56 protein-coding genes (1 of these 56 running past the window's edge) are annotated in these 55,331 nt (G+C 71.0%); 29 read left to right on the forward strand and 27 right to left on the reverse strand.

What is annotated here, in order from left to right:
• Nucleotides 1-59: 59 nt before the first annotated feature.
• Genes AC4IJH_RS15295 through lanM form a run of 5 tightly spaced genes read right to left on the reverse strand, consistent with a single transcriptional unit; the run spans nt 60 to nt 6,905 of the window.
• Nucleotides 60-326: a hypothetical protein gene (locus tag AC4IJH_RS15295; protein WP_490852228.1), complete on the reverse strand. Its 267-nt coding sequence runs from the start codon at nt 324-326 to the stop codon at nt 60-62.
• Nucleotides 313-1,098, reverse strand: a complete 786-nt coding sequence (locus AC4IJH_RS15300) for an ABC transporter permease (protein WP_490852229.1) — start codon at nt 1,096-1,098, stop codon at nt 313-315. Before AC4IJH_RS15300 ends, AC4IJH_RS15295 begins: the two co-directional genes overlap by 14 nt.
• The gene (locus AC4IJH_RS15305; protein WP_490852230.1) at nt 1,095-2,006 is read right to left on the reverse strand and encodes an ABC transporter ATP-binding protein; all 912 of its coding nucleotides are present in this window, start codon (nt 2,004-2,006) and stop codon (nt 1,095-1,097) included. Before AC4IJH_RS15305 ends, AC4IJH_RS15300 begins: the two co-directional genes overlap by 4 nt.
• A gap of 52 nt (nt 2,007-2,058) precedes the next feature.
• Entirely contained in the window at nt 2,059-4,224 is a 2,166-nt protein-coding gene (locus AC4IJH_RS15310) for a peptidase domain-containing ABC transporter (RefSeq protein ID WP_490852231.1), read from the reverse strand.
• Nucleotides 4,224-6,905, reverse strand: a complete 2,682-nt coding sequence (gene lanM, locus AC4IJH_RS15315; protein WP_490852325.1) for a type 2 lanthipeptide synthetase LanM — start codon at nt 6,903-6,905, stop codon at nt 4,224-4,226. Before lanM ends, AC4IJH_RS15310 begins: the two co-directional genes overlap by 1 nt.
• Between lanM and AC4IJH_RS15320 the strand changes: the two genes are divergently transcribed.
• Nucleotides 6,849-7,184: a hypothetical protein gene (locus tag AC4IJH_RS15320; protein ID WP_490852336.1), complete on the forward strand. Its 336-nt coding sequence runs from the start codon at nt 6,849-6,851 to the stop codon at nt 7,182-7,184. The two genes, lanM and AC4IJH_RS15320, sit on opposite strands and share 57 nt — an antisense overlap.
• 11 nt (nt 7,185-7,195) lie before the next feature.
• Here the strand turns inward: AC4IJH_RS15320 and AC4IJH_RS15325 are convergent, their stop codons facing one another.
• The 4 genes from AC4IJH_RS15325 to AC4IJH_RS15340 all read right to left on the reverse strand — a co-directional run bounded on the left by AC4IJH_RS15325 (nt 7,196) and on the right by AC4IJH_RS15340 (nt 12,196).
• Nucleotides 7,196-7,399 (reverse strand): class II lanthipeptide, LchA2/BrtA2 family, encoded by a 204-nt coding sequence (locus AC4IJH_RS15325; RefSeq protein ID WP_490852232.1) that lies wholly within the window; start codon nt 7,397-7,399, stop codon nt 7,196-7,198.
• A 118-nt stretch (nt 7,400-7,517) separates the two neighbouring features.
• Nucleotides 7,518-10,481: a type 2 lanthipeptide synthetase LanM family protein gene (locus tag AC4IJH_RS15330; protein ID WP_490852233.1), complete on the reverse strand. Its 2,964-nt coding sequence runs from the start codon at nt 10,479-10,481 to the stop codon at nt 7,518-7,520.
• A 114-nt stretch (nt 10,482-10,595) separates the two neighbouring features.
• On the reverse strand, nt 10,596-10,778 hold the full coding sequence (locus AC4IJH_RS15335) for a lichenicidin alpha family lanthipeptide (RefSeq protein WP_490852234.1): 183 nt from the start codon (nt 10,776-10,778) through the stop codon (nt 10,596-10,598).
• Between the two features lie 173 nt (nt 10,779-10,951).
• Complete coding sequence (locus AC4IJH_RS15340; RefSeq protein ID WP_490852235.1) at nt 10,952-12,196, reverse strand: MFS transporter; 1,245 nt, start codon at nt 12,194-12,196, stop codon at nt 10,952-10,954.
• Between the two features lie 135 nt (nt 12,197-12,331).
• Between AC4IJH_RS15340 and AC4IJH_RS15345 the strand changes: the two genes are divergently transcribed.
• A complete protein-coding gene (locus AC4IJH_RS15345) occupies nt 12,332-12,511 on the forward strand; it encodes a LysR family transcriptional regulator (protein ID WP_490852236.1) in 180 nt (59 codons plus the stop codon).
• A 176-nt stretch (nt 12,512-12,687) separates the two neighbouring features.
• Nucleotides 12,688-13,377 (forward strand): hypothetical protein, encoded by a 690-nt coding sequence (locus tag AC4IJH_RS15350; RefSeq protein ID WP_490852237.1) that lies wholly within the window; start codon nt 12,688-12,690, stop codon nt 13,375-13,377.
• A 78-nt stretch (nt 13,378-13,455) separates the two neighbouring features.
• On the opposite strand, the gene AC4IJH_RS15355 is transcribed toward AC4IJH_RS15350, so the two are convergent.
• On the reverse strand, nt 13,456-14,682 hold the full coding sequence (locus AC4IJH_RS15355) for a PucR family transcriptional regulator (protein ID WP_490852238.1): 1,227 nt from the start codon (nt 14,680-14,682) through the stop codon (nt 13,456-13,458).
• A gap of 461 nt (nt 14,683-15,143) precedes the next feature.
• On the opposite strand from AC4IJH_RS15355, the gene AC4IJH_RS15360 reads away from it, so the two are divergent.
• Entirely contained in the window at nt 15,144-15,983 is an 840-nt protein-coding gene (locus AC4IJH_RS15360) for a DUF4394 domain-containing protein (protein ID WP_490852326.1), read from the forward strand.
• Nucleotides 15,984-16,507: 524 nt separating this feature from the next.
• Here AC4IJH_RS15360 and AC4IJH_RS15365 read toward each other — a convergent pair.
• A complete protein-coding gene (locus tag AC4IJH_RS15365; protein ID WP_490852239.1) occupies nt 16,508-17,278 on the reverse strand; it encodes an SDR family NAD(P)-dependent oxidoreductase in 771 nt (256 codons plus the stop codon).
• Between the two features lie 174 nt (nt 17,279-17,452).
• Here AC4IJH_RS15365 and AC4IJH_RS15370 point away from each other — a divergent pair, with 174 nt between their 5' ends.
• Nucleotides 17,453-17,971, forward strand: a complete 519-nt coding sequence (locus tag AC4IJH_RS15370; protein WP_490852240.1) for an HAD domain-containing protein — start codon at nt 17,453-17,455, stop codon at nt 17,969-17,971.
• Between the two features lie 198 nt (nt 17,972-18,169).
• Nucleotides 18,170-18,655: a YfbM family protein gene (locus AC4IJH_RS15375; protein WP_490852241.1), complete on the forward strand. Its 486-nt coding sequence runs from the start codon at nt 18,170-18,172 to the stop codon at nt 18,653-18,655.
• A gap of 191 nt (nt 18,656-18,846) precedes the next feature.
• On the opposite strand, the gene AC4IJH_RS15380 is transcribed toward AC4IJH_RS15375, so the two are convergent.
• Nucleotides 18,847-19,455: a TetR/AcrR family transcriptional regulator gene (locus AC4IJH_RS15380; protein WP_490852242.1), complete on the reverse strand. Its 609-nt coding sequence runs from the start codon at nt 19,453-19,455 to the stop codon at nt 18,847-18,849.
• Between the two features lie 98 nt (nt 19,456-19,553).
• Here AC4IJH_RS15380 and AC4IJH_RS15385 point away from each other — a divergent pair, with 98 nt between their 5' ends.
• A complete protein-coding gene (locus AC4IJH_RS15385; protein WP_490852243.1) occupies nt 19,554-19,946 on the forward strand; it encodes an ANTAR domain-containing protein in 393 nt (130 codons plus the stop codon).
• Nucleotides 19,947-20,352: 406 nt separating this feature from the next.
• Nucleotides 20,353-20,655 carry a hypothetical protein gene (locus AC4IJH_RS15390; protein WP_490852244.1) on the forward strand — a complete coding sequence of 101 codons (303 nt, stop codon included), beginning with the start codon at nt 20,353-20,355 and terminating at the stop codon, nt 20,653-20,655.
• Nucleotides 20,656-20,780: 125 nt separating this feature from the next.
• Here the strand turns inward: AC4IJH_RS15390 and AC4IJH_RS15395 are convergent, their stop codons facing one another.
• The 5 genes from AC4IJH_RS15395 to AC4IJH_RS15415 form a co-directional block, all read right to left on the reverse strand.
• Nucleotides 20,781-21,476, reverse strand: a complete 696-nt coding sequence (locus tag AC4IJH_RS15395) for an HAD family hydrolase (protein ID WP_490852327.1) — start codon at nt 21,474-21,476, stop codon at nt 20,781-20,783.
• A 153-nt stretch (nt 21,477-21,629) separates the two neighbouring features.
• Entirely contained in the window at nt 21,630-22,385 is a 756-nt protein-coding gene (locus tag AC4IJH_RS15400; RefSeq protein WP_490852245.1) for a phosphatase PAP2 family protein, read from the reverse strand.
• 77 nt (nt 22,386-22,462) lie between these two features.
• Nucleotides 22,463-23,398, reverse strand: coding sequence for a M56 family metallopeptidase (locus AC4IJH_RS15405; RefSeq protein WP_490852246.1), 936 nt, complete (start codon nt 23,396-23,398; stop codon nt 22,463-22,465).
• 183 nt (nt 23,399-23,581) lie between these two features.
• Nucleotides 23,582-23,884: a hypothetical protein gene (locus tag AC4IJH_RS15410; RefSeq protein WP_490852247.1), complete on the reverse strand. Its 303-nt coding sequence runs from the start codon at nt 23,882-23,884 to the stop codon at nt 23,582-23,584.
• A 57-nt stretch (nt 23,885-23,941) separates the two neighbouring features.
• A complete protein-coding gene (locus AC4IJH_RS15415; protein ID WP_490852248.1) occupies nt 23,942-24,499 on the reverse strand; it encodes a DUF5134 domain-containing protein in 558 nt (185 codons plus the stop codon).
• A gap of 284 nt (nt 24,500-24,783) precedes the next feature.
• Between AC4IJH_RS15415 and AC4IJH_RS15420 the strand changes: the two genes are divergently transcribed.
• Nucleotides 24,784-27,036, forward strand: coding sequence for a HelD family protein (locus AC4IJH_RS15420; protein ID WP_490852249.1), 2,253 nt, complete (start codon nt 24,784-24,786; stop codon nt 27,034-27,036).
• A 143-nt stretch (nt 27,037-27,179) separates the two neighbouring features.
• Here the strand turns inward: AC4IJH_RS15420 and pdxR are convergent, their stop codons facing one another.
• The gene (pdxR, locus tag AC4IJH_RS15425; RefSeq protein WP_490852250.1) at nt 27,180-28,541 is read right to left on the reverse strand and encodes a MocR-like pyridoxine biosynthesis transcription factor PdxR; all 1,362 of its coding nucleotides are present in this window, start codon (nt 28,539-28,541) and stop codon (nt 27,180-27,182) included.
• A 75-nt stretch (nt 28,542-28,616) separates the two neighbouring features.
• Here pdxR and AC4IJH_RS15430 point away from each other — a divergent pair, with 75 nt between their 5' ends.
• Entirely contained in the window at nt 28,617-29,210 is a 594-nt protein-coding gene (locus tag AC4IJH_RS15430; protein ID WP_490852251.1) for a hypothetical protein, read from the forward strand.
• A 94-nt stretch (nt 29,211-29,304) separates the two neighbouring features.
• Here the strand turns inward: AC4IJH_RS15430 and AC4IJH_RS15435 are convergent, their stop codons facing one another.
• Nucleotides 29,305-30,396 carry an NAD(P)-dependent alcohol dehydrogenase gene (locus AC4IJH_RS15435; RefSeq protein WP_490852252.1) on the reverse strand — a complete coding sequence of 364 codons (1,092 nt, stop codon included), beginning with the start codon at nt 30,394-30,396 and terminating at the stop codon, nt 29,305-29,307.
• Between the two features lie 92 nt (nt 30,397-30,488).
• The gene (locus AC4IJH_RS15440) at nt 30,489-30,875 is read right to left on the reverse strand and encodes a VOC family protein (protein ID WP_490852253.1); all 387 of its coding nucleotides are present in this window, start codon (nt 30,873-30,875) and stop codon (nt 30,489-30,491) included.
• Between the two features lie 146 nt (nt 30,876-31,021).
• Here AC4IJH_RS15440 and AC4IJH_RS15445 point away from each other — a divergent pair, with 146 nt between their 5' ends.
• On the forward strand, nt 31,022-31,564 hold the full coding sequence (locus AC4IJH_RS15445) for a GNAT family N-acetyltransferase (protein WP_490852254.1): 543 nt from the start codon (nt 31,022-31,024) through the stop codon (nt 31,562-31,564).
• A gap of 42 nt (nt 31,565-31,606) precedes the next feature.
• Here AC4IJH_RS15445 and AC4IJH_RS15450 read toward each other — a convergent pair whose 3' ends face one another.
• Complete coding sequence (locus AC4IJH_RS15450; RefSeq protein ID WP_490852255.1) at nt 31,607-32,290, reverse strand: glycerophosphodiester phosphodiesterase; 684 nt, start codon at nt 32,288-32,290, stop codon at nt 31,607-31,609.
• A gap of 104 nt (nt 32,291-32,394) precedes the next feature.
• Nucleotides 32,395-32,538, reverse strand: coding sequence for a hypothetical protein (locus AC4IJH_RS15455; protein ID WP_490852256.1), 144 nt, complete (start codon nt 32,536-32,538; stop codon nt 32,395-32,397).
• A 404-nt stretch (nt 32,539-32,942) separates the two neighbouring features.
• Here AC4IJH_RS15455 and AC4IJH_RS15460 point away from each other — a divergent pair, with 404 nt between their 5' ends.
• The 4 genes from AC4IJH_RS15460 to AC4IJH_RS15475 all read left to right on the forward strand — a co-directional run bounded on the left by AC4IJH_RS15460 (nt 32,943) and on the right by AC4IJH_RS15475 (nt 37,106).
• On the forward strand, nt 32,943-34,340 hold the full coding sequence (locus AC4IJH_RS15460) for a DUF6421 family protein (RefSeq protein ID WP_490852257.1): 1,398 nt from the start codon (nt 32,943-32,945) through the stop codon (nt 34,338-34,340).
• 35 nt (nt 34,341-34,375) lie between these two features.
• Nucleotides 34,376-35,146 carry an SDR family NAD(P)-dependent oxidoreductase gene (locus AC4IJH_RS15465; protein ID WP_490852258.1) on the forward strand — a complete coding sequence of 257 codons (771 nt, stop codon included), beginning with the start codon at nt 34,376-34,378 and terminating at the stop codon, nt 35,144-35,146.
• A complete protein-coding gene (locus AC4IJH_RS15470; protein ID WP_490852259.1) occupies nt 35,143-36,240 on the forward strand; it encodes a threonine aldolase family protein in 1,098 nt (365 codons plus the stop codon). The genes AC4IJH_RS15465 and AC4IJH_RS15470 overlap by 4 nt, the downstream gene beginning before the upstream one ends.
• A 170-nt stretch (nt 36,241-36,410) precedes the next feature.
• Complete coding sequence (locus AC4IJH_RS15475) at nt 36,411-37,106, forward strand: B3/B4 domain-containing protein (protein ID WP_490852260.1); 696 nt, start codon at nt 36,411-36,413, stop codon at nt 37,104-37,106.
• Between the two features lie 15 nt (nt 37,107-37,121).
• On the opposite strand, the gene AC4IJH_RS15480 is transcribed toward AC4IJH_RS15475, so the two are convergent.
• The gene (locus AC4IJH_RS15480; protein ID WP_490852261.1) at nt 37,122-37,832 is read right to left on the reverse strand and encodes a lysophospholipid acyltransferase family protein; all 711 of its coding nucleotides are present in this window, start codon (nt 37,830-37,832) and stop codon (nt 37,122-37,124) included.
• A gap of 270 nt (nt 37,833-38,102) precedes the next feature.
• Here AC4IJH_RS15480 and AC4IJH_RS15485 point away from each other — a divergent pair, with 270 nt between their 5' ends.
• The 4 genes from AC4IJH_RS15485 to AC4IJH_RS15500 all read left to right on the forward strand — a co-directional run bounded on the left by AC4IJH_RS15485 (nt 38,103) and on the right by AC4IJH_RS15500 (nt 41,205).
• Nucleotides 38,103-38,471 carry a TlpA family protein disulfide reductase gene (locus AC4IJH_RS15485; protein ID WP_490852262.1) on the forward strand — a complete coding sequence of 123 codons (369 nt, stop codon included), beginning with the start codon at nt 38,103-38,105 and terminating at the stop codon, nt 38,469-38,471.
• A 222-nt stretch (nt 38,472-38,693) separates the two neighbouring features.
• On the forward strand, nt 38,694-39,203 hold the full coding sequence (locus AC4IJH_RS15490; protein WP_490852328.1) for a flavin reductase family protein: 510 nt from the start codon (nt 38,694-38,696) through the stop codon (nt 39,201-39,203).
• Between the two features lie 202 nt (nt 39,204-39,405).
• On the forward strand, nt 39,406-40,191 hold the full coding sequence (locus AC4IJH_RS15495) for an electron transfer flavoprotein subunit beta/FixA family protein (RefSeq protein ID WP_490852263.1): 786 nt from the start codon (nt 39,406-39,408) through the stop codon (nt 40,189-40,191).
• 51 nt (nt 40,192-40,242) lie between these two features.
• Nucleotides 40,243-41,205: an electron transfer flavoprotein subunit alpha/FixB family protein gene (locus AC4IJH_RS15500; RefSeq protein WP_490852264.1), complete on the forward strand. Its 963-nt coding sequence runs from the start codon at nt 40,243-40,245 to the stop codon at nt 41,203-41,205.
• 89 nt (nt 41,206-41,294) lie between these two features.
• Here the strand turns inward: AC4IJH_RS15500 and AC4IJH_RS15505 are convergent, their stop codons facing one another.
• A complete protein-coding gene (locus AC4IJH_RS15505) occupies nt 41,295-41,810 on the reverse strand; it encodes a DinB family protein (RefSeq protein ID WP_490852265.1) in 516 nt (171 codons plus the stop codon).
• Nucleotides 41,811-41,985: 175 nt separating this feature from the next.
• On the opposite strand from AC4IJH_RS15505, the gene AC4IJH_RS15510 reads away from it, so the two are divergent.
• Together AC4IJH_RS15510 and AC4IJH_RS15515 are read left to right on the forward strand one after the other, a co-directional pair.
• Nucleotides 41,986-43,269 (forward strand): DUF6986 family protein, encoded by a 1,284-nt coding sequence (locus tag AC4IJH_RS15510; RefSeq protein WP_490852266.1) that lies wholly within the window; start codon nt 41,986-41,988, stop codon nt 43,267-43,269.
• Nucleotides 43,270-43,419: 150 nt separating this feature from the next.
• A complete protein-coding gene (locus AC4IJH_RS15515) occupies nt 43,420-44,103 on the forward strand; it encodes a type 1 glutamine amidotransferase domain-containing protein (protein WP_490852267.1) in 684 nt (227 codons plus the stop codon).
• Between the two features lie 22 nt (nt 44,104-44,125).
• Here the strand turns inward: AC4IJH_RS15515 and AC4IJH_RS15520 are convergent, their stop codons facing one another.
• A complete protein-coding gene (locus AC4IJH_RS15520) occupies nt 44,126-45,019 on the reverse strand; it encodes a LysR family transcriptional regulator (protein WP_490852268.1) in 894 nt (297 codons plus the stop codon).
• A 391-nt stretch (nt 45,020-45,410) separates the two neighbouring features.
• Between AC4IJH_RS15520 and AC4IJH_RS15525 the strand changes: the two genes are divergently transcribed.
• The 6 genes from AC4IJH_RS15525 to AC4IJH_RS15550 all read left to right on the forward strand — a co-directional run bounded on the left by AC4IJH_RS15525 (nt 45,411) and on the right by AC4IJH_RS15550 (nt 50,781).
• Nucleotides 45,411-46,190: a cupin domain-containing protein gene (locus AC4IJH_RS15525; protein ID WP_490852329.1), complete on the forward strand. Its 780-nt coding sequence runs from the start codon at nt 45,411-45,413 to the stop codon at nt 46,188-46,190.
• Between the two features lie 76 nt (nt 46,191-46,266).
• Nucleotides 46,267-46,890, forward strand: coding sequence for a type 1 glutamine amidotransferase domain-containing protein (locus tag AC4IJH_RS15530; RefSeq protein WP_490852269.1), 624 nt, complete (start codon nt 46,267-46,269; stop codon nt 46,888-46,890).
• A complete protein-coding gene (locus tag AC4IJH_RS15535) occupies nt 46,887-47,618 on the forward strand; it encodes an HAD family hydrolase (protein WP_490852270.1) in 732 nt (243 codons plus the stop codon). The genes AC4IJH_RS15530 and AC4IJH_RS15535 overlap by 4 nt, the downstream gene beginning before the upstream one ends.
• Before the next feature lie 89 nt (nt 47,619-47,707).
• On the forward strand, nt 47,708-49,063 hold the full coding sequence (locus AC4IJH_RS15540) for an MFS transporter (protein ID WP_490852271.1): 1,356 nt from the start codon (nt 47,708-47,710) through the stop codon (nt 49,061-49,063).
• Complete coding sequence (locus AC4IJH_RS15545; RefSeq protein WP_490852272.1) at nt 49,060-49,761, forward strand: type 1 glutamine amidotransferase domain-containing protein; 702 nt, start codon at nt 49,060-49,062, stop codon at nt 49,759-49,761. The genes AC4IJH_RS15540 and AC4IJH_RS15545 overlap by 4 nt, the downstream gene beginning before the upstream one ends.
• Before the next feature lie 237 nt (nt 49,762-49,998).
• Complete coding sequence (locus tag AC4IJH_RS15550; RefSeq protein WP_490852273.1) at nt 49,999-50,781, forward strand: type 1 glutamine amidotransferase domain-containing protein; 783 nt, start codon at nt 49,999-50,001, stop codon at nt 50,779-50,781.
• On the opposite strand, the gene AC4IJH_RS15555 is transcribed toward AC4IJH_RS15550, so the two are convergent.
• Nucleotides 50,681-51,580, reverse strand: a complete 900-nt coding sequence (locus AC4IJH_RS15555) for a LysR family transcriptional regulator (protein WP_490852274.1) — start codon at nt 51,578-51,580, stop codon at nt 50,681-50,683. The two genes, AC4IJH_RS15550 and AC4IJH_RS15555, sit on opposite strands and share 101 nt — an antisense overlap.
• 688 nt (nt 51,581-52,268) lie before the next feature.
• The gene (locus tag AC4IJH_RS15560) at nt 52,269-53,309 is read right to left on the reverse strand and encodes a LacI family DNA-binding transcriptional regulator (RefSeq protein WP_490852275.1); all 1,041 of its coding nucleotides are present in this window, start codon (nt 53,307-53,309) and stop codon (nt 52,269-52,271) included.
• A gap of 200 nt (nt 53,310-53,509) precedes the next feature.
• Here AC4IJH_RS15560 and AC4IJH_RS15565 point away from each other — a divergent pair, with 200 nt between their 5' ends.
• A complete protein-coding gene (locus AC4IJH_RS15565; protein ID WP_490852276.1) occupies nt 53,510-54,475 on the forward strand; it encodes an ROK family protein in 966 nt (321 codons plus the stop codon).
• Nucleotides 54,476-54,600: 125 nt separating this feature from the next.
• Nucleotides 54,601-55,331: the 5' portion of a serine/threonine-protein kinase gene (locus tag AC4IJH_RS15570; RefSeq protein WP_490852277.1), read on the forward strand. Its footprint extends 1,639 nt past the window's final position; the window shows 731 of its 2,370 coding nt (coding positions 1-731); its start codon is at nt 54,601-54,603; the stop codon falls past the right edge of the window.

Genomic DNA, 55,331 nt, shown 5'->3' on the forward strand with positions numbered 1-55,331 from the left:
CACACGTGAAGGTGTGTCAGCCGCCGACGTACGCCCAGCTCGTCCGGGACACGGCCGGGTCAGTACGACCGGGAGGAGCCTCCGCCCGCCTCCGCTTGGCTGCCCTTTTGGCGCTTCTGCCGCTGTGCGAGGCTGGCACACATCAGAATCACGGCCATCAGGAGCGGGGCGACGACGGCCAAGGGGCTGTCGCCGAAGAACGGCGCGATGAAAGCCAGGATCAAGAGAATTCCGACGGCTGCCCACAGCAACGTTTCCAGGCCTTTTGTTCTCTGCATGCAGATCTCCTTCATTGTGTTGCCGGTTCGACGGTCAGTCGACTTCATAACGGGCGAACCGCCACCATCCCAACACGGTGACGGCTGCTACGTAAAGCCCGAGCACGCCGAACCCCAGGGCCTGTGATTCGACAGCGGAACCGATCGCCGCCTGCGTGATGGTGCCACCACTGGCAGTGTCTCCTGCCCCGCCTGGAAGGAAGTTTCCCACCGCAGGGCTGCCCATGGAGGACGAAATCATGCGCACCAAGGGTTCCACGCATTGAGTGACCAGCAGGATGCCGACCAGGGCCGCTGCTTGATTCCGTACCAGAGCTCCGACGCCGACTCCGACGATTCCCCAAACGGAAATCACCGCAACGCTCCCCAGGATGGCGAGAACGACGCCGCTGTCGGTCAGGTAAACACGCTCGCCATGTGCCGAGAGCATCGTCGCAGCGGCTGCGGTGCAAGCGGCTACGGAAATGACGCCGTACGCCAGGGCCACGCATGCGCCCGCCAGGAGTTTTCCGCCGTACACCCGCCCGCGGACGGGCTCGGTGAGCAAAGTGGTCGTGATGGTACGGGAACTGTATTCCTGCGTGGTCAGAACCGTTCCCATCGCCAGCGGGAAGATATACGCGACGGCCGCGGCGAGATTGAAGAAGGGCACGACGGTCCCGGGTGACCCGAACTCCACCGGGCTGTGCGGCGCGTTGAGGGCGAAGTAGAGGAAGAGCGCCGTGGTGCCCGCGCTGAACAGGACCATCAGCAGCAGAAGGATCCACCACAGTTTCGTGGTGGTGACCTTCCGCAGCTCGGAGGTGAACTGAGTTCTCATGCCGGCACTCCTTCAGCCGCGCGGGTCAGCCGCATGAAGACGGATTCGAGGCCGCAGGGTTCCACCTGCAAGTCGTCCGCGGGGATTCCCGCGGCCCGGCCCGCATCGCGTACGCGCGGGGGAGCGGAGCCCACCCACACGCGGCCGTCCGGCAAAGGGACGCACTCGTGTCCCTGCCCGGCGAGCCAGTCGTACAGCTGACGGCCGGGCGCGGTCCGGCCGCGGACGACGCACTGGTCGGCGTGGAGCAGGTCGGGAAGAGGGGACTGGCACAGGAGCCGTCCGCGGTGCATGAGCAGCACCTCGTCGACGGTCTGCTCCATCTCCGCCAGCAGGTGACTGGACAGCAGCACGGTCCTGCCCTGGTGAGCGAAGTTCCGCAGGAACTGCCGCAGCCACAGGATTCCTTCGGGATCCAGCCCGTTGACCGGCTCGTCCAGGATCAGCAGGTCGGGGTCGCCCAGAAGCGCTGTCGCCAGGGACAGCCGCTGCTTCATCCCCGTCGAATAGCCGGCGGCCGGGCGGCCCGCCGCGGCCTCCAGCCCCACGAGCGAGAGCACGGTCTCGATCCGCTCGGGGCCGCACCCGGCCGCCCGTGCGAAGCACCGCAGGTGATTGCGGCCCGTTCTGCCGCCGACGAACGCGCCTGCGTCCAGGCAGACACCGATGCGCCGGGACGGTGTGCCCACCTTGGTGTAGGGGCGTCCCCACAGCAGGGCGTCGCCGCTGGTGGGCCGGACGAGCCCGAGGATCATGCGCAGGGTTGTCGTCTTTCCGGCGCCGTTGGGGCCCAGGAAGCCGGTGATGGTGCCCTGCCGTACGTCGAAGGAGACTCCGTCGACGGCGCGGGTGCCGCGGTACTCCTTGCGCAAGTCCCGTACCGCGATGGCGTGTTGTGCTTCTTTCATGGTGATTCCTCGTACGGGGTACGGCCGCGGCGCGGGCGCGCGGCCGTTGCCCTCACCCATGGGCGAGGGTCGGTGCGGGGGCGAGGTGGACCTGGGAGCGGATGAGGTCCCGGTACGGGCCGGGTGTGGCCACCAGGTCGTCGTGCCGGCCCGTCTGCACGACCTGTCCGTCCTGCATGACGACGACGAGATCGGCGTTGACGATGGTGGACAGCCGGTGGGCGATGATGATCCGGGTGCACTCCAGGGCGTCCAGGGCCTTGGCGATCTTGGATTCGGTCACCGTGTCGAGCGCGCTGGTGGCCTCGTCCAGGACCAGTACGCGCGGCCGGCGGGCCAGGGCCCGGGCGAGGGCGATGCGCTGGCGCTGCCCGCCGGACAGACTGCTGCCCATTTCCCGCACCTGGGTGTGGTAGCCCAGTGGCATCGCGGCGATGTCGTCGTGGACATGGGCCTGCCGCGCGGCCGCGGTGACGGCGTCCATCGAGGCGCCGGGGACGCCGAAGGTGATGTTCTCGGCGATGGTGCGGTTGCTGAGCACGATGTCCTGGGGGACATAGGCGACGCCGCGGTAGAAGGCGTCCGCGCTGATCGCACCGAGCGAGGTGCCGTCGAAGGCGATGTCCCCGGACTGGATCGGGTACAGGCCCATGAGCAGCTTGCCCAGCGTGCTCTTGCCGGAGCCCGTACTGCCCACGACGGCGACCCGCTCGCCCGGCCGGACGGCGAAGGAGATGTCCTTCAGGGCCGGCGATTTCGCCCCCGGATAGGTGAAGTTGACCTTCCGCAGTGAGATCGCGCCGCGCAGGTCGATATCGCGGTCACCGAAGGCGTCGGGGGCCGGCGGCTGGTGAAGGATGTCGCCGACCCGGTCCACCTGGGCGTTGGCCGTGATCAGCTGGGTGAAGGCACCGGACAGGGACATGGCCATGCCCAGGCAGGTGGCCGTCATGGTCTGGGCGGCCACGGCCGAGCCGAGGTCCAGGGAACCCCGCAGTACGAGCCACAGGCCCACGCCCAGGACCAGCAGCGGGCCGAACACCTGGAACATCGAATACCCGCTGGCCGCGGCGCCCTGGAGCACGATCCGCCGCTGCGTGTGGTCCATCAGCCCGGAATAGACCTTCTTCCAGTCCTTGAAGAAGGTGTCCGTCATGCCGGAGACCTTCAAGGTCTCGATGGAGGACAGCGCTTCCATCTGAATCGTCGATGACCTGGCCGTCTCGCCGATCTCGCGCTCGGTGATCCTGCGGATGGGCCGGTACGTCGTCACGGCGATGACGCTCATGGCCAGGAACACGGCAAGAGCCGTCGCGCCGAGGACGAACGAGCGGTAGAACATGTAGCCGAAGATGGCGATGAGGCTGCCGATGTCCAGCAGCACCATGGACACTTGGCTGGAGATCAGATCCCGTACCGATGCCACGCTGGACAGCCGATAGATGAGTTCGCCCTGCGAACGGTTGGCGAAGTATTTGTACGGCAGGCTCAGCAGTTTCTCGAAGGTCCTGCCCATCATCACTTCGCCCAGGCTCCGGATCACTTTCGCCAGGCACATACTGCGCAGCAGCGACAGTCCGAAGAAGGCCAGCATCGGCACGGCGAAGAGCACGGCCAGCAGCGCCGGCGGATGCTCGTGCAGGTATTCCGCGTAGTCGTTGACCGCGTGCTGGGTGGCGATCGGCATCAGGATCGTGAAGGCGTACAGGAGCAGCGACATCACGAACGCCTGGATGAGCGGCCGCTTCACACCGCCCAGGGCCCGTACGAACTCCCACCACACGCTGGGTTCACGCGAGCGGTCCGGGGCATGGCGGCTGGTCGGAATCGCCTCGATCGCCAGCCCCGAGTAGCGGCTCTCGAATTCCTCCCGCGGGTACTTCCGCCGCCCTTCTGCCGGATCGACCACCGTGGCATGCCGATCGGTGATCTCCTCCAGCACCACCACATGACTGTCGTCCCAGTACGTGATGAGCGGCAGGGCCAGTTGACCGAGCCGGTCGGCACCGGCCCGGTACGCCTTGACCTGGAAGTGGTAGCCCCGCAGGATCTCGGCGATTTCCTTGATGGTCAGCCCGTCCCGCCCGACCTCGTGCTCATGTCTGAGCGTGCTGACCGAGTTCCGGGAACCGTAGGCGGAGAGGACCATCGCAACGCAGCAGAGCCCGCATTCGGACTGGGTGAGCTGCTGTACTTCGCGGACCCGGCGCGTGCGCATCAGCGACCTCCAAGACACAGGGGGAGTTCGACTCCGGGGTGGTCCAGCATCAGCTGCGCGTAGTACCAGCCGGGCAGTCCGAGAAAGAAGCTGGGGAGGTCGGGTATGGACGAAATGCCGCACGACCAGCCTCCCGGTCCGTACCGCTCGATGAATCGCGTCCGCAGCGCCGCGGCCTCGGTGCGCAGTTCCGGCCATTCCAGCCGGTCCGCCAACTGGCACAGCACGGCGATACGGCCGGCCATCCCGTGGCAGAAGCTGATGTCGCCCCCGGTTTCCGCGCCGATGAGGTGCTCGATCTCCGGTGTGAGATCGGCGCGAATTTGGTACGGAGAGGCGCCCAGGGCCCGGAGCAGGGTGACGGCCGCGTAGGACACTCCGGCATAGCCCTTGCACCATCCGCCGGAACTCGCGCGATCGCGCAGCGCGGCGTCCTGCCACCGGTGCCGGAGATAGGCGGACGCGAAGCGCTCCAGATGGTCGCGTGCGCTGGTGCCCGTGTCCATGCCCCGGCCGACCAGGGAACTCATGGCCGTGATCCGGCCGAAGCGCCCGTGCGCCAGGCCCAGCGGGCCCGCGTGTTCCTCCGGATCACCGTCCACCGTCACCAGCCGCTGGAGCAGCTGCTCGACGGGCGTCCCCGTCAGTTCAGGGGCGCCTTGAGTCCCGTACGCCGCGAGATAGGTGAGATAGCCGCCGTACCCGTTGAGGTAGTCGAAATCCGCTGCCGAGAGGCGCTGGACATCGAGGGGCGGGCCGGCTGGGTGGAGGGACGCCTCGGTGAACGCGCTGCCCTCCATGGTGTTCGCGCCGTTCAGGCGCCGCTGGATCTCCCGCTGGGTGACGAGGCCGGAGAGGGCTCCGGTGAAGGGCGACATCGACAGGGGTGACGTGAGGGGTGACGTATCCGCCTTCGGCGCCATCGTGGCCACCCGGCACAGGCTCTCCGCCTCCACGCCCAGGGCGCCCGCCGGGGAGAGCGCTTCGGCCTGCGCCAGGTAGACGAGCAGCCCGCCGCCGTCGTACAGCAGGGCGTTGACCCCGCCCAACCGCAGCCCGAGGCCGTGCAGTTGAGGCAGCAGCAGCGTCGGCTCGTCCCCGCCGACCACCAGATCGCGCAGCTCGGCTTGCCAGGGTCCCGGGTCGGCGAGGTCGGGGAGCCGCCCGCGGTACCGCGCTGCGACGGAGGCCGAAGCCGCGGGTGAATCCCACACGTCGTCCACGGAACTGGCCATGGCGTAGCGGATATAGGCGAGGTCGCGGCTCGGCGGACGGGAGAAGAAGGCGTCGACGGCCGCCAGGGCCGACTGCCGCGGGGTGCTGCCCGAGGCGCCGTGGAGCGGGCCGTCGCCGTCCCCCCGCAGCGTGCTGGAGTCGCAGGCGACGCTGTAGAAGGGGACATCGAGGTCGAGGAGGGCGGCCGTCTCGTCGCGGTGCAGGGCCTGGTAGGACTCCCTGGCCACGCCCCGGTACTGCTGGGGGAGGCTGCGCAGCAGTTCGGCGCGGGCCCCGGTGCTGCCCAGGTACGCCGGATGCGTGGACGCCTCCAGATAGCGGGCGTAGACGTACGTGGGGCGCACCACTTGGCGCACCGACCAGTTGTCCGAGCGCCGCACCACAGCCTCGATCGCGGCCCGCTGCGCTTCCAGCAGTTCGCGCGCCTCGCTGAATCCGGCCGTGATGTCGCCGGTCCACGCGCGCGGGTCCAGGGGTGCGCCCTCGACCGTGGCCATGTTGGGGCCGTGCTCGACGAGGACCGGGGCGCGGTCGAAGCGGATGTCGTCCGTTCCCGCGTCCACGACGGTGAACGCCTGCAGGTGCTCGGACGCTCCCGGCCGTACGCACCCCACGCCCGAGAGGTCGACATCGAGCTTGGCTCCCGCGAAACGGGCGGGGAACAACAGGGTGTTGAGCACGGACCGCTCGACGTCCTGGCCCAGCGTCGGAGGCCGGCCGGTGGAGGGCGGCGGCGTGTTCGGCAGGGAGACCAGGGTCTCGGTGTCGATGACGATGGGGCCGTCGGGCGTGGCGATGACGTTCTCGTGGTGCAGATCGCTGGCCCCGATCATGCTCATCAGCGCGGCGACGCGGCCGAAGCGCCTGAAGTAGGCCGGGGCGTGGGAGGTTTCACCGAGATCGGTGTGGGTGATGAACTGCTGCCACACATGGGTGGGGCGCACGACGGTGGTGGGCGTGAGCGGGCCGAAGAAGCTGCCGTCCTCGTCCAGCAGGGTGCGCAGGACATCGAGCAGGCTCAGGCAGTTGTCCTGCTGCGGCTTGAACACCGCGGACACGCCGTTGTCCCACCGCAGGTGGCACACGGTCTGTCCGCCGCGGTGCGGGTCCCCCAGACCGGGGGAGAGGTAGGTGACGCGGCCTTGCACCCCGAGAACGTCGGCGATCAACTCCCGTTCCCGGACGGCAGTTTGTACGACCGTGCCCGCGGCGCGCGTGGTACGGGCGACCGTCAGCCGTAGCAGCCGGTCCAGCTCGGGCGCCTGCCGCAGAACGGCGTCATGCCCTGCCGGGCTGCTCACCCACGTATGGAATGCCTCGAATCCCGGTGACACGCCAACGGCATTCACAGCATTCACGGCACGCACGGCACTCATGGCATTCTGCCGATGGGCGTGGAAAGCCGTGATGAGCGTACGCACGCCGATCTGGACACAACCGTCCATGACGGAACGCAGCACGGACTCGGCGACCTCGGGCAGATCTACGGCCTCGGTCAGTGCGCCTTCGCCATGGCGCTGCCACGCCGCGATGCCCTGCGCGCAGTCCTGCAGATAGGGCGCGTAGAACCCGCCGAAGACGTCGGCTCTTTCCGCAAGGGTACGAAGAACCAACTCGTCGAGGAATTCGCTGTTCAGTGGCACGGTGCGCTCTCGTCGTACGCTCGTCATGGACTCTCGCAATGGGGGGAGGCGCCCCGGACCGCGCAGGTCCGGGGCACCTGATCAATGCCGCGTCAGCACTTCTTGGTGCAGGCGGAGGTCGGGCACGCGCCCTGCAGCGCGGCGCTCGCGCCCACGACGACACCGGTGACCGCGGTCACGGCGGTGATCGTCGCCGGGGTGCCGGCCGCCGCCAGGTGCTCCGGCTCGTCGGCCAGGTGGACCAGCTCGTCCTTCGAGACGAAGCCGGTGGCCGGGTCCATGGAGATGTTGCCCATGTTCTTTCCTTTTCTCTTTCTGGGTGTTTCTCAGCAAGGGATCGTCGGGACGATCGCCTTGTTCGTGGAGCGGCTCTCAACGCGCGTCAGTACGCGCGGAGTTGCTGCCGCAGTGCGCTCAAGCGAAGCGCAGGATGGAGGGACAGGTCTCGGGGTCGAGGTGGCGGAGTACGGACCAGGCGAACCCGGACTGCCCCACCAAGAGGCTGTTGCTGTAGCCGTACTTCGTGTCGACGCGTTCCTCGTAGCGCTCGACGACTTCGGTGAACAGCCGCGGATAAAGGTCTTCGGACATACCCCGGAACAACTCCGGGAACTGCCGCTCGGCCTGGGTGATGATTTCCGCGCTGGCCAGGTCGCCGTGGCAGTACGTCGGGTTGTTGCCGAATCCGCGGGCGAGAGTGAGCTCGGCCAGCCGCGACAGCGTCGCCTCCGGGACACAGGAGGGCTCGTAGGCCGCGGCCCACAGTGCGCCCAGGAGCAGTCCCGGCGCGCCATGGCACCAGCCGTAGGAGCGGTCCGGCGCACCCCAGGCCCGGGGCCAGTCGCGGTCCCGGTCGTCGGCGGACTCCAGCACCGCCCGCGTCATCCGCAGCCCCAGACCGCGCACCTGCGGGTCGTGGAAGTCGGTCCCGTACTGGAGCAGGACCGGGCCGATGCCCATGGCGCCGTGGGCGTAACCGGTGTAGTCGGTGACCCTGGCGTCCGCCAGGCCGATCCCGCCCAGCTCCTCGACCTGCGCGGCCGCGATGGCCCGCACCGCCCGCTCCACCGCGCTCTTCTCGGCGCCGTCCGCCGCGCGGGCGTGCAGGGCCATGCAGGCGGCCAGGGTGCCGGACAGGCCGCTGACGTAGTCGGTGCCGACCTCGGCCCCGGGCCGCGGGACGAGCTCTCGCGCCATCTCCGCCAGGCGCATGGGCTCCGGCTCGCCCAGGAGTTGCCGGGCGACGGCGATCGTGTAGGCCGTGCCCGCGATACCGGTCATGCCGCCGACGGAGACGCCCAGCTCGCTCAGATGCCCTCCGCGCAGCTGCGCCTCGATGGGGTCCAGAACACGGCGCGCGGCGTCGGCGAAGTCGCCGCGGCCGGTCGCGCGCGCCAGGCCGGCCAGGACGAGGGCAGGTCCGGGACTGCCGCCGTAGATGTCGTACCCCAGGGTCCCCGGAGTCCACTGGCTCTGCGAATCGGTGGTGACCTGCGGGGCGATCCACGTCGCCGGGTGCTTGCGGTCCTCGCCCCGCACCATCGTCGCCAGCAGCCGCTCGCCGATCCGTACGGCCTCGCCCACCATCCGGGACCGGTCAACTGGGGCCGGTTCGGCGGTTGTTCGTACGGGCGTGAACCCTGTCTGCTCCTGATCCGTGGGCAGTTTGTTGACGAAGGAGAAGTCGATCAGGTCCAGTTCCCGCTCGATCACCTGGGCGTCCAGATCGTGCACACGGGCGCGAACGGTCTCCAGCGCCGGTTCCGCCAGGGCGTCCGCCTGCACGGTACGGCCGTCGGCCATCAGCGCGCACGAGCGTGCGGAGTAGCTGAAGTACGGGACATCGCCCGCCGCCAGCTGTCGCACCTCTTCGTCGGCGATCTCGGGTGCGTCACCGGTGCGCAGCACGACGCGGTTCAGCACCGCGGCCCTGACCAGCGGATCGGCGATCGCATCCGGGTGGGTCGCCATGCGCAGCAGCTGGTTGTAGAAGACCGTCGGATTGTTGACGTAACGGAAGCGGGCGGCGCCGAGGAAGGTCTCGATGGCCTCCATGACCGCGTGCGGGTGGCCCTGCGCGTACTCCAGGATCCGCCGGAACTCGCCCTTGATGATGTCCCGCTGCGCCGGCACGGGGAGGTCCGCCGCCTGCCGGACGGAGAGATTGGCATTGACCGCGGTCGTTTCGGCCAGGGCCATCCCGACGTACATGTCGTCGCGGCCAGGATTGTGCAGCTTGAGATTCTTGTAGAGGGTCCGCTGCCCGGCGTCGTACCCCACGACCCCGATATCGAGCCCCTGGTCGGAGTCCCGGGCCTTGAGGACCATCGGCATGAGACCGGAGCCGACGATCGACTCATGGATGATCAAAGCTGCGGTGTTGGAGGCGGCTGAGTCGTCGTAGGAGTCCGGAGTACGCAGACGCGGAGTCATCAGCGTCTCGGCATCGACCACCACCGGCCCCTGCGCACAGGACACGACATTCTCGAAGTGAATATCAACGGCCTTGAGAAGAAACAGAATTCCGGCAATGCGCCCGATCTTGGCGAAGTACTCCTTCTCGCTGCCCTGATGCCGCTCGGTGGGAATGAACTCGACGAACCCGCCGTCGGACGTGGGCAGGACCGCGACCGTACGCAGGTCCGTCCCCACCCTGTCATTCATCCACGAGACGAACGCGTTGTAGCCCAGTTCGCAATCCACCGGATGCGGCTTGTAGAGCACGCGGCTGCCGTCGGTGAATACCACCTGCGCCACCGACTTGCCGCCGTTGTGGGTATCGCCTTCGCCCAGGGTGATGGCCGAGACCTGCCGCCCGCCTTCCTGCCCCGGCAACAGGGACTGCAAGCGCTCCTCGACGTTCTCCACTTCGCGTATCACGCCGACCAGATAGCGCGCCGCGTCCCCGACCCGCTTCTCCACCATCCGAAAGAGATCCGGATACTTCTCCAGCAGTTCACGATGCCCCGCCGGACTGTTCGTCCACGCGCGGAAGCTGCGATACCGCTCCTTCGGACCTGCACCCTCCAGCAGCCCACCCGCACGCCGCAGATGAAGCTCCTCCAGCAGGGTCCGCATCATCAGGCCGGACACCACACCCAGCTGCACCGTGCGGAAGTCATCGGCAATCGAGTCGCCCTCGGCCACGACAGCAGATCCGCCGGCCGCACGGCGGACCATGTCCACCCACGGCTCCGCGAAGTGGGCGAAGTAGTCGATCAGACGGCCATCGGCGTCGAGAGAAGCCTCGTACGGGGCGGGGCCCGGGCCGGGGGACGCCTCTTCCGGTGCGGCAGCAGCACCATCGGCGTCATCTCCCACACGGCGGAGCCGCTCACCGACCCGCTCCCGCAGTTCCGGGGAGGTCAGTTCAGGCACATACTTCCGCAGGGCGCCGGCTATGTCTCTTGACTCGGAATGGCTCGTCACGACGTACAAATCCAAAGGTGGAGGCGGGATGGCGCCGGGAGAACCCCCGGCGCCAATCTGGCATTACTTGTTGCAGTTGCTCTGGCACTCCACCGTGGCCGTGCACAGCTTGCCCTTGTTTCCAATGAGCATGCTGGCACCCACGCAGCTCAGAGACGTGACCCAGTCCCAAGCCCCGGCGGCACTGAAGTCCTCCAGGTGCTGGTCCTCAATCTCCTCAAGAATGCCAACGTTCGCGTTGCTCATGAGCGAACTCCTTTCATCGGTAAGGGAGTCATGGCGGTCGGGATCACCATGCACTCTTTACTGGTCCAGACCTGAAGGAGATTACTGATCAACCAGAGGAAACTCCCCCGTCCCAAGTCGAGGCTTTCCCCCCACCCAAGGTCGAGCCCACAATGCCTGCGCCCTGTGGTGTGTCAGGTGTGGCTTGCGGTCTGTTTCCTTGTGTTCTGGGGGGTGTTCTTGCGGCGTGGGAGCAGGAGGGGGGTGGCCAGGAGGAGGGTGCCGGCGGCTGCGATTGCGGTGCGGGGGCCGGTGATGGCGGCCAGTAGGCCCCAGGCGGCGGTCAGGGCCGCGATGGCGGCGCTGCTGCTGATCGACCAGGCGGCCAGGGTACGGGCGACCCGGCCGGGGCCGGTGTGGTCGAGGCGGTAGGTGGACAGCAGCGGGTTGAACACGCCGCAGCAGGTCACCAGGCCGAGTTGGACGGCGATGATGAGGAGGATGCCGGGGACGCCCGGCTGGACGAACGCCAATCCGAGAGGCCAGCACGCGCGCAGTGTCCCGGAGGTGAGGAGCACCTTGTGCCGCCCGAATCGTGTCGCGAGGGGGCGTGCGAGGCGTGAGCCGATGAGGCCGCCGACGCACGGGGCCGCGAAGACGAGGCCGTACTGCCAGGGTGCGTACCCGAGGTGGTCCAGCAGGAGTACGGCGAGCAGCGGCTCGGAGGCCATGATCAGGCCGTTGACCACGATCGCGTTGAGGAACAGCGGGCGCAGTGCGGGATGGGTGAGGATGTGGCGCCATCCTTCGAGCAGATCGCGCGCCCGCAACCGCCGTGCGCCGGTCCGCGCGGGGTGCGGCTCGCTTCCGCCGATGGCGCGGATGCCCAGGGCCGAGAGCAGGTGGCTGACCGCATCGGCGACCAGGGTCGTCACCGGGCCGAGCAGCCCGATCGCGGCCCCGCCGAGCGGTGGCCCGACCATGGTCGCGGTCCATGTCGTGGACTCGAACCGGCTGTTCGCGACGAGCAGGTCCTCCGGCGGCAGGAGCGTCTTGAGATACGCGCCGCTGGCCGCGGTGAAGGCGATGTTGGCCGCTGCGACGACGACGGATACGACGAGGAGCTGGGCGAAGCTGAGCCAGCCGAGCGCGAACGCGGCGGGGACGCTCATCAGCGCCGCGAACCGGGTCAGGTCCATCGCCACCATGACCGGCCGCTTGCGGCGGAACTCCACCCACGGGCCGAGCGGCACCGCCACCACGGCACCCACCGCCCGCCCTGCGGCAGCCAGCGCCGCGACCTGGGCCGGTCCGGAGTCCAGCACGAGGACCGCGATCAAGGGAAACGCGCCGAACCCGAACCCCGTGCCGTACGAGCTGACCGCAAACGCCGCCCACAACCACCCGAAGGGCCGCCCCAGCGCCCGCCTACCCGCCATACCCCATGCACCCCTCGCCCGTACCGGACAACCACGCGCTGACCGCCGGCATCAAAGCGAGTAGCGGATGACGAGATCAAACAACCGATCCGCCAGGAGAACACAACCGATCGTTGTGTCCGTACCATCGTCGGCGTGGATCTCGATGCTGTGCGCACCTTCGTGGCCGCCGCGGACGCCGGGCGGTTCCAAGACGCCGCCGCCGAATTGTCGATCACCCAGCAGGCCGTCTCCAAACGCATCGCCGCCCTGGAGAAGATCCTCGGGGTGCGGCTGTTCACCCGCACCGCGCTGCGTGAGACACCGGTGGGCTGAGGCCGTGACCTCCGCCGGGCCCATCACCGGGGACCCATCACGGGGCTCACTCATCCACCCCCTGGCCGTTCCTGCGGACCTGAGCCGTGCCCGTCAGGCCGAGACATTGGGCCGGGCTTGCGCCTGAGCGCCGTCACTAGAGAACGTGCGTTCGATATGTGTGTAATGATCGGGATATGGCTATCGACATCGAGATCCATCGTGACCGTGGCGCAGTGCCCGACCACCACTGGGACGGCGACCGCACCGTCGCGGTCGTCGTAGGACGCGAAGGCGAGGCGGTGACGGGCTCGGTCACGCTGCTCGACCTGGGGGCTGCGGACACCGGCCTCAGGTTCGTCGCGCTGCCGGAGGCGACCGAGGGCGCGCTGGTGCCGCTGATGCGGGCGGCGGCGCAGGTCGTACGGGAGGCCGGGGGCACGGTGCTGCGGTGGGTCGCGGAGGCCGACGACATGCCCGCGCACGCGCTGGCGGAATTGGGCGCCACCGAAGGCGAGGAGGTGTACCGCTGGTGGGAGCTCGGCCTGCCCGCCGCGGATCTGCCCGCCGTCGCGCCCGACGTGCGAGTGCTGCCCGCCCCGGAGGAGGCCGTCTTCCGGCTCGGCCTCGAGGACGCCTGGTACGACGTGGAGTTGGACGGCGCCACGGCCACTCTGGTGCATGACCGCGAGGAGGAAAGCACCGATGCCGCGCTCGGCGGACTGCTCTCCGCCGTCCTGCACCGAGTGCGCGACGAGCACCCCGGGGTGCGCACCGCCGAGACGTACGCGGCCCCCGACGACGACACGCTCAACGCGGCACTGACCGCTCTCGGCTTCCACTCGACGCAGCGACGGGCTGTGGAGTACCACCTTCCGCTGATCTAGGGGTACTTGGCGGCGCTGGGGGGCGGCCGCGTCGGCTGTGGCGTACGGCAGTGCGGTGTGCCTCGTGGTGCCGGCGGCTCAGCGCCAGGCGCCTGACAGGTGGCGTGTCACCGCTGAGCTGAGGATGCGTACGCCGTGCGTGGAGGTGGGGTCGATGCCGGTGAGGGTGCGGACGCGGCGGAGGCGGTAGTCCAGGGTGCGCGGGTGGATGGTGAGGGCGGCTGCGGTGGTGCCGCGGTTCATGTCGTGGTGGTAGTAGGCGTTCAGGGTGAGGAGGAGGTCGGGGCCGGGGGCGAGGCGTCGGGCCACGGTGTGGAGCCAGTCGTCGATCAATGGTGCGTCGGCGACGGCGAGTTCGATGAAGAGGTCTGCCAGGGTGTGAGCGCGCAGGTGGGGGGAGGGGCGTTGTAGTGGGGCGGCCCTGCTGATCCGCCGGGCCCGGTCGAGGGCGTCGCCGAGTTCGGGGAGCGGTGCGAGGGCGGTTCCCGCGGCGCAGGGGCGGTTCAGGCACTGGGCGAGGTCCCGTATGAGGTCCGGGGCGGGGTGGGGTACGGGGTGGGGAGCCGCGGTCTCTGTCGCATCGGGGAACGGGGGCGGTGGCACGGGGATCAGGGCGATCAGCTCGCCGTCCCGGTGTGTGTTCCGAGGAGACCAGAGGGCGGGTACCCGGTGTGTTTTCAGCAGTGCTTCGAGATCGCTTTGCAGTGTGTGATCGTCGGTGCGGAGGTCCGGTACGCGTATCACTGTCACGGCGCAGTATTCGGGGATTTTCATGTCCACGATGGGGGCGAGTTCTGCGGCGATGGGGTCGTTGGTCAGCAGGGACCTTGCCAGCAGGGCGACCTTTTCGACGTACGGCAGGCGGTGGCCCAGTGCCGTGACGAATCCCTGGCGGTAGGCACTGATTCCCCGCTCGCCCTGCGGGGCGAACCAGCTCATCATCCGCATGAGTTCATCGACGCTGCCGCCGCGCTGGGCCTCGGTCGCCTCGTTGATCTCGCGCAGCATGAGTGCGGTATGCACGCGCAGAACTCGCTGGCGCGCGTCCAGCGACATTCCCGCTCCGGCCCGTGACTCGCCCATCGACGCGATGTAGCCGAGGTCGTTGTCATTGAGCGCTTTGTTGTCCGGTGAGAGTTCAACCGTGCGGCGCCTCAACCACATGGCGTACTCCATGGCCTGGGCCCTGGCCCGCGGATTCCCGTCCAGGATTCCGAACTCCGGAATCTCGCGCACGTATGTCTCGATCTCGCGGCGGGCGTTGGCCGACGCCTGCCGGGCCAGCTCGGCGAAGAGACTCACCATGGAGGTGAGCATGCTGTTCCGGGTGAACGTTCCACAGTCGAAATCCGGACGGCCTGTGTCACTCCGCATGAACTGACGACCGGGGCAGTGGCGGCATGTTGTCACAGTGCGCAAAATTGCCGGATCCGGGCGCTGTTGACGTGCGATCTGCTTGTGAGGTCGCGGTGACGCGGGCTTAATGGGGGAGCTCGCCGAGCGGCGGGGGACGCTTCGGAGTTCTGTATACCCACATGTGTCCACGCGCGGACAATGTGCCTCGCACGCATCAAATCGACGTGCGGGAACGGCATTTCACCTGTGCACCGTGTCATGACCTTCGTCCGAACGATCCGAACGATCCGAACGATCCGGACGATCCGAACGATGCGAGATCAGGACGATGCGAGATCCGAATGATCCGAACGGGAGGCAAGCCCGTGGAAACAGGAATCAGGAAGAGATGTGTGGCGGCGGCCGCGGTCATGTCCGCGTCGGCAGCGCTCCTGGTGGGCGTGCCGGGGACCGGCTCGGCCGCTCCCGCCCCACCTGCCGCCCCCGCAGGCCTGCGGGCCTTCGGGATCACCGGTGACGGCACCCTGATGGCCACCTTCACCACCGACCGCCCGACCGTCCTCGACTGGGTCCGAGCCGTCACCGGGCTCGTCGGTGACACCAAGCTGATCGGGATCGACCACCGGGCCCAGGACGGCCTGATGTACGGCGTCGGTGACAAGGGCGGCATCTACACCATCAAGACCCCGCCGGCGACCTCCGACGTGGTCGTCACCAAGGTCTCCCAGCTCCAAGTCGCGCTGTACGGCACCAACTTCGACATCGACTTCAACCCGGCGGCCGACCGGCTCCGTGTGATCAGCGACAACGGTCAGAACCTGCGGCACAACCTCAAGGACCACACCACGGTCGAGGACGCCATCCTGACCACCCCACCGGCCACCGGGCCGACCCGGGGCGTCACCGCGGCCGCCTACACGAACAACGACCTGAACGGGACCACCGCGACCTCGTTGTTCAACATCAACACCACCACGGACCAGGTCGTCATCCAGTCACCGGCCAACAACGGCACCCTCGCCCCGACCGGTTCCCTCACCATCGACGCGGGCCCCAACGCCGGCCTGGACATCTTCAGCACGCTGGTCAACGGCAAGACGACGACGAACACCGCGTTCGCCTCGCTCACCCCGAACGGCGCGAGCACGCCGTCCCTCTACAGCGTCAACCTCTTCACCGGCGAGGTGACGTCCGCCGGGCAGTTCCCACTGAACATCACGGACCTCGCCATCACCCTGACCGGGAGCTGAGTCCTTCTGCGGGGCTCATGTCCTCGCCGCCGCGCTGCAGGCCGGATGCTTCCAGCAGGCCGCGGCGAGGACGGCGGCCGTGGCGAGCGGTGCGCGTCTCGCTCAAGTCGTCGACGCGGCCGGTGTCGTGGGCGCCGTCAGCGCCTCGGTGCGATGCTTGATTACCCGTTGCACCAGGGGGCCGACGGCGCGTCCCGGCACGAGTCTCCTTGCGACGAGACGGACGAGTCGTGGCGGGCTTCCGGCGCCGCGCCACCGAGGGCCACGAGGGCGATCAGCGTGGCCATCACGATCTGGACGTCAAGCTACTGATCCATACCTGGTCAATGCATGAGTATCCGTACTCATGACGCCCATGCCCACCCGAAGCGTCGACTCCCGTACTGCCGCCATCGACCTGCTCGTCCATGGTTGCCGGGCAGCCGCCGCGCACTGGCCGGAGGACTCCTGGGGGCCTGTCGGTACAGCGTCCCGTGTGCGCGGGTGCGCTCGCGCCGTACAGGCCTCAGACCGTCGTACAGGAATCAGGTCGCCGAGAATCCGCCGTCCACGAAGAGCGTCTGGCCGGTCACGTACTCCGATGCCCGGCTCGCCAGGAAGACCGCGACGCCGGTGAAGTCCTGCGGAAGGCCGTTGCGTCCGGTCATGGTCCGTCGGGCCATGGCCTCGGTGCGCACCGGGTCGGAGAAGACCGGCTCGGTGAGCGGGGTGTGGACGAGGCCGGGGGCGATGGCGTTGGCGCAGACGCCGTGCGGGGACCAGGCCTCGGCCTGGGAGCGGGTCAGGGCGGACAGCCCGGCCTTGGAGACGCCGTACGCGCCGCTGTTGCCGAAGGCGCGTACCGTCTGCTGGGAGGCGAGGTTGATGATGCGGCCCCAGCCCCGGCGGGCCATCGCGGGCCCGAAGCGCTGCCCGAGCAGGAAGGGCGCGTCGAGGTTGACGGCCATGGTGCGGTCCCAGTCGGCATCGGTGAGTTCGTCCATGGGCGGGCGGAGGTTGATGCCGGCGGCGTTGACCAGGATGTCGGGCTCGGCGTAGCGCTCCACCGCGTCGGACACCTCGCGTACGGACTGCCGGTCGCCCAGGTCGGCGGTGAACCAGTGTGCCGTCGCGCCCTCGGCCGCGATCTCCTCGGTGGCCCGTCGCAGGTGGTCCTCGGTGCGGGCCACCAGGATGACACCGGCCCCGGCGCGGGCCAGCGCCCCGGCGATCTCCCGGCCGATGCCCGAACTGGCGCCGGTCACCAGTGCCGTGCGCCCGTGCAGGCAGAAGAGGTCGGTGAGAAACGCGCTCATGGAGGGGCTCCGCTTCGTGTAGGCCACGGGCTGGACGGTGCTGGTGTGACGGTTGTGGCCAGTGGGGTGTTTCGTGGTGGGGGCCACGATAAGAGGGGGTCGGAATCCGGTCGCACCGGGCCCGGACCTGCGCGGTGGGTCGCGGGTGGCGTACCGGCGGAGGATCATCGAGCCGTGACCGACACCCGCCCTCTGCTCTTCCTCGACGTGGACGGCCCGCTCAACCCCTGGATGGCCAAAGGCCGTCGCAGGCCGCCGGGTTACACCACGCACCCCACCCGCCCGACCGGCTGGGAGCGGCCGCGCGAGCCGCTGCTGGTGTGGCTCAACCGCGACCACGGCCGGCTGCTGCTGGATGTGGGCTACCGGCTGGTCTGGGCCACGACGTGGAAGGCGGAGGCCAACAAGTGGATCAGGCCCGTACTGGGCCTGCCGGAACTGCCGTATGTGGACTGGCCGCAGATGCACCACCGCGACCCGGACGGCGTGCACTGGAAGACGCGTTACCTGGTGGAGTGGGCGGCCGGCCGCGACTTCGCCTGGGTCGACGACGAGATCGGCGACGCGGACCGGGCCTGGTGCGCCCGCAACCACCCGGCCGGAGGGCTGCTGTTCCGAGTCGACCCGTCGGTGGGGCTGGTCCCTGGGGACTTCACGGCGCTGGCCAAGTGGGCGGTACGACGCCGGAGTTGACGGCGAAGAGGCGTCATGGGCGGCGCGCGTGCCTTCGGATTCCGATCGCCGGGGTGGTGGCCGGGCGGGGCGCGGCGCGTTTGTGAGGGCCGTGGTCGGAGCTGTTTCCGCCGTCGTTGTCAGAGCCCTGTGGCACACTCGCCGTCGCAGTTCGATCAAAGGGTCGAACGGACGGTGCGCCAAGGGGGATTGCCGGTCATGGGCGTGAGTGTCTCGTTCATCAGTGCGACGGCGGAAGAGCTGGACAGGGCGGAGGCGGACCCCGGCTGGGCCGGTGCGTACATCGACGAGCTGTACGACAGCGACGACCCCTTGCTGAAGGCCCGTCCCCGAGGCGGACCGGACAAGGCGTGGGCCGGGCTCCAGTTCCTGCTCGACAAGACGGACGTGTACCTCGAATTCCTGATGGACGGGTACCCGATACGGGAGGACGGCACCCTGTTCGGGTGGACCGCGGAGCAGATCGAGACCGTGGCCGGGCAGCTGCGGGCCACCCCGTGGGAGCAGCTGGCGTCCCACTACGACTGGGAGCGGATGACCAAGGAAGAGGTGTATCCCGACGTCTGGAGATTCGACCCCGAGGGCGAGTTGGAGTGGCTGGAGAGCGCCTACGAAGACCTGGTCGCCTTCTTCACCGGAGCGGCCGAGGGCGGCTACGGGGCGTTCATGAACTTCAGCTTCTAGGGGAGGTCCTGCGGCCCGGGCGCACCGGGCCGGTCCGCGCGGAGCCCGCGGGCGGTGGCGCTCCGGGGCGGCCGTCCGGGCCGTGTCGGTCGGCGTCGTCCGTGCCGTACCGGTCAGTGCCGTACCGGTCAGTGCCGCCCGCGCCGTGCCAGTAAGTGCCGTACCGGTCGGTGCCGTCCGCGCCGCGTTGGTCAGCGGTGCTCGGCTATCAGGCCGCGGGCCATCGACCGGGCCCTGCGGGCGGCGTCGTGGTCGCCCTCGGCGGCGGAGATGATGGAGCCCTTCATCAGGATGTGCCAGGAGCGGGCGAAGGAGTCCGGGTCGCGCAGCCGGGCCTCCTCGGCCATGGTGCGCACGATGGTGCGGATGTTCTCCAGGTACTGGACGCTGGCGCGGCCCAGCGGGTGGTTCCAGCGCATCTCCAGCAGGACGTTGATGAAGGTGCACGCGTCGAATTCCTCGTCGTGGAACCAGTCGTCGAACACGTCGAAGATCGCCAGCAGTCGCTCCTCGGGCGTACGCCCCCGCTGCCGGGCCCCGGCCTCGACGAACCCCAGCGTCCACCGTTCCTCACGGCGCTTGAGGAAGGCCAGCACCAGGTCGTTCTTGGAACGGAAGTGGCGGTAGAGGGTGGCTTTGGCCACGCCGGACCGGCTGATCACCTCGTCCACCCCGACATCGCGTACGCCGCGCCGCGAGAAGAGCTCATAAGCGGTGTCCAGGATGCGTTCGCGCGCTTCGTTACGGGGCGGGGGTGCCGCTTGGTCGCGGGGCGGGGGTGCCTTGTGGTCCGTCGTCATCGCGAGCCTCGTGGAGGGCGGGGTGTGGTGGTACGGAAAGGGCCGTCGCGCTCAGCGTAGCCCTGGACAGAGCTTTGCGGTCCATGGATGCTGGGCCCATGTCCCCCGAGACAGAACGGTCTTGCTCGGCCCGCGACGAACCGTCGCCGGCCGGCGTACCTCCGTCAGCGGCCTATGGGGAGGAGTGGAACGGGGCCGCCGAACTGGAGCGGCTGCGTGCGGAGAACCGGCAGTTGCGGCAGGCCATCGACAGCCGCCCGGTGATCGACCAGGCGCGCGGCATCCTGATGGCCACCGAGGCGTGCACCGCCGAACAGGGCTGGGAGATCCTGCTCCGCGCCTCCCAGCGCGCCAACATCAAACTGCGGACGATCGCCGACGCCGTCGTGGCCAGCGCCAACGGCCCGCTGCCGGCGGGCCCGCCGCGGCGCGCGCTGCGCGAGGCGCTGGCCCGGCACCGGTCCTTCCGCCTGGCCGAGTCGCGCCCCTGAATCCTGTGACTGCTGTACGAAACCGACGTCGGCTGCCCGCGGCATACGCAGTCGGCGCCGCCGCCCGACGTCCCCACCGACCCGCCGCCCACGCCCCCGATCCGGCCGGAGTCTGCCGCCCGGCCCCGTCACGACGCGACGCCCTGTACCCCGTAAGCCCGCTTCGTTCCCACCCGCACCCGCCGCCTGCCCACCGTGCAGCACCGGCCCCGGACGTCCCGCCCGCCGCTGGCCGACGGCACCACTTGCACAATCTCCAGAACCGGGATGCGGCGTTCCGCGCGCAAGGGGCTGGGTACTCTCGACTCGGTCCGACGGCCGCCGGACCCGAACGAGTTCAGTCCCATCAGTCAGTTCAGTCCCATCGAGTTCAGCCCAATCGAGTCCAGGAGTACAGGAGGACACGATGACCGCTGCATCGTCGGCCGGGGTACCCGAGTCCGGTACGCCCCACCGCACCTACACAGGGCAGCGACTGCACACGGAGACCAAGCCCTCGTTCAAGACCACGGAACTCTTCGTCTTCATCGCCGCGGTGGCCGCGGTGCTGGTCGCCTCGGCCGTGGTCGGCGAGGGCGACGGGACCGTGGACCGCTTCCCCGCCGACCAGGCGTGGCTGTACGTCACCCTGCTGAGCATCGGCTACATGATCAGCAGGGGTCTGGCCAAGGCAGGCAGCCGGGAGCCGACCGAGGGTGACCGCACCTGACGCGCCAGGCTGCGGGGTCACGGCATCTGACGCGCCCGGTTGCGGGGCCCCGGCTCCGTTTTCCCTAGGCACCTCCGCCGCCGGTCCGCAGACCGGACCGGCGGCGGGCCCATCGACCGCTCAGGTCACTCCACCAGTCCCAGTACCGGCCGCAGGCCGTCCGGGCGCTCGTGCACGGGCACGTGGTCCACCGGCAGATAGGCGCAGCCCAGCGCGGTGGCCCCGCCGTCCGCCTCGCGGTCGTCGCCGACCATCAGCACGTCGGAGGGGGCCAGCCCGAGCTGCTCGCAGGCCACCGCGAACAGCTGCGGGTCCGGCTTCTGGATGCCGTGTTCGTAGGAGAGGACATACGCCTGTACGCAGCGGTCCAAGCCGTGGGCGCGGAAGACGGGGCGCAGGTCCCACCCGATGTTGCTGATCACGCCGACGCGGATGCCGCGCCGCCCCAGCGTGTCCAGCACTTCGGCGGCGTCCGGGTACGCCGACCAGGCGTCCGGCGACATATGGCGCTCGTAGAGCACGTCGTACAACTCCTCGTCCGGCAGCGGCACTTGACGGGCCAGTCCGGTATAGAGGTCGCGGTGGTGCCCGTTGCTGCGGTCGCGGATCTCCCACAGTCCGGCCAGCTCGGCGGGCATCTCGACGGGAGAGGACCCGCCGGGCAGCGCCCCCGCCCGCGCCAACTCCCCAGCCCGGACCACGACATCGGCCTCGTCCATCGCCGTACCGGTCTGCCGCAGGGCCGCCCGCAGCCAGCTCTCGGCCGACTCGATGCGAAACAACGTCCCGGAGAAATCGAAAAGCACGCCCTTGATCGTCATAGCGGCCATCCTGACCGCTCCCCGGCCCCGGTCCAAGTGCGCATCGCCGTGCGGCGGTCACCGTACGGTCCGAGCCGTCGGGCGATGGGCGCGCGGTCAGGTGACGGGCGCGCCCTCAAGCGACGGGCACGCCGTCACGCGGTGGACGCGCCCTCACTCGGTCCGGGTGCTCTGGCGCGGGCGCGGCGGCCCGTGCCGTTCGCCCGCGCCGTGGCCGTGTCGTCTCGCGTACGCGCCCGCCGCGACGGCCGCCACCGCGCCCCCCATCAGCCAGCCGGCCAGCACGTCCGTCGGCCAGTGCACTCCCAGGTACACGCGGGTGAAGCCGACACCGACGACGGAGAGTGCGGCCATCGCCCCAACGGCCCATAGCCACACGGGAGATACGGCGTGCAGGTGCAGCAGCCACAGCACCAGGCCCGCGGCGACCGCCGCCGTCATGGCGTGCCCGGAGGGGAAGGAGGCGTAGTGGGCGGAGTCGACGGGGTCCGGCCAGCGCGGGCGGTCCCGGCCGACCACTGCCTTCACCGCCTGCTGTACGGCCGCACTCGCCAGCGCGGCGACCGCGACCCACACGGCCACCATCCGCCGCGCGCGCAACAGCAGCCACCCGGCGCACACCGCCAGCAGGGCCCGCATCGCCCACGGGTCCCACACCCAGTCCGTGAGCACCCGGTTGACCTGCGTCCAGCCGGGCTCGGCCACCGCCGTACGGTGCAGGTCGGCGGTGACCGACGCGTCCCAGCCCGCCAACGGCCGCCAGCGCGACGCCACCAGGCACCACAGCACCACGGCGAGGGCGGTGAGCCCCGCTCCGACGGCCAGCGCCACGGTCCCTGGCGGGTACCGCCGCTCGCCGAACGGGACTCTGCGGGAGGTGTGCGAAGACAGACGTGGCGCCGATGACATACCCACGATCCTCGCCGAATCCCCGCTCGCCTGGCGAGCCCGCCGCACCGGAGCCGCCGGTGCCCGCCGCGTGTGCGCTACGCGAGCGCGCTGAGCCCGGGGATGAACGTCACCAGCAGCGGTACGGCCGGGACCAGCGCGGCCACCGCCGTCATCCGCAGACGGCGGGCGGGGGAGAAGCGGGGGCCGGGGGAGAGGAGGCGGTCGACGCGGCGCGGGAGTTCGGCGAGCTGGCTGGGGCAGGGCCCGAACACGCCGCGGTCCTCGTTGAGTTCGACCAGGGCCAGGGCGATGGTGAGGCGGCCGAAGCGGCGGGAGGCCGCGTCGTCGGCGGCGAGTTCCACGAGCCGGTGCACCTGGTCGCGAAACGCCGCGAAGACCGGCACCTGCGGGAAGCCGACGGCCAGCGCGGAGGCGCAGTGCAGCAGGAGGTCGTGCCGGGCCCGCGCGTGCCCCTGCTCGTGGGCTACCAGCGCATCGAGCTGACGGCCCTTCAGGCGGCGCAACGCGCCTGTGGTGATGACGAGTTGGGGCGCCGGGCCGGACAGCCACCAGGCCTGCGGACGGTTGCCCTCCAGGACGACGAGCCGGTCGCCGTCGTGCTCCTCGCCCGGCAGCCGGGGCGAGCGCAGCACCAGTTCGGCGCGCCGCTGCCGCCGCCGGGCCCGCGCGGCCCGCACCTCGCGGGTCAGCATCGCCACCGTCCACGCCCCGCCGCCCGCCAGGATGACGGCCAGCGCGCCCGCCCACGGCCCGTACGCCTTGAGCGCGTACGCCTCCACGACGGCATGCGGCGCGGGCCCGAAGACGTGGCTGCGTACGGCCTCCCACGCGGCCGCGCCGCTCAGCGACATCGCCAGCACACAGCACAGCAGCACGCCGGCCACCACGCACTGCCACACCCACAGGGCGAGCACGGGCTCCCGGTCGGGCCAGTCGGCGCGGGCCATCAGGCGCGGCGCCATCGCCGCAGCCAGCCCGCCGAGCACGATCAGCGCGAAGGGGACCATCATGCCGTTACCTTATGAGCCGCGGACAGCCGCTTGGTACGGTCCTGAGGCGGAAGTGATGTACGCCACCGGTCTTAGGCCTGCTGCTCGGCCGGAGCGCCGACCGCCTCCGGCACTGCGGTGCCCCCGTTGTCCACGGGCCGCAACAGGGGCACCCGTACGCCGAGAAGGCCGCCTGCCGCAGGGTCACTTCGCTGCGACGCAGCGGGCGGAGCGGTCCGCCTCCGGCGGACCTATGGGCCTCGCCCGCGGCGGACCCAGGTGAGGGGGGAAGCGGTGTCCCGGCCGTGCTCCAGCAGGGTCTCCGTGCGTGGGTACACGGCAGAGGAATGCCAGGCCCGCGACGATCAGGGTGAGTCCGTGCAGGAGTACGGGCCGGGGGCCGAAGCGGGCGATGAGCTTGGGGGAGGCGCCCAGGGAGAGCGCGCCGATCGCCGCCGGGACAGGGAAGATCGCGAGGCCGGTGCCGATCTCGTCCAGGTGCAGCACGTTCTGCGGATAGAGGCGGCGGAAGCGGACCGCTGAGGGGCGCCCTCCCGCGCCCCCTCACATCGTCAGCAGCATCGCGAACATGGCGATGCCCATGGCGACCCGGCACCCGCCCACCAGCTCGGGGCGCCCGGCGGTCACCGGCCCGTGCGCCAGTGCGGCGGCCGGCGCCAGGCGTATCCCGGCGGCGATGACGAACACGGCGTAGTAGGCGAGCAGCAGGCCGGTCAGCACCGGCAGCCCGCTCGAAGCTCCGCCCGCCGTGCCGTGCGCCGTATGTCCTTGGGACGCCGCGGCCGCCGGGCTCAACGGGCCCATGGCCAGCGCCATATGGATCATCGCCAGCGCTCCTACGGCGTGGTGCGGATGGCGGCGTACCAGGGCCCAGATCCCCGCCGCTGCGAAGACGGCGGTGAACGGCCACGGCCACCAGGCCGCCGCGGTGATCGCGCCGACGGGCGCCGCCATCACCGCCATGCCCAGCCCCATCAGTGCCTCGCCGCCCGCCTCCCGGCGCTGCACGGCCGTGCCCGTACGCGACCTGGACAGGCAGTACGTGCCGGCGGCTGCGCACAGCAGCACCAGCAGCCAGCCGACCAAGGGCGGAGCGTGCACGGAACACCTCCCCACGAGTCCGTACGCCCGCAGGATGCCCGAACCCGGCTCGGCACACGTCGGCGCACAGGAGCGCACGGGCGCAGTGGGGGCGCGTAGTGGGGCGCTCGGGCCGGAAGCAGGGGGAGAGGGAGGGGCAGAAAAAGAATTACCCCGGCTCGTATTGACGGCCGGGGTAATTCTCTGCGTATATTGAAGGCTTCCATGTCTTGCGTTAGTCGAAGACGTATGGCCACCTTTCAAATTCACTGTATCGAAGCGGGGCTGAATTGTCAAACGAGGAATTGCGGAACGAGCAGGAATTCATTGATCTGCTCTATGTGCGGCTGGCCGAGCTGCGCAGGGACGCGGAGCAGGCCGTACGGGCGGCCCTGCCGTTGGAGGGCAACAACTTCCAGGCACGGCTGGAGCGCGACGTCGTGGTGAGCGAGCAGTCCGGTCTGCTGGCCGCCTTCGACGCGGGCGAGCGGGGCCTGTGTTTCGGACGGCTGGCATTTCGCGACGGCCGCGATCACCACATCGGCCGGATCGGTATCCGGCGCGACGACGCGGAACGCACGCCGATGGTCATCGACTGGCGGGCCGACGTCGCCCGTCCCTTTTATCTCGCCACCGGCCACACCCCGATGGGGCTGCGCCGCAGGCGCCACATCACCACCGAGGGGCGGCGGGTCACCGCCCTGCACGACGAGATCCTGGATCTCGACGACGCGGTGCGCACCGGCCACGAGGGCACCGACGCGGACGCCGTCCTGCTGTCCGCGCTGGACGCCGCGCGCACCGGCCGGATGCACGACATCGTGCAGACCATCCAGGCCGAGCAGGACCGGATCATCCGCGCCCCGCACCGCGGCGTGCTCGTCGTGGAGGGCGGCCCCGGCACCGGCAAGACCGTCGTCGCGCTGCACCGCGCCGCTTATCTGCTGTACGCGCACCGGGAGCTGCTGGCCCGCCGCGCCGTGCTCATCGTCGGCCCCAACGCGGCGTTCCTGAGCTACATCGCCGAGGTGCTGCCCTCGCTCGGCGAGACGGGCGTACTGCTCGCCACGCCCGGCGAGCTCTTCCCGGGAGTGACCGCGAGCGGCACGGACACCGCCAGGGCCGCCGAGGTCAAGGGCGGCGCGGCGATGGCCGAGGCGCTGGCCCGTTTCGTACGCGACCGGCAGACGGTGCCCGACCCGGTGACCGTCCTCGACCACGAGGACGGTGAGCTGCTGCTGGACGCGGAGATGGCCGACCAGGCGCGGCGCCGGGCGCGCGAGACCGGGCTGCCGCACAACCTGGCCCGTCCCCACTTCGCCTTCCGCGTCATCGACGCGCTGACTGCGCAGCTGGCCGAGCGGATCGGCGCGGACCCCTTCGGCGGGCCCAACCTGCTGGGTCCCGACGACATCGCCCAGCTCGGCAAGGGCGTCGCGGCCAGCCGCGAAGTGCACGCCGCCATCGAGGAGTTGTGGCCCACCCTGACGCCGCAGCAGCTGGTCGCCGACTTCCTCGCCGACCCCGTCCACCTCCCGGACGCCGACGCGGACGCGATCCGCCGAGGCCCCGGCCACGACGGCAGCTGGACCCCCGCGGACATCCCGCTGCTGGACGAGGCCGCCGAGCTGCTGGGCGAGGACGACTCGGCCGCGCGCGCCCTGGCCGAGGCCGAGCGCCAGGAGAGGATCGCCTACGCGCAGGGCGTACTCGACCTCTCCTACGGCTCGCGCACCCAGGAGTTCGAGGACCGCGACGACGAGGACTCCGAGGTGCTGGCCGCGCACGACCTGGTCGACGCCGAGGCGCTGGCCGACCGGCACGAGGAGGCCGACCACCGCAGTGCCGCCGAACGCGCCGCCGCCGACCGCACCTGGGCCTTCGGCCACATCATCGTGGACGAGGCGCAGGAGCTGTCGGCGATGATGTGGCGGCTGCTGATGCGCCGCTGCCCGACCCGCTCGATGACGCTGGTCGGCGACCCGGCCCAGACCGCCGAACCGGGCGGCTGCGGCTCGTGGCAGGAAATCCTGCGGCCCTACGTCGAGGACCGCTTCGAGCTCGTCCGGCTCGGCGTCAACTACCGCACGCCGACGGAGATCATGGACGTCGCGGCGCAGGTGCCGCGCGGCGCCGATGCCTCCTTCCGGCCGCCGCGCTCCATCCGTTCCACCGGGATACGGCCCTGGGCGCGCCAGTGCGACGACCTGGCGCACGCGGTCGCCCAGGCCGTTGCGGAGGAGACGGCCCGCGGTACGGAGGGCCGCCTCGCGGTGATCGCGCCGCGTGCCCATCACGAGGCGCTGGCCGCCGCCCTCCCAGCCGCCTCGGCCGGCCCCGCCCCGGACCTGACCAGCGCGCTGGTCCTGCTGGATCCGCGCCAGGCCAAGGGGCTGGAGTTCGACTCGGTGCTCGTCGCCGAGCCGGGGGAGTTCGGCACCAGCGATCTGTACGTGGCCCTGACGCGCGCCACCCAGCGCCTGGGTGTCCTGCACACCGGGCCGCTGCCGACGTCGCTGCGGACGGCGTCGCTGGACGGTGCGACGGGCGTCCGGTGAGCCGTTGCGCGCCGCGGGACGTGCCGTGGTGACACTGCGGGCCGGTGGGTGCCGGTCGCGCCCACGCGGTGGAGCCGCACAGCGATGCAGCCCCGCGTCCCTTGGGGGCGCGGGGCGCCGTACGAAGGGCGCGGCGCTCCCTGTCAGCGCGGCCGACGCGGGGGCGCGGATGCGGCCGTCAGCGCGATGACCTGGTCCAGGGCCGGGTACGCGGTGGCGCTCGGGGGGCGGCTGTAGCCGACGATCAGGCCCTGTGAGCGGCGCGGGCCGTGCCAGAACTGGCCCAGGCCGAGCAGGGCGACGGACCGCTCGCGGGCCCGGGCGATCAGCTCTTCCTCGTCCCGGACGGTCAGTACGGCGTGCAGGCCGGCGGCGATGCCGGTCAGGGGCAGCCCGGCGGCGATCAGGTGGTCGCGTCTGCGCCGGTACTCGCCGCGGGTGTGGCGTACGTGCCGGTCGAAGCGTCCGCCGCGGATCATTTCCGCCAGGGCTATCTGGTCCAGTGGCGGGGCCTGTTGGCGCGCCAGCCGGTCGATGACGGGCCGCCCGAGCCGGGGCGGGATCACCAGCCAGCCCAGGCGCATCGCGGGGGCGAGGGTCTTGGAGGTGGTGCCGCCGTAGACGACGCGGGCCGGATCGAGGGCGTGCAGGGCGCTCACCGGTTTGCGGTCGAAGCGGTACTCCCCGTCGTAGTCGTCCTCGATCACATAGCCGTCCACCCGCCGCGCCCACTCGATGAGCTTTCTGCGGCGGGCCGGGCTCAGGGTGACGCCCATCGGGAACTGGTGGGCCGGGGTCGCCAGTACGGCGCGGGCGGGCGTGGCCGCGAGCGCGGTGACGTCCAGGCCGTTCGCGTCCACGGGGACGGGGTGGATGGTCAGGCCCGCGTGGGCGACGACCCTGCGGTGCACATCCAGGCAGGGGTCCTCCATCGCGAGGTCGCGCAGGCCCAGTTCGCGCAGCGTCTCGGCAACCAGCGCGAGGCCGTCGGCGAAGCCGCTGGTCACCAGGGTCTGGGCGGGGCGGGCGAGCACACCGCGGGTGCGGTTGAGGTAGTCGGCCAGTACGGAGCGCAGTTCGGGCCGGCCGCGCGGGTCGCCGTAGCCGTACACATCGGCGGCGGAGCGGGTCGCGGTGCGCACGGCCGCCGCCCAGGCCCGGCCGGGGAAGAGCGAGGTGTCGGGTACGCCGGGACGCAGGTCCCACCGCACGGGCGCGTCCGCCTCGCGCGGCTCGGCCGCGGGTGCGGGCAGCGGTGCGGCGCCCGCGTGCCCGGCGACGCGGGTGGGTGCGCCCTGCCGTGTGACCAGCCAGCCCTCGGCGGCCAGTTGGGCGTACGCCTCGACGACGGTGCCCCGGGCGACACCGAGCAGCGTGGCCAGGGCGCGGGTGGAGGGCAGCGGGTCGCGTGCCCGCAGCCGGCCGGTCCTGATGGCTGTGCGCAGCGCGCCCTCCACCGCGACTTTCAGCGGCAGGGAAGGGTCCAGTTCCAGATGAAGGTCCACAACTGGTCCAGCATATGCGGCGGGAACTGGTTCGTTTTCGTGGACCAGTGCACACCGCCGAAATACGGTGCCAACATGACTTCACAGCACCTGAATTCCGCCAAGGAATGGCGGGAAACATGCCGTCCGGCGCAGCGCGCGGACGAGGGCATCGCAGCGTGGCGGATCGTCTCGGTGGTGGCGCGCCTCGCGCTGGCCGCCGCCTTTCTCTCCGCGGTCGCCGACCGCACCGGACTGTGGGGAGCGCCCGGCACGAACGTCGTGGCCTGGGGAAACTTCGACGCCTTTGTGGCCTACACCGGCCGGCTCTCGCCGTATCTGTCCGGTTGGGCACTGCAGGGCGTCGCGGTGGCCGCGACGGTCGCCGAACTCTTCCTCGGCCTCACCCTGCTCCTCGGGGTGGCGCTGCGCTGGTCGGCCTGGCTGAGCACGGCCCTGCTGCTGGTCTTCGGCCTGTCGATGGCCGTCTTCGTGAACCCGGAATTCCCTTTGAACTTCTCGGTGTTCAGCGCCATGGCCGCCTCGGCCATGCTCGCCATGGCCCCGCGCAACGCCCTGATATTCACCCTGGACCGAAAACTGCCCCAGCGACTGGAACGCCTCAACACCCGCCGGTTCGGCACCTCCCGGCCCTCGGAATCCGGCGCGGGCGGGCCGAATCCAGAGTAGGCCGGGAGCGCAGCGGGTGCTCGGCGATGACGAGTCCGCCCGGGTGGTCGGCGCATGGATCACCCGGTGCGGCGGACGCCCTGCTGCCGCAGTGCTAGCCGAAGGTGAGGACGGGCTTGATGACGTGGCCTGCTGAAGCAGCCTGAGCGGCGGCCTCGATGTCGGTGAAGTGAAACTCGGTGATGAGTTTCTCCAGCGGGAGTTTGCCGTGCCGGTAGAGGCCGATCAGCTGTGGGATGGCCTGGGCGGGTACGGCGTCGCCCTCGATCACGCCCCGGATGGTGAGCCCTTTGGTCATCACTGGCATGGTGTCGAACGAGGCCGTGCCGATGCCGACCAGGGCGAGTGTGCCCTGTTGGCGCAGGGCGCCGATGGCCTGGGAGACCACAGCCGGCCGGCCTGTCGTGTCGATGGCGTAGTGCGGCCCTCGGTGGGTGAGGTCGCGTACGGCCGCCGCCACATCGTTTTCGGAGGTGGGGTCGACAACGGCTGCGGCGCCGAGTTCCTGGGCCATCGCGCGGCGCGAGGGGACGGGATCGACGGCGACAACGGTGCAGCCGTCGGCGACGGCTGCGATGACGGCGCTCAACCCGACGCTGCCGGCGCCGAAGACGGCCAGGGCAGCGCCCGCTGACGGCCGCAGGACGCTGCGGACGGTGCCGACGCCTGTTTGGACGCTGCAGCCCAAGGGGGCCACCACAGTTGGGGGCAGGTCAGCGGGGACCTTGATGGTGTTGCTCTCGGCGGTGAGGCAGTGGGACGCGAAGGCGGACTGGCCGAAGAAGCTGCCGTAGACCGGCGTGCCGTCGGTGCGGGAAAGAGGAGTGCTGCCGTCGGGCCGAGAGCCGCTCGCGTTCAGGGCTCCGGCGTGCTCGCAGTAGGCCGGACGTCCCGTCGCGCACTGCTCGCAGGCGCCGCAGCTTCGGTACGTCAGGCACACGGTGTCGCCGGGGACGACGCTGGTCACCGCGTCTCCCACGACCTCGACCACGCCCGCGCCCTCGTGGCCGAAGACCATGGGTAAGCGTTCTTGGGGCCAGCCCTGCTGCATGCTGAGGTCGGTGTGGCAGATGCCTGCGGCGGTGGTCCGGACCAGGATCTCGTTCGGCCGTGGCGCGTCGAGGTCGAGGTCGCGGAGGGTGAAGGGGCCGCCGGGGGACTCCACCAGTGCTGCTCGTATCCGCACGTGCGTCTTCCCTGCATTCTTGGTCGCTGTGGACACTGCGGCGGGACAGAGCCCTTGCCCGCCCTGGGGGGTTGGGGCAAGGGCGGGTTCCGTCAGGGCCGGTAGCGCAGTGGGTGGTCGGCCGGGATTTCTACGAGGACGATCTGGTGGCCGTCGGGGTCGGTGATCCACATTTCGATGAGGCCCCAGGGCTGCTGTACGGGGGGCTCGACGATGGTGACGCCGCGTTCGGCCAGTTCCTTGTGGGTGGCGTGGACGTCCTGGACCTGGAGCCACAACTGGAGTGTGGGGGCCGGGGTTTCCCCGGTGCTGCCCGATACCTCCAGGAAGCCGTTGCCGAGGAAGTAGACGGTGCCGCGTTCGGGGCCCGTGCCGAATTCGCGGTAGATCGCCAGGCCCAGGGTCCGGCCGTAGAAGTCCCTCGACCGGTCCGGGTCGGACGGTCGCAATAGCACCCTGCTGCTCAGTACATGCACCATGCTGTGGACCCTACGCCGAAGTGCCCGGTGCGCCATCCCGGCAGGAGGCGGAATCCGGGCAGGTCCGGTGGGGGGAGCGTGGGGGAGGGCGGGGTTGTTAGCCTCCTTGTCAGACGTGTTCCGTCCCGGAGAGGACCTTGCGCACCATGCCCACCACCGAGCTGACCTTCCGCGCCGCCACCGATGCCGACATTCCCGGGCTCGTCGAGCTCATCGAGTCGGCGTACCGGGGGGACGCGAGCCGGGTGGGCTGGACCACGGAGGCGGATCTGCTGGACGGGCAGCGCACCGACCCCGAGGGGGTGGCCGCTGTGGTCCGCGATCAGGCCAGCCGGCTGCTGATCGCCGAGCGGGAGGGCGAGCTGATCGCCTGCTGCCAGCTCGAACAGCGCGGTGAGCACGCCTACTTCGGGATGTTCGCGGTGCGCCCGGAGCTCCAGGGCGGCGGTCTGGGCAAGGTGATCATTGCCGAGGCGGAGCGGACCGTCGAGCGGGAGTGGGGTGCCCGCGAGATGCATATGACGGTGATCAAGCAGCGTGCGGAGCTGATCGCGTACTACGAGCGCCGCGGGTACCGGCGTACCGGGCAGCTGAGCCCGTTCCCGTACGGTGACGAGCGCTTCGGTATCCCGCGGCGCACGGACCTCGCCTTCGAGCTGCTGGTCAAGCAGCTCGGCCAGGAGAGCTGACCCGGCGCGAGGGAAGCGGGGGGAGCGGGGAGCGGGGCCCGCTCAGGCGGTGAAGCGGACGGCCCGGCGGATCTCGGGGAAGTCCGTCACCGCCCCGTCCAAGCCCAGGCCGCGCACCAGGCGCAGGTGGTCGTGGGTGTTGACGGTCCAGCCCAGGACCTTCAGGTCCGCGGCGTGTGCGCGCTCCACCAGTTCCAGGGTGAGCCTGCGGATGTTCAGGGAGACCATCGGGGCGCCCACCGCCAGGGCGCGGTCCACGACGTCGGCGCCGTAACGGCTGGCGACCAGGCCGGTGCGTACGCCCGGCAGCAGCTTGCTGATCGCGGCGAGCGCCTCGTCGTGGAAGGAGATCACCTCGACGCGGCCGACGAGGTCGTGCTCGCGCATGACCGAGGCCAGTGCCTGTGCGGCGGCCACGTCCTTGATCTCCGCCTGGAGCGGCGCCGAGACCGCTTCGAAGACCTCCTCGAAGACGGGGATGCGCTCGCCGTCGCCGGCGTCCAGCTCCCGCAGTTCGGCCAGGGTGAAGTCGGCGATGGGGCCTTGGCCGTCGGTGGTGCGGTCCACGTCGGCGTCGTGCATCACCACGAGCGCGCCGTCCTTGCTCAGGTGCAGGTCCAGCTCGATGACGTCGAGCCCTTCGTGCTGTGCGCGCACGAAGGAACGCAGGGTGTTCTCCGGCTCCACGCCCATGATCCCGCGGTGTCCGATGGTGAGGAAGGACAAGGCTGCCTCGCTTCTGTCGGCTCGGTGAGTGCGCCGGCCCCGGGGCAGGGCGCACGGCACGGTAGGTGCACGCCCGGCGGAGGGTGCACGAAACGGCGGCCAGCCTAACGGGCGGCGATCGCGATGGGGCGTAGCCCGGACGGCGCCGTCACCCCCGTCGTCCCGGCGGCGTGGCCGGAACGCGCGCCCGCGACGCCCAGGATCAGGCCGGTGATGACGGCGACGACGATGACGGCACGAGTGCTCACGCGGGCCAACTCCCAAGAGGCGGGGACGGGATGGGGCACGCCTCGTCCTATCCGCATGCGGGCGGGCCGCGCGAGTCGCCTCACCCGTGCGTGGGCGCGTCCTGTGCGCGCTGACGCGCAGGGCCGGTACGAACACCTATGCCCCTGTCATGGCCGCGATGCCCCGGGCGGAGGTGGGTTCTCCCGGTTTGTTCCACCGCTTTCCGGCTCTTCAAGAGCGACGGGAAGAGGGGCGGTGCAGGCCATCCGGAATGGCAGAAAGTGCCGCCAAGGTGTCTAGTGGCCGGAAAAACATCCGTGACCATGGGGTGGTCACCGAATATTTTTCTCCAGGCCCCCTTGAGGGAGTGATCCCTGGCTCGCTACCGTGGTCACACAACACGATCTCCTGCCGGAGGGTAGTCATGACGGAAATTTTTTCGCCTGTGGGTGCCCAGGGGGGCACTGTCACCGCAGAGCGTGTGGTGGAGCACCCGGCGTGGCCGGCGCTCAAGGACGCGGTGGAGGCCATCCGTCCCTGGCAGTCCAAGGACGGCTCCATCGACCTTGAGGCGGAGGGCGCGCCGAGCGCCCAGGCCGTCCGGCGTGAGGTCGAGCGCGCCATAGCGGCCATCGAGGAGCTCGCCCCGCTGCTCCCGCACGACGCCGCCTACCACCGGGCGCTCGTGGCCGACCTGCGCCGCTGGGCCGACGGGGGCTTCGCCGTCCCCGACTTCCTGGACTCGCTGCTGGCCTTCCACCCCGCCCAGGGGCGCGCCGACGGCCTGCAGCACCTGGTCGTCTTCCCCATGTACACCCAGAACGGCAACCCGGACCGCAACTTCGAGGCCGTCGTGCTGCGCATGGTCTGGCCGCAGTGGCTGGCCGAGCTGGAGCGCACCCGCTACGACAACCCGCTGTTCTGCGGGATCACCTTCGAGGACTTCACCTCCGGGTACGACACCAATTCCGCGGTCCTCTTCCCCGAGACCATCGCCGTGCGCAAGGCCCCCGAGCGCTTCACCTGGGGCGGCATCTTCTGCGACCGCGAGGCCGCCCGCTTCCGCCGGGTCAGCGAGGCCGCCGTGGACATCCTGGGCGTCCAACTCCCCGACGACATCAAGGAGATGCTCGCCGACCAGCAGCGCTGCCAGGAGGCGTTCGTGCTGTGGGACATGGTCCACGACCGCACGCACAGCCACGGCGACCTGCCCTTCGACCCCTTCATGATCAAGCAGCGGCAGCCGTTCTGGATGTACGGCCTGGAGGAGCTGCGCTGCGACCTGACCGCCTTCAAGGAGGCCGTCAAGCTGGAGGCCGAGGGGGTGCCCCAGGCCCGTGACGTGCAGTACGCCGTGATCTTCGACCGGCTGTTCCGCTTCCCGGTCACCGGTGACCGGGTGCGCAACTACGACGGCCTGGGCGGCCAGCTGCTCTTCGCCTACCTGCACCGGCACGACGTCGTACGCTGGACGGACAACACACTGCACATCGACTGGGAGCGGGCCCCGAAGGTCACCAACCAGCTGTGCGGCGAGATCGAGCAGCTCTACCGCGACGGCATCGACCGGCCCAAGCTGGTCCACTGGTTCGCCGCCTACGGTCTCGTCTCGACCTATCTCGCCCCGCACCCGGGCTCGGTCTGGGCCAAGGGTCCCGACGCCCTGGACCTGGACCAGCCGCCGCGCAAGCTCGTGGACGACGTGCTGCCGGACGAGTTCCCGCTGAGCATGTTCTACGAGGCGCTGGCCAAGAAGCTGCGCTCGGTGATTGCCTCTACCAAGGGCATCACGGCCGACAGCGACGTGCTGGCGGCGGCGTGAGGGCCGAGGGCGAGCAGCAGGAGGAGGCGGCAGACATGACAGGGACGACTACTTCGACGGACGGCCAGGGGTCGCTGGAGGGCGCGGTCGTCGCGGTGGCCGGAGCGGCGGGCCCCGCGGGCCGGGCCACCCTGCTGCGGCTGGCCGAGGCCGGTGCGACGGTGGTGGCGGCGGACGCGGACGCGGCTCGGCTGGCGGAGGCGGTGGACGCGGCGCGCTACGCCCACGGCGGCGCGACGGTCACCGGCGACACCGTGGACCTGCTGGATTTGGCGGCCACCAGGGAGTGGGCGGACCGCACCGAGAAGGAGTTCGGGCGGATCGACGGCCTGGTGCACCTGGTGGGCGGCTGGCGCGGCTCGGCCTCCTTCGCCCAGACCGACCTCGCCGACTGGGACGCACTGGAAAAGCTCCTGATCCGCACCGTGCAGCACACCTCGCTGGCCTTCCAGGGAGCCCTGGAGCGCTCCGGCAACGGCCGGTACTTGCTGATCAGCGCCGCCGGGGCGAGCAAGCCCACGGCGGGCAACGCCGCCTATGCCTCGGCCAAGGCCGCAGCGGAGGCGTGGACGCTGGCGCTGGCGGACGCGCTGCGCAAGGCCGGGGGCGAGGACGGCCCGCGGGCCGCGGCTGCGATCCTGGTCGTCAAGGCGCTCGTCCATGATCAGATGCGCGCCGAGCGACCGAATGCCAAGTTCGCGGGCTTCACCGATGTCACGGAGCTGGCCGAGGCCATCACCGGCGTCTGGAACCGGCCCGCCCGGGAAGTGAACGGACAGCGCCTGTGGCTGACCCCCGAGCCGTGACCGCCAGGAAGCACCTGGCGGCCGACGACGCCGCGAAGACCGACGCCCGTCGGCACCACGACCCCGAAGTGCGCGGCTTCGCCAGTGACAACTACGCCGGCGGGCACCCGGAGGTGATGGCCGCCCTGGCCCTGGCCAACGGCGGCCACCAGATCGCGTACGGCGAGGACGAGTACACCGAGAACCTCCAGCGCGTCATCCGCAGCCACTTCGGCTCGCGCGCCGAGGCGTTCCCGGTCTTCAACGGCACCGGCGCCAACGTCGTCGCCCTCCAGGCGATGACGGACCGCTGGGGCGCGGTGATCGCCGCGGACACCGCGCACATCCACGTGGACGAGTGCGGTGCGCCCGAGCGCGTGGGCGGCCTGAAGCTGCTGACGGTCCCCACCCCGGACGGCAAGCTCACCCCCGAGCTCATCGACCGGGAGGCGTACGGCTGGGACGACGAACACCGCGCCATGCCGCAGGTCGTCTCCCTCGCCCAGAACACCGAACTGGGCACGGTCTACACCCCCGAGGAGATCCGGGCGATCTGCGAACACGCCCATGAGCGCGGCATGCTGGTGCATCTGGACGGCGCGCGCATAGCCAACGCCTCGGCGTCGCTGGACGTGCCGATGCGCGCGTTCACCAACGCCGCGGGCGTGGATGTGCTCTCGCTGGGCGGCACGAAGAACGGTGCGCTCTTCGGCGAGGCCGTGGTGGTGATCAACCCCGATGCCGTACGGGCGATGAAGCATCTGCGCAAGCTGTCCATGCAGCTGGCCTCCAAGATGCGCTTCGTATCGGTGCAGTTGGAGGCGCTGCTGGCCAAGGACCTGTGGCTGCGCAACGCCCGGCACGCCAACGCGATGGCCCAGCGGCTGGCCGAGGGCGTGCGCGCGGTGGGCGGTGTGGAGATCGTCCACCCCGTCCAGGCCAACGCCGTCTTCGCCCGTCTGCCCAACGACGTCAGCGAGCGCCTCCAGAAGCGCTACCGCTTCTACTTCTGGGACGAGGCCACCGGACTGGTCCGCTGGATGTGCTCCTTCGACACCCGCGAGGACGACGTGGACGGCTTCGTGGAGGCGCTGCGCGAGGAGCTGGGCCGCTAGCGGGTGCCTTGCTGACGGACAGCGGTGGGACCACGACCGTGGTGCAGTGCGGTGGACTGCTAGGTGCAGTTTGCTGAACTGTGCCCGGTCGTGCTCCAATGCCTCCGGGAGGCCGCCGGGCGGCCCTTCCCGTGGCAGACGCTCCCCACCGAACTCCGAGGACGCCGGCGATGACCCTGAATCTGCACGTCTCCGACCCGGTACGCGCCCTGGCGCCCGGTTTCGCCTACCTCGCCGTGGAGGCGCACGGGCTGACCAACGGGCCCAGCGACGAGGCCAGTTCGGCCCTGCTGGAGGAGGCCGCCCGCCGCCTGGCCGAGCGCCTGGACGGCAGGGCCCCGCAAGAGGACCCGCACATCGCCGCCTGGCGCGCCGCCTACACCGCCTTCGGCACCAAGCCCTCGCGCACCCGCAACTCCGCCGAGGCGCTCGCCAAGCGCGCCCTGGCCGACGGCGGACTGCCCCGCATCAACCGCCTGGTCGACCTCTACAACGCCATCAGCGTCGCCCACCTCATCCCCGTCGGCGGCGAGGACCTGGACCGCATCCAGGGCGATATGCACCTGGTGCGCGCCGGCGGTGAGGAGGAGTTCCACACCGCGGCGGGCGGCGAGAGCGTCGTGGAGCACCCCGAGCCCGGCGAGGTCGTCTGGCGCGACGCGGTGGGCGTGACCTGCCGCCGCTGGAACTGGCGCCAGGGCGTACGCACCCGGCTGACCGAGGAGACCACCAGCGCGCTGTTCCTGCTGGAGCGGATGGCACCGATGCCGCCGGCCGAGGTGGAGGCGGCGGCCGCCGAACTCGCCGAGTCGCTGCAGAAGTTCTGCCCCGAGGCACGCATCCACCTCGGCGAGCTCCAGGCGTAGCGGCCCGGCCGGAGGCTAGAGCGTGCCGGGTGCCGGGGCCGTGCCGCCCAGGTGCTGGGGGACCCACCAGGTGTCGTCCGCGTCCTTGGGGCGTACGGGATAGGCCCGCTGTGCCGCCTCCAGGAGGTCCTGCACCCGCGAGCGCAGCCGGTCGGTGATCTTCTCCGCCTGGTCCTCGGGGGCGGCTTCCACCGGCTCGCCGACCCGGATCGTGATCGGGATGTGGTTGCGGCCCAGATCGCGCTTGTGGCCCTTGGTCCACAGCCGCTGGGTGCCCCACAGCGCCATCGGCAGCAGCGGCACCCCGGCCTCCTGTGCCAGGCGCGCGGCGCCCGACTTGAAGGTCTTCAGGGTGAAGGACTCCGAGATGGTGGCCTCGGGGAACACCCCGATGATCTCGCCGGAGCGCAGCGCGGTCAGCGCGTGCTTGTAGGCGTGCACCCCTTGCGTACGGTCCACCGGGATGTGCTTCATCGCGCGCATCAGCGGCCCGGACACCTTGTGCCGGAAGACCGACTCCTTGGCCATGAAGCGCACCAGGCGCTTGGCGGGCCGGGCCGCCAGGCCGCAGAAGATGAAGTCCAGATACCCGATGTGGTTGCTCACCAGGACCGCGCCGCCGCGCCGCGGGATGTTCTCCGTACCGGCGATGTCGAACTTCAGGTCGAGCGCCTTGAAGGCCGTCCGCGCGAAGCCGATCACTGGGGGATAGACGAGCTCTGCCATATCGGGGAACCCCTTCTGTGCCTGGGGAGGGTGCTCCCGGCGGGAAGAATACGAAGCATACGCAACCGTAGGTTGCCGGTCTCTGGGAGATCGTGCCTGATCACAGACCCGGCGACCAGTTCACCGCCGCCCGCGGGCGGGAGATCCTCGTCACGTCGGCGGACGGTCGGGCCCGCCGCCCCTCGCCACCGAAGGTACACCCGGAACCCGGGAATGTTCGCGGCGCCGTGAGCGCTTCAACGGGCTAGGACAAGGCCGGTGGTGCGCGGGATGCGGACCGCCGGCGCCGCGAGCGGGAGGCTGAAGGTGCGGGAGAAGGACGGGGCGGCCGTGCTGAGCGCGGCCGAGGTCGGGGCCGAGCTGGGCGGCCGGGCCACTCTGGTGCAGTTCTCCAGCGCCTTCTGCCAGCCCTGCCGGGCCACCCGGCGCACGCTCACCGAGGTGGCCGACATGGTCCAGGGGGTGGCGCACATCGAGGTCGACGCGGAGGCGCACCTGGACCTCGTACGCCGCTTGAACATCCTTCGCACCCCGACCGTGCTGGTGCTCGACGCGGGCGGCACGGTCGTACGGCGGGCGTCCGGCCAGCCGCGCAAGGCGGATGTCATCGCCGCCCTGGGGGAGGCGGTCCGTGATTGATCTCCCAGATGCCCGGCGCCACTTGACTGCGTGGGACACGCATCGTCAGTCTGACGTAATGCGGCCAGGATTCCTTCTCTACGGACGCGCGCACGTGGACCTTCTGCGCACCGCGAGCGCGCGCTGTCCGGGCTGGTGAGCAACGACGACAGCACCACCGTCGTCGGCCCCGCCGACGGCGGCACCGCTCCGGCTCGTACACCACAGCAGAAGGACAACTCCATGACGGTCTCGTCCGACCTCGCCACGTCCCCGACCGCCGCCCCCGAACTCCTGCGCTCCGTCTTCCGCCGGCACGCCGCGGGCGTGGCCGTGATCACCGCGGCGCACGGCAGCCGCCCCGTCGGCTTCACCGCGACCTCCCTGACCTCCGTCGCCGCCGAACCCCCGCTGCTCTCCTTCGGTATCAGCACCACCGCCTCCAGCTGGCCCGCCGTCTCCGAGGCCGGCCACATCGGCGTGCACATACTGGGCGAGCACCAGCAGGAGCTGGCCGCCACCTTCGCGCGCAGCGGCGCCGACCGCTTCGGCGCGCCCACCTCCTGGCACTACGGCCCCGAAGGGGTGCCGCTGCTGGACGGCGTACTGGCGTGGATGGTGTGCGAGGTCATCGCCCGTATCCCCGCCGGGGACCACCGCATCGTGCTGGCCCGCGCGGCGCACGGCGACCCGTCGGGCCAGGGCCGCCCGCTGCTGTACCACCAGGGCCGCTTCAACGCGCTGCGGGACTGAGGCGTCCCCGCGCCCGCCTGTTCGGGGCCGTTGGGAAGGTCACAGTTCGACGGCCTTGATTCCGGGGAATGGGGTGGGTGTACTAGCGAGTAACATTCCGGTCGGCGCGGGGATCCCATCCCGACCGGGAGCCGCCCCCATAGGCGCCTATGCTGCCCATACAAGGCAGTTCGAAAGCGACGAAGCAGGTAGGAGAGCCGGCGTGAGCTTGAGGATCGTTGTCTGTGTGAAGTACGTGCCCGACGCCACCGGCGACCGGCACTTCGCCGATGACCTGACACTCGACCGTGACGACGTGGACGGTCTGCTCTCTGAGCTGGACGAGTACGCGGTCGAGCAGGCCCTGCAGATCAAGGAAGCGGCCGACGACGCCGAGATCACGGTCCTGACCGTCGGCCCCGAGGACGCCAACGACGCGCTGCGCAAGGCGCTGTCGATGGGCGCCGACAAGGGCGTGCACGTCGAGGACGACGACCTGCACGGCACCGACGTGCTGGGCACCTCGCTGGTGCTGGCCAAGGCCATCGAGAAGACCGGCTACGACCTGGTCATCTGCGGTATGGCCTCCACCGACGGCGCGATGGGCGTGCTCCCGGCGCTGCTGGCCGAGCGCCTGGACGTGCCGCAGGTGACGCTGCTGTCCGAGGTCTCGGTCGAGGGCACCACCGTCAAGGGCCGCCGCGACGGCGACACCGCCACCGAGCAGCTGGAGGCCGCGCTGCCGGCTGTCGTGTCCGTCACGGACCAGTCCGGCGAGGCCCGTTACCCCTCCTTCAAGGGGATCATGGCCGCCAAGAAGAAGCCGGTCGAGTCCCTGGAGCTGGACGACCTGGACATCGACGCGGACGAGGTCGGCCTGGAGGGCGCCTGGACCAAGGTCGAGGACGCCACGGAGCGCCCGGCGCGCACGGCGGGCACCGTCGTCAAGGACGAGGGCGAGGGCGCCAAGCAGCTCGCCGAGTTCCTCGCGGGCCAGAAGTTCATCTAAGGGCCCCAGCCCACTCAACCGTCCTCATCTTCCCCGCAGGAGAGCAATCCCATGGCTGAAGTCCTTGTCTACGTCGACCACGTGGACGGCGCCGTCCGCAAGCCCACCCTCGAACTGCTCACCCTCGCCCGCCGTATCGGCGAGCCCGTGGCCGTCCACCTCGGTGCCAACGCCGAGGAAGCCGCGAAGGTGCTGGGCGAGTACGGCGCGGTGAAGGTGCTGGCCGCCGACGCCCCGGAGTTCACCGAGTACCTCGTCGCCCCCAAGGTCGACGCGCTGCAGGCCGCCTACGACGCCGTCTCCCCGGCCGCCGTGCTGGTCCCCTCCTCCGCGGAGGGCAAGGAGATCGCGGCCCGCCTGGCGGTCCGTATCGGCTCCGGCATCATCACCGACGCCGTCGACCTGGAGGCCGGCGACGAGGGCCCGGTGGCCTCGCAGTCCGTCTTCGCGGCGGCCTACACCACCAAGTCCCGCATCACCAAGGGCACCCCGGTCATCACCGTCAAGCCCAACTCCGCCGCTCCCGAGGCCGCCGCGGCCGCCGGTACGGTCGAGCAGCTCGCGGTGACCATCGCCGACTCCTCCAAGGGCACCAAGGTCGTCTCGCGCACCCCGCGCGAGTCCACCGGCCGCCCGGAGCTGACCGAGGCCGCGATCGTGGTCTCCGGCGGCCGCGGTGTCAACGGCTCGGAGAACTTCGCGGTCATCGAGTCGCTCGCCGACTCGCTGGGCGCGGCCGTCGGCGCCTCGCGCGCCGCGGTGGACGCGGGCTGGTACCCGCACACCAGCCAGGTCGGCCAGACCGGCAAGTCCGTCTCGCCGCAGCTCTACATCGCGGCCGGCATCTCCGGCGCGATCCAGCACCGCGCCGGTATGCAGACCTCGAAGACCATCGTGGCCATCAACAAGGACGCCGAGGCCCCGATCTTCGACCTGGTCGACTACGGCGTGGTCGGCGACCTGTTCGACGTCGTGCCGGCGCTCACCGACGAGGTCAAGTCCCGCAAGGGCTGAGCCCGTCGGCGGCATGGGCCGCCCGTGAGATGAGCCAAGGCCCGGGGCCCGTACGCACAGCGCGTACGGGCCCCGGCCTTGTTGCGGCGTCAGTCGCCGGTGACGCCGTCGATCGCCTCGCGCAGCAGGTCGGCGTGGCCGTTGTGGCGGGCGTACTCCTCGATCATGTGGACGTAGACCCAGCGCAGGCTGATCGTGCGGCCGTTGCGCTCGAAGGTCTCCTCCAGGCTGCGCCCGGCGGCGGCCGCGTCGCACGCCTCGATCTCGGCCCGCAGCGCCGCGAAGTCGGCCTCGGCGCCCGCCGGGTCCACCGCCTCGAAGTCCGCGTCGGGCTGCTCGTCGGTGCAGTAGCGCGAGGCGATGTCCTCGCCGGCCAGGCGGCGCCGGAACCAGGAGCGCTCCACCTCCACCATGTGGCGGACCAGGCCGAGGAGGGTGAGGTTGGAGGGCGGGGTGCTCGCCGTCACCAGCTGGGCGGGGGTCAGGCCCGCGCACTTGGCGAGCAGGGTGTCGCGGTGCCAGTCGAGCCAGCCCTGGAGCATCTCCCGCTCCGCGGCCACGAACGGCTCGGCCCTGCGCTCTACTTCGGGTGCGATCCATGTCATGCGCACCACTGTCGCGATCATCGACGTGGCGCGCCACCGAATTCCCTTACGCCGCTGGACCAGCACACAAGATGGGTGTTGACCTGCGAACACCGCGCGGCTAGCTTCGCTATACGGATTGTTGATTCCGGGTAGCGGAAAGCTGCTGGGGTTGTGACGACTGGGAGGGTGTCGAATGGGTCAGCACGAGACGGCGGCCACGAGCCTTGCGCACACCGTACGCGAGGAGATCGGGGCCACTCTCGCAGAGGTCGACGCGCAGCTCGCGCGGCGCTACCCCGGCGACCCCGGCACCCGCCAGCCCGTCCATACCGTCTACGTGCCCGGCGACACCTTCGCCGCGGACACCATCCGCACCTGGGGGGACCGCGCGCTGGCCGCCCTGGACGAGCACGCCCCCGACGCCGCCGCGCTCGCCTCCGTCCTCGGCCTCGGCGACGACCTGGCCACCGCCGTGCACGACCGGGTACGCGCCAAACTGGAGCGCGAGCCCGTCGAAGACCTGCGCATCGACTTCGAGGACGGCTACGGGCCGCGCCCGGACGCCGAGGAGGACGAGGCCGCCGCCCGCGCCGCGGCCCTGGTGGCCGCCGCCCACCGGGACGGCACCGCCGCCCCCTACATGGGCATCCGCATGAAGTGCATGGAGGCCGCCGTGCGCGAGCGCGGCATCCGCACCCTGGACATCTTCCTCACCGGCCTGATGCGCGCGGGCGGCCTGCCCGACGGCCTCGTGCTGACCCTGCCCAAGGTCACCTACGCCGAGCAGGTCACCGCCATGGTGCGGCTGCTGGAGGCCTTCGAGAAGACGCACGGCCTGCCCGCCGGGCGGATCGGCTTCGAGATCCAGATCGAGACCACCCAGTCGATCCTGGGCCCCGACGGCCGCGCCACCGTGGCGCGCATGATCGACGCCGCCGAGGGGCGCGCCACCTCCCTGCACTACGGCACCTTCGACTACAGCGCCTCCTGCGGGGTCAGCGCCGCCCACCAGTCCCTGGACCACCCGGTGGCCGACCACGCCAAGGCGGTGATGCAGGTCGCGGCGGCCGGTACGGGGGTCCGGCTCTCCGACGGCTCCACCAACGTCCTGCCCGTCGGGGACGGCGCGCAGGTCCACGACGCCTGGCGGCTGCACCACGGCCTGGTGCGCCGCTCGCTGGCCCGCGCCTACTACCAGGGCTGGGACATGCACCCGGGCCATCTGCCCACCCGCTACGCCGCGGTGTACGCCTTCTACCGCGAGGGCCTGGAGCAGGCCGCGGGCCGGCTCGCCGCGTACGTCACCAAGGCGGGCGGCAGCGTGATGGACGAGCCCGCCACCGCCAAGGCGCTCAGCGGCTATCTGCTGCGCGGCCTGGACTGCGGCGCCGTGGACATCGCCGAGGTGGCCCGCCTGACCGGGCTGACCCGCGCCGACCTGGACACGCTGGCGGGGCGCGCGGCCCCGGCGGCCTGAGCGCGCCGCGGCGGGTGACGCGGGCGCTGCCATCGATTCACCGATGGCGGCGCCGTGAGGCATTCATTGGTTGTGGGCAGCCCAACTCCCTATAGTCGAACGGGATTCGGGGCCGGCCGGTGTCGGTTCCGCAGGGATTTTAGGGGGAACATGTCCAGCTTGCCGCAGCGCGTCGTGCTCGCGCTGACCAGTCACGATCTTCTGGGTGACACCGGTCAGAAGACCGGCTTCATGCTCTCGGAGGCCGCCGAGCCGTGGAAGGTGTTCAAGGACGCCGGATACGCGGTGGACCTCGTCTCGGTCAGGGGCGGCAGGCCCCCGGTCATCCACCACGACCTCGGCGACCCGGTGCAGGGTGCCTTCCTGGCCGACCCCGATGTGGCGGCCCAGATCGAGGCGACCTCCGACGGCAGCGAGGTCAACTCCGCCGATTACGCGGCGATTTACTTCGTCGGCGGCCACGGCACGATGTGGGACTTCCCCGACGCCGCCCAGCTGACCAGGATCGGCCGGGAGATCTACGAGAACGGCGGAGTGGTCTCCGGCGTCTGCCACGGCGTCGCCGCGCTGGTCAACCTCACCCTCTCCGACGGCAGCCACCTCGTCGCGGGCAAGGAGTTCTCCTCCTTCACCAACGAGGAGGAGTCGGAGGTCAAGCTCGCCGACGTCGTGCCGTTCCTGCTGCAGAGCGCGCTGGAGGAGCGGGGCGGCACGCACTCCAAGGCCGAGCCGTTCACCGAGCACGTGGTGGTCAGCGAGCGGCTGGTCACCGGCCAGAACCCGGCGTCCAGCGCCGGGGTGGCCGCGGCCGTCGTGGACCTTCTGACCGGCTGAGCGCCGCCCTCGCGCACGCGCTTCACCACAGCCGGGCGGCCAGCAGCAGATGGCGGTGGACCGCCGCCACATGCGGCCGGTTCGTGCCGCCCCGCCGCACCGCCAGGTAGAGGGTGTTGATCGGGGGGAGCTCGGGCTCGTGCAGCAGTATGAGCTCCCCCTGGTCCAGTGACCGCAGCACCAGATAGCGCGGCAGCACACTGATGCCCGCACCGGCCGCCACCGCGGACAGCACCCCGCGCAGATCGGGCACGACCACCGTGGCCTCCATCGGGGGACGGCGGCCGAAGACGGTCAGCCAGTACCGCCGTACGAGCGGCAGCTCCTCGGCGTAGGAGACCAGCGGGACCTGGTCCAGGGCCGCGCCCGCCTCGGGTGAGACATCCGCCGGCAGCCGCTTGGCCCACTCCTGGTTGCCGACGAGCACGAACTCCTCGTCCGTCAGCGGCGTGGCGCTCACCCCGGAGCGCCGCGGGCGCACCGTCGAGATCACCAGGTCGTGCCGGCCCGCCGCCAGGTCGTCCAGCAGCTGCTCGGGCAGTCCCAGCGTCGTACGCAACTTCAGCCCGTCCGAGACGAGTTCGGACAGCGCAGGCAGCACCCGGGCGGAGACGAGGTCGGCCGGGCCGCCGAGGTAGAGCGGCTGGCGGAACGGGTCGGCGTGCACCACATCGCTCTCCACCAGCGCTTCCAACGCGTCGATGTGCGGGGCCAGTTGGCGTGCGAGCTGGTCGGCGCGGGCGGTCGGGGCGACCCCGCGCGGGAGCCGTACGAACAGCGGCTTGCCGATCCGCCGCTCCAAGGTGCGGATCTGCACGGTCACCGTCGGCTGGGACTTGCCCAGATGCGTCGCGGCCTTGGTCAGCGAGCCCGTGCGGTGCACCGCGAGAAAAGTCCGCAGCAGGTCGAGGTTCATCCGGCCACTTCCCCCCTCCGCGCCCACGCGAAAACCGAACGCCGCTAAGCCCTCCCTGCGCCAAGGGTAGCCGCCGCGGTGGAGCGGCCGACCGGTCCGTTCTGGCCGCACCGCATTGCCCGTACCGCACGGCACCGCATTGCCCGCACCGCACCGGACCGCATTGCCCGCACCGCACCGGACCGCGCTGCACCGCGCCGCGCCCAACAAGTCTTATGGGGCCACAAGGAGTTCTTATTTGATGGCATACGGGGCCACTGGTTGACTTGTCGGTATCGAGACCGGCCGCGCAATCGGAATTCCGGGAACACCCGGAGTCCTCGGAGTTCTCCAAGCTCCCGGGAATTGATGCGCAGCTGTCAAGAGATATGGGGGAATGGTCTTGGTCACCATGTCCGAGGCGGGCGGAGCGGCGCGCAGCAGCGTCACTCCCGGCCATCTGCCGATACGCTTCGACGCCGGCCCGGCGGACGTCGCGGCACTGAAGACGCTGGTACGCAAGGGCGCCCGGGCGCGCAACGAACAGTTCGACGGGGAAACCCACCTCAACGAGGTCATCCCCAAGCCGTGGGGCTACGAATACCGCGCCTATGTCGATGACTTCTTCGACTTCTGGGCGCTGCACATCGACGCCCCGCACGGCACCTCCATGCACACCCACCCGCGCAAGCTGACATATCTGCTGTGCCTGGGGGGCGAGGGGGTGACAGCGGGCCTGGAGCGCGAGGTCGCGGTGCGGGCGGGGACGGCGCTGCGCATCGCGCCGGGCGCCTTCCACGCCACGCGCAACACCGGCGACGAGCCCCTGGAGCTCATCGAGGTCGAGGTGCCGCGCAACAAATTCGACCTCATGCGGCTCAGGGACGACTACAACCGGGCCGGTACGGCCTATGAGTCCGCCTCACTGAAGCAGCCGCGGTACCCGATGCGGAAGGTCCCCTCCTTCCCCAACGCCCGTATGCGGGCCCGTACTCCGGACGGCAGGTTCCATTTCTCGCTGCGCACCGGAATGGACATCTTCTACCGGCCGAGCCGGAACGATCTCTTCTACGTTCCGCTGTGCGTTTCCGCGGTGGTGCGCACGGACGTGGAGCTGCTGACCGGGCGGCCCGAGGACGACCGCCGCCCGCAGACCGACACGCACTACTTATGCATCAGCAGGGAATTCTGACCCGGCCGCGCGCCGGACAGGGGGAAATCACATGTCTCGTCATACAACAACGCGCCAACCGGCCTCCCGCAGCGCCGTGATCATCACAGGTCCCGGATTTCAGGACCACGACGTCGTCTTCACGTACTACCGCCTGCTCGAACAGGACTGGCAGGTGGATGTGGCCACGAAGAACGGCGAGGGCGTCCAGGGCAAGTACGGCATTCCGCTGCCGATGGACAAGACGGCCCGGCCGCTGATCGCCTTCGAGGACCTGGCCGTCGACCAGTACGACGCGGTCATCCTCACCGGCGGCCACGAGGCCCCCGACCGCGTCCGCCAGGACCGCCGGGTCCTGGACTTCGTGGCCGGCATGGACCGGGCGGGCAAGGTCGTCGCGGGCCTGTGCCACGGTCCCTGGATCATGGTGAGCGCGGGTGTCCTCCAGGGGCGCAAGGCCTGCGCGTACATCGGACTGCGCGACGACGTGACCAACGCGGGTGCTGAGGTGGTGGACAGTGATGTCATCGTGGACGGCAACATCATCACCTGCTCCTACTACGGCTACATGGGCGCCTTCATGCGGGCCGTGTTCGACACCGCGGACCGGCTCGGGACCCCGGACCGCCCCGAAGCCGCGGACCGACTCGACGCGCCCGTGAAGCCGGGAGCACAGCCGCCCGCAGGGCCGGACGGCTCCGACCGGGCCGCCGCGGCATGAACCGGCTCCTGACGCTCGACTTCGACGGGGTCATCTGCGACGGACTGGCGGAGTGCGCCCTGGTCGCCTGGCTGGGGGTGCACCCCCAAGGCCGCGCAAGCAGCGGACGCGAGCAACTGGCGGGCGTGCCATGGAAGTTCATCGAGCGGTTCCGTACCGTACGCAACTTCTCGCGCACCCTGGACCACTTCGTCGTCGCCCACCACCGCTCGGCGGACGCCTTCGCCTCCCAGGAGGAGTTCGACGGCTACTTCGCCTCCCTCCCCGAGGAGTACGTGGCCCGCTTCACCGCCGCCGCGGGCCAGGCACGGCAGTGGCTGCGCCGCACCGATCCGGAGTTCTGGCTCGGGCTGCACACCCTCTACCCGCGCATCGCGCAGGTGCTGCGGCGCAACGCCGGGGCGACGGCCATCGTCACCGCCAAGGACGAGGACTCCGTGTGGGCCCTGCTGGAGCGGCACGGGCTGGCGGACACCGTCACCGAGGTCGTCGGGGAGTGCGCCCGCAAGGCGGAGGCCGTGGCGCAGGTGGCCCGCCGTGCGGACACCGCGCTGGGGGAGGTGACCTTCATCGACGACAACCTGGCCAATGTGCGGCGGGTCGCGGCCATCGGGGCCCGCGCCCGGTGGGCGCTGTGGGGCTACCACACGCCCGAACACCTCAAGGAAGCAACGGAGTCGGGCGTGGTCGCGCTCAAGCTCGCCGACCTCGCCCGGTACGCGGCCTGACCCGGCGGTGGGGGAGTCCTTCCCCCACCGTCTTTTCCTGTCCTCATCTTTCTGTCCTCGCACCCATCACGTCCTTTGGAGTACCGCCCATGCCCACCGTGCGGACAGCGGACCACCCCTCCTTCACTCCAACTCCACGGCTCGCCCTGCCCTTTGGCGCACAGCTCGCCCTCCTCGTCGCGATGGCCTTCGCCGTCCCCGCCCAGCTCTACCTCGCCGTGGCGATGGCGGAGCCGGTGGGGGCGGCCTTCGGCGTCGGTACGGGCGCCGCGTCATGGACCGGCGGCGCCTTCTCCTTCGCGTACGCCGCCGGCTTCCTGCTCTTCGGGCCGCTCTCCGACCGGGTCGGACGGCGGCCCGTACTGGCCCTCGGGGCACTGGCGACGGCCGTGACCACCGCGCTGATCGCGCTGAGCGAGGACTTCGGCTCCTTCCTCGCGCTGCGCGCCCTGCAGGGGCTGGCGGCGGCCACCTTCGCACCGGCCGCGCTCGCCCATGTCGCCGACCGCGCGCCCGCGGCCCGCCGCCCGTTCGCGCTCTCCGTGCTGACCACCGGACTCCTGGGCGCGGGGCTGGCGGGCCAGGCCTTCGGGCAGCTGGTGGCCGGACACGCCCCCTGGCGCACCGCGTTCTGGCCCGCCGCGATCCTGTACGCACTGGCCGCGGCCGCCCTGTGGCGGCTGCCGTCCGCCGCCCGCGCCGCCCGCCCGGGGCCGTGGCGCGAGGTGTACGCGGCGATGGGCCGGCTGGCCCGTACCCCCGGGCCGAAGGCCGTCTTCGGCTGTGCCGTCACGGTGTTCGGCAGCTTCGTGGCCATGTACGCGGTGCTGAATGCCCGTCTGCGCCAGGACTTCGGGTTCGACACGGACGGGCTGCTGCTCGTCCAGGCGATCGGCGCGCTGGGGCTGGCGGCCGGTCCGCTGGTCGGCCGGTCGGCCGCGGCGCGCGGACCGCGGCCGTCGGTCGTGGCCGGGTTCGCCGTCGCGTCCTGTGGGCTCCTCCTGCTCCAACTACCCGTCGGAGCACCCGCGTTGATCGGTGCGACCGTCGTCTTCGTGGCCGGGATCAGCCTCGTGGTGCCCGGCCTGGTGGGGCTGTTGAACGAGCTCGCCCCGCAGGCGCGCGGCGCGGCCGTCGCGCTGCACACCTGTGTGCTGTTCATCGGCGCGTCGCTGGGGCAGCTCGCCGCCCCCTACGCCGGCTACCGGCCGATGCTCGCGGCCCTGGCGGCGCTGCTGGCCCTCGCCGCCGTCGTGGTGGCGCGATACGCCCGGCCGCGGCCGGGCCTGCGCGGCGTAGGCTCGACCTCGTACCCGGCCCATGCGACGGCGGGCCGTGCAGCGGTGGCTTGTACAACAGCGCCCCGCACCACCGTGACCCATGAAGCGGTGGCCCGCAGCGCGGCGGGCCGCCATCACCCGGCATCGGAGGCTGAGGAACCATGACGGCCGATTCCGCACTCCCTACCCCTTCCCGCGTCCTGTTTGTGCTCACCAGCCACGACGTGCTGGGCGAGGACGGGCGGCCCACCGGATTCCATCTCGGTGAGACGGTCCGGCCCTGGCGGATCGTGCGCGCCGCGGGCCACGAGGTGGACTTCGCCTCGCCCCGGGGCGGCCGGCCGCCGATGATCGGCCACGATCCCGACGACGCGGAGCAGCACGCCTTTCTCGCCGACCCCGAGGTCAAGGCGAAGCTGGACCGTACCCTCACCCCGGAAGAGATCGACGCCGACCGCTATACGGGCATTTTCTTCGTCGGCGGCCACGGCGCCATGTGGGACTTCCGCGAAAACACCGCGCTGGCATCGCTCACCCGTCGCATTCATGAATCCGGCGGCGTGGTCGCGGCCATTTGCCACGGACCGGCGGCGCTGGTGGACGTCACGCTCTCGGACGGCAGCTTCCTGGTGGAGGGAAAGCAGCTGACGGCATTCGCCGACGCCCACGAGGAAACCCGCGGCCTCGCCCAGGTCGTCCCCTTCCTGCTCCAGAGCGCGCTGGAGGAGCGCGGTGCCGTATACAGCTGCGCACCCGACAAGGTGGGGCATGTGGTGGTCAGCGGGCGGCTGGTGACGGGCCAGAATCCGGCCTCGGCCACCGGGCTCGGCGAACGCCTCGTGGCACTTCTCGGCCGCGGCTGAATAACCTCGAAGGGGGACGGGATAACCCTGGAGGGGGATAACCCCGAACGGGACGGGTCATCAGAAATATTGGGTGACCGAGACGCCGGATATTTCCCACCCGTACACCGCAGAGGGCCTTTCCGGCTCATGGTCCGGCAGCTACGGTAATTGACGGCTCCACCGCAATGACGCCGTGGAGACCGCGCGAGTCGGGGGCGCGTGCGGAAGATACTGGCATACGGGAGGTTTTTCACTGTGCCTCGAATATATGCCGCGGTGATCCTCACGGCCGTCGACCGGTGTCCCGACGGCAGCAGGTCGGGCTACTGGCTTCCGGAAGCCGCCTATCCGTGGGCGGCGCTGGACGGCGCGGGCTGGGACGTCCGCTTCATCAGTACCCACGCCGCCGAGCCCGAGCCCGGCGGGGTGGACGCCACCGATCCGCTCCAGCGCCGGTTCCTCCAGGACGAGCGGGTGCGCCGAAGGCTCGCCGACACCCGCCGGGCCGGGGCCTACCGGCCGCAGGAGTTCTCCGTGGTGGTGTACGCGGGCGGCTGCGGGGCGCTGCGCGATCTGCCCGAGGACGCCGAACTGGCCGCGTTCACCGGGGAAGTGATGCGCGGCGGCGGGGTGGTGGCGGCCTGCGGGCACGGGGTGGCGGGGCTGCTCGCCGTGACCGGGCCGCAGGGCGATCCCCTGGTCCACGGACGGCGGATGACCGGCCCCTCGCCGCAGGAAGAGCGCTTCCTCGCGCCGGGGACGACGGACCCCGAGTCCGACGCCGGGCCCTCCTGCGGGCTGGCCGACGAGCTGAAGCGGCGCGGCGCCCGCTACAGCGCCCGAGCCGCCTTCACTCCGCACGTCGTGACCGACGGCCATCTGATCACCGGTCAGAATCCGGCGTCCGCGCCGGAGTTGGCCTCGCTCCTGGTGGGTCTCAGTGCCAGAGCCGGGCTTTCACCAGAAGGTGGGACCGTACGGCCGCCAGCCCGCACCGGGTGCGCTGCCCCGCCCGCACCGCGAGGTACAGCGTGTTGAGCGGGGGCACCTCGGGGTGGTGCAGAACCACGATGTCGCCGCGCTCGATCTCCTCGGCGCACAGATAGGTCGGCAGTACGGAGATGCCCGCGCCCGCCTTCACCGTGGCCAGCACGGCCCGCAGGTCCGGGACGGTGACCTGCGCGGCGAAGGCGGGGTGCTCCTCGAAGACGGTCGTCCAGTAGCGGCGCACGATGGGCAGCCCGTCGGCGTACGCGATCACCGGTGCGCCCTCCAGTGCCTTGGGTCCCTGCCGGTCGATGTCCTCGGCCGAGATGCGCTGCGCCCAGGCCCGCCCGCCCACCAGCGCGAACTCCTCGTCCATCAGGGCGGTGGCCACCACGCCCTCCAGCCGCGGCCGGGTCGTGGCGATCACGACGTCGTACGCGCCGTCGGCCAGGGCGGAGAGCAGATCGTCCGTCAGGCCCAGGGTGATCCGCAGCCGCAGCCCGTCGGAGATCAGGTCGGCCAGCGCGGGCAGCACCCGGCCGGTGATGATCTCACCGGGCCCGGCCAGGTGCACCGTACGGTCGGCCAGCTCCTGCGGCCGCAGCCGCTTGTCCATGGCCGCCTCCAGGCGGTCCAGCGCGTCCGCGGTGTCCCGTACCAGCTCGTGCGCGGCCTGCGTGGGCACGGCGCCCTGCGGTACGCGCAGGAACAGCGGCTGCTCCAACAGCCCCTCCAGCGCCCGGATGTGACCGGTCACCGCGGGCTGCGAAATGCCCAGCCGCCGCGCCGCTCTGGTCAGCGAGCCGGCCCGGTAGACCGCCAGACACGTGCGAAGCAGCGATAGATCCATACCTCTCCCCAGGCGATGGGACATCGGGCCGCGAGCCGGGTGCGTGCTGCGGGCCGCGTACGGGCCGCGGGCCGGAACCGGATCGGAGTCCGGCATTCCGGAGCGCCCCCTTCCGCGGACCCCTGGCCTCGCGGCGCCTCGGCCGCGCGTACCTCCACAGGTCGCATACCTTCCACTCTCGACGCCCGCCCGATTGTTTGGCAGGCCCCTCCCGCCAGGCCGAACAATCCCGTACGGCCGTCGGCGCCTTGATCACCGACGGAATCCGGCGGCGAACGGTCCGTTCACCGCACCCGCCGCAGCGGCGGCAGTCCGCCGTCCACCAGCACCCCGACGAGGCGGCGAGCCCGCTCCGCAACGCGGACAGATCCGGCCCGCCGGACCGGGCCGCCGACTCCGCCTTCAGTCCGTGCAGCGCGCGCCCGGCAACCGGAAGATGCTGTTCCGCTGCCTCGGTCGGCACCACCAGCTTCCGCCGCCCACCCGCCGGGTGCGGCTGCCGCCGTACGTACCCCTGCTCCTTCAGACCGTCGACGATCTGCCCTGCGGCCTGTTTCGAGTGCGGAAGGGCGGTGTACGTGGCGGGGAGCGAGGAGGGGCGGGTGCTGCCCTGGGCGGAGTGAGGGGTTCCCGTTCTTGGGCCGGGATGGAGGCGGGCCGGGACTGGGTCTGGGCGGCCGGTCGGGGATCAGGCGGGTGGCGGGGGGATTTCGCCGGAGCCGCGGGGGATGAGGCGGGTGGGGAGTTCGACGCGGCGCGGGGGTTCTTCGGTGCCCTCGAGGCGGCGGAAGAGGATGGCGGCGGCGGTGCGGCCGAGGCGGGCGGCGTCCTGGGCGACGACGGTGATGGCGGGGGAGACCAGGTCGGCGAGTTCGAAGTCGTCGAAGCCGACCAGGGCGACGGCGCCGGGGCGGGCGGAGAGGACGCGTACGGCCGTGACCGTGACGCGGTTGTTGCCCGCGAACAGGGCGGTGACCGGGTTCGGCCCGTCGAGCATGGCGGTGGCGGCGGAACGTACCCGCTCGGGCGCGGTGGAGCCCAGTGACACCCAGGCGTCGTCGACCGGCAGGCCCGCGGCGGACATCGCGGCGCGGTAGCCGCGCAGCCGCTCCACGGCGGTGTGGATGCGCGGCTGGTCGCCGATGAAGCCGATGCGGCGGTGGCCGTGCGCGATGAGATGGGCGACCGCGTCGCGCGCGCCGCCGTAACTGTCGGAGAGGACGACATCGGCGTCGATGCGCCCGGCGGGGCGGTCCACGAAGACGGTGGCGATGCCGGCCGCGATCTCCGGTTCGAGATAGCGGTGGTCGTCGGCGGCGGGGATGATCACCAGGCCGTCCACCCGGCGGGCGCACAGGGCGAGCACCAACTCCTGTTCGCGGGCCGGGTCCTCGGCGCTGGAACCGTTGATCAGCAGCGCGCCGTGGTCCCGGGCGACCTCCTCCACGGCGCGGTTGAGCGGCCCGTAGAAGGGGTCGGCGAGGTCTTCGAGGACCAGGCCGATGCTGGCGGTGCGGCCCTTGCGCAGGATGCGGGCGGAGTCGTTGCGGCGGAAGCCGAGGGCGGTGATGGCCTCCTGGACGCGGCGTTCGGTGTCCGGGGTGACGCCGGGCTCGCCGTTCACCACACGGGAGACCGTCTTGAGGCCGACTCCGGCGCGGGCCGCGACGTCCTTCATCGTGGGGCGGGTGCCGTAGCGACGGGCGGTGCCCCGGGCGGTGTCGGTCACGTGCGCGGTCCTGTTCCTCGTCGGTGCGTCGGTGCGTCGGTGCGTCGGTGCGTCGGTGCGTCGGTGTGCTGCGTCCTCGTCGCTGTGGCGTGTGGCGTCGAGCATAGCCTCTAGACAACGTTGTCAAATGTCGGAAGACTGGCGTTCCCACGTCGGACCGAGCCCCCGGCTCCCGCCGCCCACCAGGAGATTCGACACCGATGCAGACAGAACTGAGCGCAGCGCTGGACATCGGCGGCACGAAGATCGCCGGTGCCCTGGTGGACGGGCGTGGGCGGCTGCTCGTACGGGCCACCCGCCCCACCCCCGCCCGCGAGGACGGCACGGTCGTGATGGCGGCGGTGGCCGAGGTCGTCGCGGAGCTGGCGGCGGCACCCGAGTGGGCGCGGGTGGCGGCCGTCGGCATCGGCAGCGCGGGCCCGGTGGACGCCAAGTCCGGCACGGTCAGCCCCGTCAACATCCCCGGCTGGCGCGGCTTCCCGCTCGTCGCACAGGTCCGCGACCTGGTCGGCGCGCGCCCCGTCGTCCTGGTCGGCGACGGGGTGGCGATGACGGCCGCCGAACACTGGCAGGGCGCGGCCCGCGGGCTCGCCAACGCCCTGTGCATGGTGGTCTCCACCGGCGTAGGCGGCGGCCTGGTCCTCAACGGCAGGCTGCACCCCGGCCCCACCGGCAACGCGGGCCACATCGGACACATCAGCGTGGAACTCGACGGTGACCCCTGCCCGTGCGGCGCCCGCGGCTGCGTCGAACGCATCGCCAGCGGCCCCAACATCGCCCGCCGCGCGCTCGCGGACGGCTGGCGCCCCGGCCCCGACGGCGACGCCAGCGCGGCCGCCGTCGCCGCCGCGGCCCGCACCGGGGACTCCATAGCCATACGGTCCTTTGAGCGCGCCGCACAGGCACTGGCCGCCGGAATCGCCGCCACCGCCACCCTCGTCGAGATCGAGATGGCGGTGATAGGCGGGGGAGTGGCCGGCGCGGGCGACATCCTCTTCGCGCCGCTGCGCCGCGCCCTGCACGACTACGCGACGCTCTCCTTCGTCCAGGACGTCAAGGTCGTACCAGCACAAATGGGTACGGATGCCGGAGTGGTGGGCGCCGCGGCCGCCGCCGCACAACAGTCCCGTCTCGATGCCTTCACCGCCCCCTCTGACACCGCCTGAGGCCCCTGCCCTCCCTTTAGGCTGTCTGCGACCACAGGACGGGCGAGCGGCGCCGGGCGCACAGGGCCGGGCGGCGCGGTCCGGGCAGGCAGGGCCCGGCCAGGTATGAAGGAGAACGGTCGACGGTGGAATCGGGGGAGCGGGGCCAGTACGGCGCGCCCGGTGCGGACGGGCCCGGCGCGGCGGGCGGGCCGCGGGGCGCGGGCGGCGACGGCGGCACGGACCTGACCGGGCGGCTGCTCGGTGGCCGCTACCGCGTGACCGGACAGGTCGGCCGGGGCGGGATGGGTGTGGTCTGCCGGGCCGTCGACGAGGTCCTGGGCCGCGAGGTCGCGGTGAAGGTGCTGCGCGCCTACACCGACGCCTCCGCCCCCGAACTGGCCGATCTGCGCACCCGCATGCAGCGCGAGGCGCGCGCCGCGGCCCGTATCAAGCACCCCGGAGTGGTCACCGTCCACGACGTGGTCGACGAGGGCGGGCGGCCCGTCATCGTCATGGAGCTGATCGACGGCTCCTCCCTGGACGACGTGATCGCCGAGCGCGGCGCGATGGACCCGCGCGAGATCGCCCGCGTCGGCGCCCGGGTCATGGACGCGCTGGACGCGGCCCATCAGGTGGGTGTGCTGCACCGGGACGTCAAGCCCGGCAATGTGCTGCTGGAGCGGCGCGGGCGGGTGGTGCTGACCGACTTCGGCATCGCCAGCATCGAGGCGCCGGACGACGGCGCGGCCACCAACATCACTCGCAGCGGCGAACTCGTCGGATCGCTGGACTACTTGCCGCCCGAGCGCGCCCAGGGCCAGGCCCCCGGGCCCGCCTCGGACATCTGGTCGCTGGGCATGACCCTGTACGCGGC

The sequence above is a fragment of the Streptomyces sp. UF-297 genome (genome assembly GCF_058245575.1).

Excerpts from the sequence above, each read along its gene's own strand:
- AC4IJH_RS15545 (WP_490852272.1), top strand. The coding sequence starts at position 49,060 with ATGACGGCCGATTCCGCACTCCCTACCCCTTCCCGCGTCCTGTTTGTG.
- AC4IJH_RS15325 (WP_490852232.1), bottom strand. The coding sequence starts at position 7,399 with ATGGGCAACATCTCCATGGACCCGGCCACCGGCTTCGTCTCGAAGGAC.
- AC4IJH_RS15490 (WP_490852328.1), top strand. The coding sequence starts at position 38,694 with ATGACGGTCTCGTCCGACCTCGCCACGTCCCCGACCGCCGCCCCCGAA.
- AC4IJH_RS15300 (WP_490852229.1), bottom strand. The coding sequence starts at position 1,098 with ATGAGAACTCAGTTCACCTCCGAGCTGCGGAAGGTCACCACCACGAAA.
- AC4IJH_RS15395 (WP_490852327.1), bottom strand. The coding sequence starts at position 21,476 with ATGACGATCAAGGGCGTGCTTTTCGATTTCTCCGGGACGTTGTTTCGC.
- AC4IJH_RS15520 (WP_490852268.1), bottom strand. The coding sequence starts at position 45,019 with ATGAACCTCGACCTGCTGCGGACTTTTCTCGCGGTGCACCGCACGGGC.
- AC4IJH_RS15500 (WP_490852264.1), top strand. The coding sequence starts at position 40,243 with ATGGCTGAAGTCCTTGTCTACGTCGACCACGTGGACGGCGCCGTCCGC.
- AC4IJH_RS15390 (WP_490852244.1), top strand. The coding sequence starts at position 20,353 with ATGACCGCTGCATCGTCGGCCGGGGTACCCGAGTCCGGTACGCCCCAC.
- AC4IJH_RS15335 (WP_490852234.1), bottom strand. The coding sequence starts at position 10,778 with ATGAGCAACGCGAACGTTGGCATTCTTGAGGAGATTGAGGACCAGCAC.
- AC4IJH_RS15310 (WP_490852231.1), bottom strand. The coding sequence starts at position 4,224 with ATGCGCACGCGCCGGGTCCGCGAAGTACAGCAGCTCACCCAGTCCGAA.
- AC4IJH_RS15440 (WP_490852253.1), bottom strand. The coding sequence starts at position 30,875 with ATGGTGCATGTACTGAGCAGCAGGGTGCTATTGCGACCGTCCGACCCG.
- AC4IJH_RS15460 (WP_490852257.1), top strand. The coding sequence starts at position 32,943 with ATGACGGAAATTTTTTCGCCTGTGGGTGCCCAGGGGGGCACTGTCACC.
- AC4IJH_RS15360 (WP_490852326.1), top strand. The coding sequence starts at position 15,144 with ATGTCCGCGTCGGCAGCGCTCCTGGTGGGCGTGCCGGGGACCGGCTCG.
- AC4IJH_RS15320 (WP_490852336.1), top strand. The coding sequence starts at position 6,849 with ATGGGCGTGGAAAGCCGTGATGAGCGTACGCACGCCGATCTGGACACA.
- AC4IJH_RS15535 (WP_490852270.1), top strand. The coding sequence starts at position 46,887 with ATGAACCGGCTCCTGACGCTCGACTTCGACGGGGTCATCTGCGACGGA.
- AC4IJH_RS15375 (WP_490852241.1), top strand. The coding sequence starts at position 18,170 with ATGGGCGTGAGTGTCTCGTTCATCAGTGCGACGGCGGAAGAGCTGGAC.
- AC4IJH_RS15430 (WP_490852251.1), top strand. The coding sequence starts at position 28,617 with ATGACTTCACAGCACCTGAATTCCGCCAAGGAATGGCGGGAAACATGC.
- AC4IJH_RS15380 (WP_490852242.1), bottom strand. The coding sequence starts at position 19,455 with ATGACGACGGACCACAAGGCACCCCCGCCCCGCGACCAAGCGGCACCC.
- AC4IJH_RS15565 (WP_490852276.1), top strand. The coding sequence starts at position 53,510 with ATGCAGACAGAACTGAGCGCAGCGCTGGACATCGGCGGCACGAAGATC.
- AC4IJH_RS15350 (WP_490852237.1), top strand. The coding sequence starts at position 12,688 with ATGGCTATCGACATCGAGATCCATCGTGACCGTGGCGCAGTGCCCGAC.
- AC4IJH_RS15555 (WP_490852274.1), bottom strand. The coding sequence starts at position 51,580 with ATGGATCTATCGCTGCTTCGCACGTGTCTGGCGGTCTACCGGGCCGGC.
- AC4IJH_RS15405 (WP_490852246.1), bottom strand. The coding sequence starts at position 23,398 with ATGATGGTCCCCTTCGCGCTGATCGTGCTCGGCGGGCTGGCTGCGGCG.
- AC4IJH_RS15355 (WP_490852238.1), bottom strand. The coding sequence starts at position 14,682 with ATGGTGAGTCTCTTCGCCGAGCTGGCCCGGCAGGCGTCGGCCAACGCC.
- AC4IJH_RS15485 (WP_490852262.1), top strand. The coding sequence starts at position 38,103 with ATGCGGACCGCCGGCGCCGCGAGCGGGAGGCTGAAGGTGCGGGAGAAG.
- AC4IJH_RS15515 (WP_490852267.1), top strand. The coding sequence starts at position 43,420 with ATGTCCAGCTTGCCGCAGCGCGTCGTGCTCGCGCTGACCAGTCACGAT.
- AC4IJH_RS15480 (WP_490852261.1), bottom strand. The coding sequence starts at position 37,832 with ATGGCAGAGCTCGTCTATCCCCCAGTGATCGGCTTCGCGCGGACGGCC.
- AC4IJH_RS15445 (WP_490852254.1), top strand. The coding sequence starts at position 31,022 with ATGCCCACCACCGAGCTGACCTTCCGCGCCGCCACCGATGCCGACATT.
- lanM (WP_490852325.1), bottom strand. The coding sequence starts at position 6,905 with ATGGACGGTTGTGTCCAGATCGGCGTGCGTACGCTCATCACGGCTTTC.
- AC4IJH_RS15385 (WP_490852243.1), top strand. The coding sequence starts at position 19,554 with ATGTCCCCCGAGACAGAACGGTCTTGCTCGGCCCGCGACGAACCGTCG.
- AC4IJH_RS15475 (WP_490852260.1), top strand. The coding sequence starts at position 36,411 with ATGACCCTGAATCTGCACGTCTCCGACCCGGTACGCGCCCTGGCGCCC.
- AC4IJH_RS15340 (WP_490852235.1), bottom strand. The coding sequence starts at position 12,196 with ATGGCGGGTAGGCGGGCGCTGGGGCGGCCCTTCGGGTGGTTGTGGGCG.
- AC4IJH_RS15365 (WP_490852239.1), bottom strand. The coding sequence starts at position 17,278 with ATGAGCGCGTTTCTCACCGACCTCTTCTGCCTGCACGGGCGCACGGCA.
- AC4IJH_RS15305 (WP_490852230.1), bottom strand. The coding sequence starts at position 2,006 with ATGAAAGAAGCACAACACGCCATCGCGGTACGGGACTTGCGCAAGGAG.
- AC4IJH_RS15510 (WP_490852266.1), top strand. The coding sequence starts at position 41,986 with ATGGGTCAGCACGAGACGGCGGCCACGAGCCTTGCGCACACCGTACGC.
- AC4IJH_RS15400 (WP_490852245.1), bottom strand. The coding sequence starts at position 22,385 with ATGTCATCGGCGCCACGTCTGTCTTCGCACACCTCCCGCAGAGTCCCG.
- AC4IJH_RS15540 (WP_490852271.1), top strand. The coding sequence starts at position 47,708 with ATGCCCACCGTGCGGACAGCGGACCACCCCTCCTTCACTCCAACTCCA.
- AC4IJH_RS15505 (WP_490852265.1), bottom strand. The coding sequence starts at position 41,810 with ATGACATGGATCGCACCCGAAGTAGAGCGCAGGGCCGAGCCGTTCGTG.
- AC4IJH_RS15465 (WP_490852258.1), top strand. The coding sequence starts at position 34,376 with ATGACAGGGACGACTACTTCGACGGACGGCCAGGGGTCGCTGGAGGGC.
- AC4IJH_RS15295 (WP_490852228.1), bottom strand. The coding sequence starts at position 326 with ATGAAGTCGACTGACCGTCGAACCGGCAACACAATGAAGGAGATCTGC.
- AC4IJH_RS15525 (WP_490852329.1), top strand. The coding sequence starts at position 45,411 with ATGTCCGAGGCGGGCGGAGCGGCGCGCAGCAGCGTCACTCCCGGCCAT.